Here is a 56,208-nt window from a genome sequence, read left to right on the forward strand (position 1 = left end):
CCGGCGGCTTCAAGCTGGGCGGCTTCGGACCGGTCGCGGAAGGCATGTTCGCCTGGACGATCGTCCTCGCCCTTCTGATCGGCGTCGCCGTGTGGGTCGCGGCACGTACCGCCAAGGCCAGGAAGTCATGAGTAGCCACACCGGATCCCCAGACGTGCCCGACGAGAACCTGCCGGGCGAGCGCGCCCACGGCGGCGAGGCGGCCAGGGCCGAGAACCCGTTCGCCGACCCCGGGCTGCCGCCCCACGAGCCGCGCGTCCAGGACATCGACGACCGGGCCGCCAAGCGCTCCGAGCGCACGGTCGCCCTGCTGTTCACGGTCTCGATCCTGGCCACCATCGGCTTCATCGCCTCCTACGTGATCTTCCCGATCGACCAGTACGTCTTCATCTGGCCGCTCGGTGAGATCAGCGCCCTGAACTTCTCGCTGGGCATGACGCTGGGCATCGCCCTGTTCTGCATCGGCGCCGGCGCGGTCCACTGGGCCCGCACGCTGATGTCGGACCACGAGCTGATCGGCGAGCGCCACCCGATCGAGGCGGACGAGGAGACCCGTGCGCAGGTCCTCGCCGACTTCGCCCAGGGCGCCAAGGAGTCGCAGCTCGGCCGCCGCAAGCTGATCCGCAACACCATGTTCGGGGCGCTGGCCGTGGTGCCGCTCTCCGGCGTGGTGCTGCTGCGCGACCTCGGCCCCCTGCCCGAGGACAAGCTGCGCCACACCGCCTGGGAGAAGGGCAAGCTGCTCGTCAACCAGAACACCGACGAGCCGCTGCGCCCCGAGGACATCACCGTCGGCTCCCTCGTCATGGCCAAGCCCCAGGGGCTCGAGGAGGGCACCCACGAGTTCATGGCGGAGATCGCCAAGGCCGCGGTCATGCTCGTCCGCCTGGAGCCGAAGGACATCAAGGACAAGCAGGAGCTGGACTGGTCCCACGAGGGCATCGTGGCCTACTCCAGGATCTGCACCCACGTCGGCTGCCCCGTCACCCTGTACGAGCAGCAGACCCACCACGTGCTGTGCCCGTGCCACCAGTCGACGTTCGACCTGGCCGACGGCGCGCGTGTGATCTTCGGCCCGGCCGGTCACCCCCTGCCGCAGCTGCGGATCAGTGTCAACGAAGACGGCTACCTCGAGGCGCAGGGCGACTTCGCGGAGCCCGTCGGCCCGAGCTTCTGGGAGCGCGGATGAGTACTGCAGGCGACGCCCCGAAGCGCCGGGGCAAGGCGCCCGCCGGCGAGCGGGTCGCGGACTGGGCCGACGGCCGGCTGGGTGTCTACAGCCTGGCCAAGGCCAACATGCGGAAGATCTTTCCGGACCACTGGTCCTTCATGCTCGGAGAGGTCTGCCTCTACAGCTTCATCATCATCATCCTGACCGGTGTCTACCTGACGCTGTTCTTCAACCCGAGCATGGGCGAGGTGGAGTACCACGGCGCCTACGTGCCCATGCAGGGCGTGCACATGTCGGAGGCGTACGCCTCGACCCTGGACATCAGCTTCGACGTCCGCGGCGGTCTGCTCATGCGGCAGATCCACCACTGGGCCGCGCTGGTGTTCCTGGTGGGCATGTTCGTCCACATGATGCGCGTGTTCTTCACCGGCGCGTTCCGCAAGCCGCGCGAGATCAACTGGCTGTTCGGCTTCCTGCTGCTGGTGCTGGGCATGTTCACCGGCTTCACCGGCTACTCCCTGCCGGACGACCTGCTCTCGGGCACCGGTATCCGGTTCATGGAGGGCGCGGTCCTGTCCGTGCCGGTGGTCGGCACCTACCTCTCCTTCTTCATCTTCGGAGGGGAGTTCCCGGGCACGGACATCATCCCGCGGTTCTTCGTGGCCCACGTCCTGCTGCTGCCGGGCATCATGCTGGGCCTGGTGGTGGCCCACCTGATCCTGGTCTTCTACCACAAGCACACCCAGTTCGCCGGTCCCGGACGGACCGAGAAGAACGTCGTCGGCATGCCGCTGCTGCCGGTCTACATGGCCAAGGCGGGAGGCTTCTTCTTCCTGGTCTTCGGCGTCATCTCGGTCATCGCCGCGACGTTCACCATCAACCCGATCTGGGTGCTCGGCCCGTACCGCCCGGACCAGGTGTCCACCAACGCGCAGCCCGACTGGTACATGGGCTTCTCCGAGGGACTGATCCGCGCGATGCCCGCGTGGGAGATGGTGCTGCCCGGCGGCTACACCCTCAACCTGGGCGTGGCCATCCCGCTGGTGGTCATCTTCCCGCTGATCCTGACGTCGATCGCGGTGTACCCGTTCATCGAGTCCTGGATCACCGGCGACAAGCGTGAGCACCACATCCTGGACCGCCCGCGCAACGCCCCGACGCGCACCGCGTTCGGCGCGGCCTGGATCAGCCTGTACTTCCTGCTGCTGGTCGGCGGCGGCAACGACCTGTGGGCGACCCACTTCAACCTGTCGATCAACGCCATCACCTGGTTCGTCCGCATCGGCTTCTTCCTGGTGCCCGTGGTCGTCTTCATCGTCACCAAGCGGATCTGCCTGGGACTGCAGCGGCGCGACCGCGAGAAGGTGCTGCACGGCCGCGAGAGCGGCATCATCAAGCGGCTGCCGCACGGTGAGTTCGTCGAGGTGCACGAGCCGCTCTCGCAGGAGCAGCTCCACACGCTCACCGCGCACGAGCAGTACAAGCCGCTGGAGATCGGTCCGGAGACGGACGAGAACGGCGTGCGGCGCAAGATCGGCCCCGTCCAGAAGCTCCGCGCCAGGCTCAGCCGGGGCTACTACGGCGAGGGCAACCAGGTCCCCAAGCCGACCGCGGAGGAGTTCAAGGAGCTCACCAGCAGCCACGGTCACGGCCACTGAGCCGCGGCCACAGAGTCCGGTACCGGGTATCGCCACACGTGAGGCCCCGGCCCTCCTCCGAGGGGGCCGGGGCCTTCCGGCGTTCCGGGGCTGTCCGGAGTGCGGGCGGCGGCCGTGGACGCCGCCGCGCGCCGTTAGGCTGGCCGCGGGCCGCCGAGCCGATCCGGCCGCCCCCGCATCCGACCACGCCAGGAGTGATTCCCATGAGCGCTGCTACGACCACCGGAGGCGACACCGTGGCGGCGCGCACCTGGCCGGACGTGCTGAGCGCCCTGCTGGCCGGCGAGGACCTGCCCGCCGGGAGCACCGCCTGGGCGATGGACCAGATCATGCGGGGCGAGGCGACCGACGCCCAGATCGCCGGGTTCGCGGTGGCGCTGCGGGCCAAGGGCGAGACGGTCGACGAGGTCACCGGGCTGGTCCGCGCGATGTACGAGCACGCCAACGTGATCGAGGTGCCCGGCCCGTCGGTCGACATCGTCGGGACCGGCGGCGACCGGGCCAGAACGGTGAACATCTCGACGATGTCCGCGATCGTGGTGGCCGGAACGGGCGCGCGCGTGGTCAAGCACGGCAACCGCGCGGCCTCCAGCGCGTCCGGCTCCTCGGACGTCCTGGAGAAGCTGGGCGTCAACCTGGAGCTGAGCCCCGAGCGGGTCGCCGAGGTCGCGGCCGAGGCCGGGATCACCTTCTGCTTCGCGGTGAGGTTCCACCCCGCGCTGCGCCACGTGGCCGCCGCGCGCAAGGAGCTGGGCGTCGCGACCACCTTCAACTTCCTCGGCCCGCTGACCAACCCGGCCCGGGTGGGTGCCCAGGCCACCGGGGTCGCCGACGCCCGGATGGCGCCGATCATGGCGGGGGTGCTCGCCGAGCGGGGGACGTCCGCGCTGGTCTTCCGCGGCGACGACGGGCTGGACGAGCTGACGGTGACGGGCACCTCGACGGTGTGGGTGGTACGGGACGGCGAGGTCCGCACCGAGACCTTCGATCCGCGCGACGTCGGCATCCCCCTGGTTCCGCTGGAGGCGCTGCGCGGTGCGGACGCCGCCCACAACGCGGACGTGGCCCGGCGGCTGCTGGAGGGGGAGAGGGGGCCGGTGCGGGACGCCGTCCTGCTGAACTCCGCGGCGGCCCTGGCCGCGCTGGAGCCCACCGGGGCGCCGCTGGCCGAGCAGATCGCCGCGGGCATGGAGCGGGCCGCCCTGTCCATCGACTCCGGCGCGGCCAAGGCGGCGCTGGAGCGCTGGGTGGCGGCCAGCAACGCCTGAGGCGGCCCTCCGTGCCTCCCCGCCCGGGGCGTGGGCCCCGGGTCCGCGGCGGGACGGGCCCGCCCGCGTACGGGCCCCGTACGCGGGCCGGGGACGGCCGGCGCCGGGACGGCAGGGACGGCGGGGCCCCGGCACACGCGGTGTGCCGGGGCCTTCCGGTGCGCGGCGGTCCCGGGCCGCCGCGGGGCTCAGGAGTCGAGCCCGATGGCGAAGGCTGCCTCCAGGTCGTGCTGGGAGTAGGTCCGGAAGGCGATGTGGGTCTCGGTGGACTCCACACCGGGAACCTTGCTGATGCGGCCGGGGATGACCTCCGCGAGATCGTCGTGCCGGGCCACCCGCACCATGGCTATCAGGTCGTGCGCGCCGGTCACCGAGTAGACCTCGCTGACCCCCTCCAGCGCGGCGATCTGCTCGGCGATCTCCGGGATGCGGTCGGTGCTGGTCTTGATGAGCACGATCGAGGTGATCACGGTTTTCCCTTCTTCGGGGGAGGGGCCGCGGCGGCGCCCCGGTGGGCCCTTCGCTCTCCTGGTCCCACCACCGGCGGAACTGGCCTGCTCACTGTAGCCCGCCGCCGACGGCGGGCTCACGGGCACGGGGAGGGGGCCGGACGCCGCGGGAGAGGGCGGGCGGTCCGGGCCCCGCGGATGGTGTCGGCTCGGATACGGGCCGCCCGCCGCGGCGCGCCCGGTGGTCGCCAGGCCGTAGGGTTGCGGGGATACCCCCGGTCGGGTGCCCGGGGTGCGCGCACCGCGGAGACATCTCCGCCGTCCGGGGCACCCGGGGACCGGAGCGCCGGAGACGGCGGAACGGCAGGACGAGACAGCAGGACCCGAGTAGACGCGGCAGTGGACGCGCCGGCTGCGCCGAGGGCGCCGGCGGCGCGGGTAAGACCGAGGAGAGGACGGAACGATGCCGGTTCCCCGACCGAACGAAGGATCGCGGTGGCGCTGCACGATGTGCGGCAATCTCACCCGCTTCGACGTGACGCGCTCCAGCAAGGTGGTGGAGTACGTCCATCTGGACCTGGCCGGGGAGCCGAGGGTCGAGGAGCGCGAGGTGCTCAGTGAGACGATCGAGTCGGTGCGCTGCCGTTGGTGCAACGCGGTGGACCAGGTCGAGCTGGTGGACCGTCCCGGCTCCGGCGCGCAGGTGTGACGACGGGCGGGTGTGAACCGTGGTGGAACGGACGGGTGGTGAGCGCGGACCGGGTGAGCCCGGCGAGGAGGCGCTCGACCGCCCGCTGCCCGAGAAGGTGCGCCGCCGGGTGGTGGCGCTGACGGGTGACGCGCTCGGCGGCCTCACCGTCGCCGAACTCCCCGTCCCCTTGCGGCAGTACGCCCGTTTCACCCCCCAGCGGCGGGTCAGGTTCGCGGGCAACGCGATGGCCGCCGCGCTGGAGAACGACCCGGCCTTCCGGCGGCGCATCGCCGACCGGCTGTGCGAGGCGCTGCCGGAGCTGGCCGACTCCGTCCGGGGCGGTACGTTCCCGGCCGCCGCCGATCCCGTGGACGTGGCCGCGGTCGCGTACGTGCTGCGGCCGGAGGGCTGGGCCAAGCTCGTCGCCGCCGCGGGCGAGGAGGCACAGCGGGCGCAGGCCGAACGCGCCGGCGAGGAGGCCGAACGGGAACTGGCCCGGCTCCGTGAGGAGCTGGCGCAGGCCCGGGCGGCCGGGCGCGCCCACGCCGAGGGGCTCCGCGCGGAGCTGGAGGCCGCCCGCAAGGAGGCCGACTCCCTGCACCGCAGGCTGCGCAGCGCGCTCAGCGACGTCAAACGCGGCGAGGCAGCGGTGCGCAAGGCGCGGGCCGAGCTGGAGGAGGTTCGGACCGCGGCCGCGGCGGAGAAGGCCGCGGCCGAGAGCGAGGCGCGCCGGCTGCGGTCGCGGCTGGCGGAGGCGGAAGCGGCGCTGGAGGCCGGCCGCCGCGCGGTGCGCGAGGGGCGCAGTGTGGAGGACATGCGTCTGCGGCTGCTGCTGGACACGGTGCTGGACGCCGCCCAGGGGCTGCGGCGCGAACTCGCCCTGCCGCCTCTCACGCACCGCCCGGCCGAGACCGTGGACGCGGTCGAGCCGGGCCGGATGACCCCCAAGGACATCGCCCGGCGCGCCCTGTCGGAGGAGGACCCCGCGCTGCTCGACCAGTTGCTGGCACTGCCCCAGGCGCATCTGGTGGTGGACGGCTACAACGTCACCAAGACCGGTTATCCGTCGCTGCCCCTGGAGAAGCAGCGGCTGCGGCTGCTGGGCGGCCTGGCGGGGCTGGCGGCCCAGACCGGCGCCGAGGTGACCTGCGTCTTCGACGGGGCGGAGTTGGCCGCTCCGGTACTGCTGGCGCCACCGCGGGGAGTGCGGGTGCTGTTCAGCAAACCCGGTCAGACCGCCGACGAACTGATCCGGCGTCTGGTGCGCGCCGAGCCGCCCGGCCGTCCGGTGGTCGTCGTCTCCGCCGATCGCGAGGTGGCCGACGGCGTGGCCGCGGCCGGAGCCCGTCCGGTGGCGTCGGTACTGCTGCTGCGGAGGCTGGGCCGCACCTGACGCCCCGGCGCGCCGCCCGGTTCCGCGCCTGACGCCGCGCCACCTTCCCGCGGGAGTCCGGAATGTCCGCCGGGTGCGGCACTCAGCGTCAGGCCGCGGTCGCCGACAGTGGGGCGATGGTAAAGGATGTGGCCGACGGGCGAGATTTTTCCTATGAGGATTTGAAGCGATCACCGTGCATGGCTAGTGTCTGGCCCGAACCTCTGCGCAGTTGATCACCCAACCGGGGTGACAGCGGAGGAACCGCCGAATCCGCGGCGCTCATCGCGGAGCCGGGTGGCCCCCGGGTCATTCCCGGCAGGCGGCTGAGGAAGAAGGAGCTCGCCCCAGTGGCGTCCCACCGTCGACCCAAGCAGCCGAACCGCACACGGGTGACCGTGCTCACCGCGACCGCAGCGGCGGCGGTCGCACTGACCTCCCAGACGGCCCAGGCCGAACCCAAGCCCACCAAGAGCGAGGTCAAGGCCAAGGTCGACAAGCTCTACGAAGAGGCCGAGCACGCTACGGAGAAGTACAACGGCGCCAAGGAGAAGCAGGAGAAGCTGCAGAAGCAGGTCGACAACCTCCAGGACAGCGTCGCGCGCGGTCAGGGAGAGCTCAACGACCTGCGCGACAGCCTCGGTTCGATGGCCACGGCCCAGTACCGAAGCGGCGGCCTCGACCCGTCCCTGCAGCTGTTCCTCTCCTCCGACCCCGACGACTACCTCGCCAAGGCCTCCGCGCTCGACCAGATCGGCAGCAAGCAGGCCGGCGCGCTGAAGAAGATCCAGTCCAAGCAGCGGACCCTCTCGCAGCAGCGCGAGGAGGCATCCGAGAAGCTCAAGGATCTGGAGGACACCCGCAAGGAACTCGGCGACAGGAAGAAGAAGATCCAGGGCAAGCTCGCCGAGGCCCAGCGGCTGCTGAACACCCTCACCGCGCAGGAGCGCGCCGAGCTCGACAGGGAGGAGGAGCGCGCCAACCGCGCCTCCTCGGCCCGCGTGGACCTCGGCAGCTCGGCCTCCGCCACGCAGCGCGCCTCGGCCGCCCTCAACGCGGCCAAGTCCAAGCTCGGTTCTCCCTACGTCTGGGGCGCGACCGGCCCGAGCTCCTTCGACTGCTCCGGGCTGACCTCCTGGGCGTACAGCCAGGCCGGCGTCTCCCTGCCGCGCACCTCGCAGGCCCAGGCCGGTGCCGGCACCCGCATCTCCCAGAGCCAGCTCGCCCCCGGCGACCTGGTCTTCTTCTACAGCGACCTGCACCACGTCGGCCTCTACGCGGGCAACGGGCAGATCCTGCACGCCCCGAAGCCCGGCGCCAACGTCCGCTACGAGTCGATCAACAACATGCCGTTCATGTTCGGCGTGCGCGTCTGACCGGCCGCCTTCCCGGCCTCAAGCCTCCTCCGTACGGGTGAAACCCGACGGGGGAGGCTTTTCGCTGCCCCCTTCCGCGTCCCGCCGCCGACCCGGCCCTGACCTGTGCCGCCTTCCGCGCCGGGGAGGGACACGGCGGCCCGGACGGTGCGGCGGTCCGTGAACCGAGCGTGCCGGTGCGGCTACTGTCGGCGGCCACCGTCCACCGAAGCGGAAGGGAGAGCGGTCCCGCCGTGGTCTCGCAGCCTTCGCCCCGACACGCCCCCCGCCGTCCCGGCTCCCGCCGGCGCACCCCGCCCTCCGGCCTGTCCGGGCTGGGCACCAGGGTCACCGCGCTGTCCGCCGCCGCGGGCGCGGCGGCGGTGCTGACGGCGGCCCCGGCGGGAGCCGACCCCGCGGGCGGCCCGTCCCCGGCCGCGCTGAGCGCGCGCGTGGACCGGCTCTACGCCGACGCGGAGCGGGCCACCGAGCGGTACAACACGGCTTCCGAACGCGTGGAGGACCTGCGCGAGCAGGTCGAGCGGGCCCAGGACGGAGCCGCGCGCGACCAGGCCAGGGTCAACCGGATGCGCGGGGACCTGGGCTCCCTGGCCAGCGCGCAGTACCGCTCCGGCGGCATCGACCCGGCCCTCGCGCTGATCCTCTCCGAGGGGCCGGAGGAGTACCTCGCCAAGGCCGCCACCCTCGACCGGATCAACAGCCGCCAGACGGCCAAGCTCAAGGCGTTCCGCAGCGCGGTGCGCGCGCTGGAGCAGCAGCGCACCGAGGCCGGCGGGAAACTCGCCGAACTGCGGCGCCAGCGCGAGGCCCTGGGCGAGCACCGCGAAGCCGTGCAGCGCAAGCTCGCGGCCGCCCAGCGGCTGCTCAACCGGCTCCCGCGCGAGGAGCGTGCCGCCCGCGGGCACGCGTCGCGCGGCGCCGAGCGTCCCGGCGCGCCGATGGAGCCGGCCCCCTCGCCGCGGGCCGCCGCGGCGGTCGCCGCGGCCCGCGGGGCGGTCGGCGCGCCGTACGCCTGGGGCCAGGCAGGGCCCCACGCCTTCGACTGCTCGGGCCTGACCTCCTGGGCGTACGCCCGGGCCGGGGTCTTCCTGCCGCGCACCTCGCAGGGGCAGCTGCACGCCGGGCGGCACGTACCGCTGGAGCAGGCGCTCCCCGGCGACCTGGTCGTCTACCGGTCGGACGCCAGCCATGTGGGGATGTACGTCGGCGGCGGCCAGGTCGTCCACGCCCCCCGCCCCGGAGCGCAGGTGCGGTACGACCCGGTCGGGATGATGCCGGTCGCCGCCGTGGTCCGTCCCTGAGCCCACCCTTCCGCTCCCGGTCCTCACCGCTCCCGCTCCTTCCCGCTCCCGGCCCTTCCCCGTCCTCGGCGCTCCGCGCGTCCCGGGCCGGGCCCGTACGATCAGCGGTGTGACACGGAGGTGGCGGAGGGCGTCGGCGGTACCGGCCGTACTGGTGGCCGGGCTGCTGGCGTTCCAGTCCGGCTGCGTGGAACGGGCGGAGGAGGGCGCCGCGGAGCGCGGAGTGCTCCAGGCGGTGCTGGACCGTCAGGCCGAGGCGGTGCTCACCGGTGACCGCGAGGCCTACCTGGCCACCGTCGACCCCCGCGCGGACGGCTACCGGGACGCCCAGCGCACGGTGTTCGGCAACCTCGCCCGGCTGCCGGTGGACCACTGGTCCTACCGCGTCACCGCCACCGGCGACGACGCCTTCCCGCTCCCTCGGGACACGGACGACACGGACGGTATGGACGGCGGGGACCGGGAAGCCGGACCCCGCCGGATCGCGGTCCGTGCCGAACTGCGCTACCGGATCGAGGGCTACGACCCCGCACCGGTGCGGGACGTTGAGTACCTGACCCTCACCGAGCGGAAGGGCCGCTGGTACGTCTCCTCCGACAGCGACGGCGCGCCCGGCGGCCGCCACAGCGCCCAACAGCTCTGGGAACAGGGGGAGATGACCGTCGTGCGCGGCGAGCGGAGCCTGGTGCTGGGGGTCGGCCGCCCGGAGTTCGACCTGCGCGCGCTGGCGGACGACGCCGACCGCGCGGTCCCCGGCGCCGACGCCGCCTGGCCGCGCGCCTGGCCGCGCCGGGTGCTGGTCCAGGCCCCCGCCACGCTGGAGCGGATGGCCGGCCTCCTGGGCGGCCCGCCCTCCTCCTACCGCGGCATCGCCGCCGTCACCACCGGAGAGGCGGGCGGCCGGGGCAGAACGCCCGCGGAGCGGATCGTGGTCAACCCGGAGGCCTACTGGCTGCTGGGCGAGGAGGGGCGGCGGATCGTCATGACCCACGAGGTCACCCATGTGGCCACCCGCGCGCACACCACCGAGTCCACCCCGCTGTGGCTGTCGGAGGGCTTCGCCGACTGGGCCGCCTACCGGGAGGTGGACCGCCCGCCGGCCCGGATCGCCCCCCTGCTGGCCGGTGCCGTCCGCGACGGAGAGGTGCCCAGGAGGCTGCCGACGGACGAGGAGTTCGCCTTCGCCGGGGACGCCGACCGGCTCGCCCGCTCCTACGAGAGCGGCTGGCTGCTGTGCCGGATGGTGGCGCAGCGGTGGGGCGAGGAGAAGCTGGTCGAGCTGTACCTGGCGGCGGGCGGGTCCGACGGCGGCATGGAGCCGGTGGTCCGCGAGGTGCTCGGCACCGGCATGGACGGACTCACCGCGCGCTGGCGCGAGTACGTACGGCGCGAACTGGGCGGACGGTAGGCGCCGCCGGGGCGGGCCTCACCGGGAGACCAGCCCGTCCTGCCGCTCCGGCGCCCCCGGACGCCTCCCGAGCCCGTCCCCGTCCCCGCGGTCTTCCCCGCCACCGTCCCGGCCGGCCTGCTCCGCGCGGCGCAGGGGCTCGGTCACCGTCGTGCGCCACAGCCGGGCGCAGGCCAGCACCGCGGCGGCGACCAGCAGCCCGTTGCGCACCACCAGCAGCGTCACCCCCAGCGCGTCGCTCGCCACCACGCTGCCGAAGTTGAGCGGGAACTCCAGCAGCGTCACCCCCGTCGCCGCGACCACCAGGAGCGCGGGCAGCCCCTGCCGGCCGGTGCGCAGCGTCACGCACACCGCGGCCAGACCCACCAGCCAGACCATGTACTGCGGGCTGATGACCCGGCTGGTGACGGTGAACAGCAGCACCGCGGCGAACGCGGCGTCCGCGGCGGTGCTCGCCGTCCACTCCACCGCGCGCAGCCGCCACCGCAGCAGCCAGCCGAAGGCGGCGGCGGTGCACAGCAGCGCCGCGGTGCTCACCAGGTCCACGTACGGGCCCAGGAACTCCACCGAGCCGTAGTTCAGCAGGACCTGTCCCTCCCAGCCGAAGTGCCGCGCCACGTGGAAGACCAGGGCGCCCACCGACTCGACCTCGGTGCCGCGGTCGCGCTGGTGGGTGAGGAAGTCCAGCGCACCGGGCATGGCGGCGGCGAACGCGGCGGTCAGCGCCAAGGCCGTCACCACCGCGGCGCCCCACACGGCGCGGGTGACGCGCCCGCGCGGCGTGCCCGCCAGCAGCAGTGCGGGCCACACCTTCAGCAGCGCCCCGAAGGCCGCCAGCGCCCCGGCCGTGCGCGGGCTGCGGGACAGCGCCAGCAGCGCGGCGACCGCGACGGTGGTGACCATCAGGTCGTAGCGGGCGTACACCGTCGGGCCCAGCAGCGGCACCCCGGCCACCCACACCCACGCGCCCGCCCGGCTGCGGCCCCGCTCCCGCCCGGCGCCGCGGCGGGAGGCGTACAGCAGCAGCGCGAACGCGGCGGCGTCGGCGGCGCAGGCCAGCACGTAGAAGGCGGCCGGGTACTCCAGGAAGGGCAGCAGCGCGGGGGAGAGGATCGCCAGCGCCGCGGCGGGCGGGTACTGCCAGGTGACGTCGTCCGGCGGGAAGACGCCGGTGCTCAGCACCCGGTACCAGCCCTGGTAGATCACCGAGACGTCGCTGGTGACGTCCGGCCCCGGCACCGTGATCACCTTGAACACGCACAGGAGCACCACGGTCCGGGTGGCGGCCCAGGCCGCGATCGGAAGGCGCATGGACCGACCGTACCGGGTGCCGCCCCGGCGCCCCGAGGGCAGCGGGTACTGTCGGCGGCGATGGACAAGACCCTGATCGTCACCAACGACTTCCCGCCCCGGCCCGGCGGCATCCAGGCGTTCCTGCACAGCATGGCGCTGCGGCTGGATCCGGAGCGGGTCGTCGTCTACGCCTCGACCTGGAAGCGCGGCCGGGAGGGCGCCGAGGCCACCGCGCGCTTCGACGCGGAGCAGCCCTTCACCGTCGTGCGCGACTCCACCACCATGCTGCTGCCGACCCCGCGCACGACGCGCCGCGCGGTCTCGCTCCTGCGCGAACACGGCTGTGCGTCGGTGTGGTTCGGGGCGGCGGCGCCGCTGGGGCTGATGGCCCCCGCCCTGCGCCGGGCGGGGGCGCGGCGGCTGGTGGCGACCACCCACGGCCACGAGGCGGGCTGGGCCCGGCTGCCGGCCGCCCGGCAGTTGCTGCGGCGCATCGGAGAGGGCACCGACACCCTCACCTACCTCGGCGAGTACACCCGCTCCCGGATAGCCGCCGCACTCACCGAGGAGGCGGCGGCGCGGATGGTCCACCTTCCGCCGGGCGTCGACGAGAAGACCTTCCACCCCGGCTCCGGCGGCGACGCCGTACGGGAGCGGCTGGGCCTGGCCGGCCGGCCGGTCGTGGTGTGCGTCTCGCGGCTGGTGCCGCGCAAGGGGCAGGACACCCTCATCCGCGCCATGCCGCGGATCCTGGCCGAGGTGCCCGAGGCGGTGCTGCTGATCGTCGGCGGCGGGCCGTACGGGCAGGCGCTGCGGAAACTGGCGCAGGAGACCGGAGTGGCCGGCTCGGTCCGCTTCACCGGCGCGGTGCCGTGGGAGGAACTGCCCGCCCACTACGGCGCGGGCGACGTCTTCGCCATGCCCTGCCGCACCCGCCGCGGCGGGCTCGACGTGGAGGGGCTGGGCATCGTCTACCTGGAGGCGTCGGCGACCGGGCTGCCGGTCGTCGCCGGCGACTCCGGCGGCGCGCCCGACGCCGTGCTGGACGGGGAGACCGGCTGGGTGGTGCGCGGCGGCGCGCCCGGCGGCGAGGCGGCCGCGGAGACGGCCGACCGCATCGTGAACCTGCTGAAGGATCCCGCGCTGCGCCGCCGGATGGGCGAGCGCGGCCGGGAGTGGGTCGAGGAGCGCTGGCGCTGGGACCTGCTGGCCGAGCGGCTGAGGGAGCTGCTCTAGCCGTACCGCCCGCGCCGCCGCCCGTTTCCCGGGCCCGGCCGGAGCCCGCGTCGGGAAGGGGGGCCCGTACGCCGAACCGCCCCGGTCCGGACGGGGGTTCCGTCCGGACCGGGGCGGCTCGCGTGCGTCCCGGTGCGCCCGCGCTTCCGCGACGCCGTGCGCGGCGGGCGCCGCGTCACGCGTACAGCGCCTCGATCTCCTGCGCGAAGTCCTTGGCGACCACGCCGCGCTTGAGCTTCATGGAGGGCGTCAGATGGCCCGAGTCCTCGGTGAACTGCGTGGCCAGGAGGCGGAACTTGCGCACCGACTCCGCGCGGGAGACGGCCGCGTTGCCGTCGTCCACCGCCCGCTGGACGGCCGCCAGCAGCTCGGGGTCCTCCAGCAGCCGCTCCCTGGACAGGCCGGACTTGCCGTGCTCCTCGGCCCAGCGGGGCAGGAACTCCTCGTCCAGCGTGATCAGCGCGGCGACGAACGGGCGGCCGTCGCCGACCACCATGCACTCGGCGACCAGGGCGTGGGCCCGGATGCGGTCCTCGATGACGGCCGGGGCGACGTTCTTGCCGCCCGCCGTCACCAGGATCTCCTTCTTGCGGCCGGTGATGGTGAGGTAGCCGTCCTCGTCGAGGGTGCCGATGTCGCCGGTGTGGAACCAGCCGTCCGCCATCGCCTCGGCGGTGGCGGCCTCGTTGTTCCAGTAGCCGCTGAACAGGTGCTCGCCGCGCAGCAGCACCTCGCCGTCGTCGCCGATGCGGACCGTCGAGCCCGGCAGCGGCTGCCCGACCGTGCCGACCTTCGGGCGGTCGTAGGGGTTGAAGGCGGTGGGCGCGCAGGACTCGGTGAGGCCGTATCCCTCCAGCACGGTGAAGCCGATGCCGCGGTAGAAGTGCCCCAGCCGCTCGCCCAGCGCCGCGCCCCCGGAGATGGCGTGGGTGGCCCGGCCGCCGAGGACCGCGCGCAGCTTGCCGTAGACGAGCTTGTCGAAGAGTCTGTGGCGCAGCCTCAGGCCCAGCGAGGGGCCGGAAGCGGTGTCCAGCGCGCGGCTGTAGGCGATGGCGGTGTCGGCGGCCCGGTCGAAGATCCTGCCCTTGCCCTCGCCCTGTGCCTTGGCCCGCGCCGAGTTGTAGACCTTCTCGAACACCCGCGGCACGCCCAGGATCAGCGTCGGACGGAAGCCGGCCAGGTCGTCGGTGAGCTGCTTGATGTCGGGGCTCAGCCCGAGCCGGATCGGCGCCATGACGGCCGCGATCTGCACCATGCGGCCGAAGACGTGGGCGACCGGCAGGAAGAGCAGCACCGAGCCCTCGCCGGGGACGAACAGCGGCTTGAGCCGCTCGACCACGTTGCCGCAGTCGGCGAAGAACGCCCGGTGGGACAGGACGCAGCCCTTGGGGCGGCCGGTGGTGCCGGAGGTGTAGACGATGGTGGCCGGGGCGTCGGCGTCGGCGGCGCCGCTGTGCTCGTCCAGGACCGCGTCGGTGACCTGCGACCCGGAGTCGGCCAGCTTCCGCACCGCGCCGTCGTCGACGGTCCACAGGTTCGCCAGCCGGGGCAGCCGGTCGCGCACGGACTCCACCGCGGCGGCGTGCGCGCCGGTCTCCACGACGCAGCCGACCGCGCCGGAGTCGGACAGGATCCACTGGATCTGCTCCGGCGAGCTGGTCTCGTAGATGGGCACGGTCACCGCGCCGGCGCTCCAGACGGCGAAGTCCAGCAGCGTCCACTCGTAGCGGGTGCGCGACATCAGGCCGATCCGGTCACCGGGGCGCACGCCCGCCGCGATCAGGCCCCTGGCGGCGGCCCGCACCTCCGCCAGGAACTCCCGGGCGGTCAGGTCCTCCCAGCCGCCCCCGGCGTCCTTGCGGGCGATGACCGGGAGGTCGGGGTGCTGTGCGGCGTTGCGGTGGATGAGATCGGTCAGATTTCCGTCCGCGGGCACCTCGTACAGGGCCGGAAGGCTGAACTCGCGCAAAACTGATGCTCCTCATCGGCGCCGCCGCGGATCCGCCGGGAAACGGACCTCCGCCGGCTCTGGCCCAAGACAGGGGTCTTGAGGGTGGACGGCCACGGACGTTACCCACCGGTACGGGGCTCGGGATAGGGGGTGGCGCCGAGATGTTCGGTGCGTCACACACCACGGGACTGTCCCCAGCAGGGTAGTCCACGTGCCCGCAGGCCACGAAGGAGACGCAGGTCCAGGGGTTGCGCGCGAGCCCCCCGCGCGCCGGGCCGCGGGATCTAGGGTGGCCTCATGCGAGTCCATGTGGTGAGCGACGTACACGGCAACAGCCGGGACCTGGCCGCGGCCGGCGAGGGCGCGGACGCGCTGGTCTGCCTGGGCGACCTCGTGCTGTTCATCGACTACGCCGACCACACCCGCGGCATCTTCCCCGACCTCTTCGGGGCGGAGAACACCACCCGGTACGTCGAACTGCGCACCGCGCGCCGCTTCGACGAGGCCCGTGAGCTGTCGGCCCGGCTCTGGGCCGGCGTCGACAAGGCGGGGGCGGTGGAGGCGGCCGTACGCCGCCAGTACGCCGAGCTGTTCGCCGCCTTCCCCACCCCCACGTACGCCACCTACGGGAACGTGGACATCCCCGGGCTGTGGCCCGAGTACACCCGCGAGGGCACCACCGTCCTGGACGGGCGGACGGCCGACATCGGCGGCCTGCGCTTCGGCTTCGTCGGCGGCGGACTGCCCAGCCCGATGCGCACGCCCTTCGAGGTCGACGAGGAGACGTACGCGGCCAAGGTCGCGGCCCTGGGCGAGGTCGACGTGCTGTGCTCCCACATCCCGCCCCTGGTGCCCGAGCTGTGCTACGACACCGTCGCCCGCCGCTTCGAGCGCGGCAGCGAGGCCCTGCTGGAGGCCGTCCACGCGGTGCGGCCCCGGTACGCGCTCTTCGGCCACGTCCACCAGCCCCTGGCGCGGCGCACCCGGATCGGCCGGACCGAGTGCGTGAACGTCGGCCACTTCAACGCCACCGGCAGGCCCTGGGTCCTGGAGTGGTGACTGTGCCGGCCGGACTGCCGGCCGGACTGCCGGCCGGACCGCCGATCGGACCGCCGGCCGGGGCGCCGGCGGGATGGGGGCGGGAGCGCGCGGGCGGGCGGGGGCGGGAGGGCCGTCGCGTCCGCGCGCGGTAGCCTTCCCCCGCAGACGGCGGCGGACCACGAGCCGGGCGCAGCAACGCGGAGGAGCCACAGGGATGGCCGAGCACACCAGGTCGAGCATCATCGTCGAGGCGGCACCGGCCGAGGTCATGGAGGTGATCGCCGACTTCGGGCGCTACCCGGAGTGGACCGGTGAGGTCAAGGAGGCCGAGGTGCTCTCCACCGACGACCGCGGCCGGGCCGAGCGGGTACGGCTGCTGCTCGACGCCGGGGCCATCCGGGACGAGCACACCCTCGCCTACGAGTGGATCGGCCCCGAGGAGGTCCGCTGGTCCCTGGTGAGGTCGCAGATGCTGCGCACCCTGGACGGCGTGTACCGCCTGAGGTCCCTCGACGGCGGCAGCCGCACCGAGGTGACCTACCAGCTCACCGTGGACGTGAAGATCCCCATGCTCGGCATGATCAAGCGCAAGGCCGAGAAGGTCATCATCGACCGCGCTCTGGACGGGCTGAAGAAGCGCGTCGAGAGCGGCGCGAAGTCCTGAGCGTGGAGGGCACCCGGGCTCGCACGGTCCTGGTCACCGGCGTCGGCGGCGGCGGCCGCACCACCGTCGCGGCCGCCACCGCGCTGGCGGCCGCCCGGAGCGGCCGCCGTACGCTGCTGCTCAGCGCCGAGGACCCGGCCCTGCTGGGGGCGCTGTTCGGCACGGACGGCCCGATCGGCGCCGACGGCGCGGAAGCACCCCGAGAGGTCGCGCCCGGCCTGCTCCTGTCCCGCGTCGACTCCGGCGCCGACTTCCGGGCCCGCGCCGTCGCACTCCAGGAGCGCGCCCGCTCCGCCCTGGACCTGCTGGGCGCCGAGCCGCTGGACGACGACGAGCTGGCCGAGCCGCCCGGGGCCGAGGCGTTCGCCATGCTGCGCGCCCTGCGCGCCGCGCACGGCCCGGATGCGTACGGTCCGGACGCGCACGGCCCCGTGGCGGAGGCGCCCGCGGGGGAAGGCCCGTACGACCTGGTCGTGGCCGACATGCCGCCGGTCGGACGGACGGTGCGCACCCTGGCGCTGCCCGAGCACACCCGGCGCTGGCTGCGGCGGCTGCTGCCGCCCGAGCGCCAGGCCGCCCGTGCGCTGCGGCCGGTCCTGGCCCAGCTCGCCGGGGTGCCGATGCCCGCCCGCTCGCTCTACGAGGCCGCCGAGCGGCTGGACCGCGAACTCGCCGCCGTGCAGGCGGTGGTCGAATCACCCGGGACCACCGTGCGGCTGGTCCTCGAGCCCGGCCCCGCCGCCGTCCGCGCGCTGCGCGCCGCCCGGGCCGGACTCGCACTGCACGGCCTGGCGCTGGACGCCGTGGTCGCCAACCGGCTGCTGCCCACCGCCTCGCCCGATCCCTGGCTGGCGGGCCTGGCGTCCCGCCAGCAGGGGGCTCTCAAGGAGCTCCTGGGCGACTGCCCGGCCGGTTCGGCGGCCGTGTGCGAGCTGCCGCATCTGGGCCGGGAGCCGCAGGGCCCGGCCGACCTCGGCGAACTGGCGGAGCGGATCCCGCCGCCGGGCCCGACGTCAGGCGCGCCGTCCGACCCGGTGTCCGGGGCGGCCCCGTCCGGGGACCGGGCCGCGGGACCGTGGACGGTGGAGGACCGGCTGGCCGACGAGGGCGTCCTGCTGTGGCGGCTGCCGCTGCCCGGCGCCGTCCGCGAGACGCTGTCCCTGGTGCGCCGCGGCGACGAGGTCGTCGTCACCACCGGGCCGTTCCGCCGGGTGCTGCCGCTGCCCGCCGCGCTGCGCCGCTGCTCGGTGGCCGGCGCCCGGCTTGCCGACGGCGAGCTGACGGTGCGCTTCGAGCCCGAACCCGGGTCGTGGCCCGCGCGGGACTGAGGAACCGGGGAAGCGCGTCCGACGCCCCGGGCGCCGTCGGGCGTTCGGGTAACGTCGAGGGGGAGGGTCCGTCCGTCGGGCGGCCCTCGGCCACACGCCGCGGACCACCGCGGCCACCGTCGCAGCCACCGCCCCAGGAGCCCGCCATGAGCGATGCCACCGAGCGCCCCTCCCCCGCAGACCCCGGTGCCGATTCCGACGCCTGGGCCACCGCCTGCGAGGAGGACCTCGCCGCCGAGCGCGAGCGCCGCCGCGAGCGGTACGGGGCTCCGGTGGGGAGCGCCGCCGAGGAGCTGTTCAAGCTGGCCGAGGCGGTCACGGGGAAGCTCGCCGAACTCGGAGGGCCGCTGGCCGGGCCCGCCGCCCGGGGCGCGGTGCGGCAGTTCGCCCAGTTCGCGGACCGTGCCAGAGCCGCGGTGGAGCCCGTCGTCGAACGCAACCCGAAGGTCTTCGACCACCTCGCCGCCGCGGGCGGCGAGCTGCTGGCCGCCTACCGCGCCGCGGTGACGGACCAGGAGGGGCGCTGGACCCGTGGGGACGCGGGCGGCGGCGCGGAGGACGCGGCGGAGGACCGCGGCGGCCGGGCCGGGCGGGAAGAGGACCGCGGCGCGGCCGGGGCCGAGGGGGAAAAGGGCGAAAAGGACAAGGGTGACGAGGGGGAGGGCCCCGCAGGATCCCAGCGGATCGAGGTCGACTGATCCCCCCTCCGGCTCCCGCCCCGGCCCCAGCCTGGTCGGAACCCCTTCGGGCGCCGTTCGGAGACCGTTCAGGCCTTGTACGGACCGGGTTTGGTTTCGCAGTCGGTCCGTTCAAGCCTCCGCCCTCCGGTACGGTTGTGCACAGCGGGGATCGACCGAGTAACTGAGGGACACATGGGACTCACCATCGGCGTCGACATCGGCGGTACGAAGATCGCGGCCGGCGTGGTCGATGAAGAGGGCGCGATCCTCGAAACCAGCACGGTGCCCACCCCGTCCACCGCCGAGGGCGTCATCGACGCCATCGCGGAGGCGGTCCGCACCGTCAGCACCGGGCACGAGATCGAGGCGGTCGGCATCGGCGCCGCCGGCTACGTCGACGACAAGCGGGCCACCGTCCTGTTCGCCCCCAACATCAAGTGGCGCAGCGAGCCGTTGAAGGACAAGGTCGAGCAGCGCGTCGGCCTCCCGGTCGTCGTCGAGAACGACGCCAACGCCGCGGCCTGGGGCGAGTACCGCTTCGGCGCCGGCCAGGGCCACGACGACGTCGTGTGCATCACGCTCGGCACCGGGCTGGGCGGCGGCATCATCATCGGCGGAAAGCTCCACCGCGGGCGGTTCGGCGTCGCGGCGGAGTTCGGCCACGTCCGGGTCGTCCCCGACGGCCTGCTGTGCGGCTGCGGCAGTCAGGGCTGCTGGGAGCAGTATGCCTCCGGCCGGGCCCTGGTCCGCTACGCCCGCCAGCGTGCCAACGCCACCCCCGAGAACGCGAAGGTCCTGCTCGCCCTCGGCGACGGGACCCCGGAGGGCATCGAGGGCCGGCACATCAGCCAGGCCGCCCGGCAGGGCTGCCCGGTGGCCGTCGACTCCTTCCGCGAGCTGGCCCGCTGGGCCGGCGCCGGGCTGGCCGACCTGGCCTCGCTCTTCGATCCCTCCGCGTTCATCGTCGGCGGCGGCGTCTCGGACGAGGGCGATCTGGTCCTCGAACCGATCCGCAAGTCCTTCCGCCGCTGGCTGGTGGGCAGCCAGTGGCGCCCGCACGCCCAGGTGCTCGCCGCCCAGCTCGGCGGCAGGGCCGGTCTGGTGGGCGCGGCCGACCTGGCCCGCCAGGGCTGACGGCACGGGGACGCGGGTGAGCGAGGCCGCCGGGAGCGGAGACTTCCCCGGACCCGAATCCAGGCCCGGACCCGAGCCGGGGTCCGGGCCGGGGCCCCGGCCCGGGCGCACGGCGCCCGGGGACCTGCCCGCGTCCCGCACCGAGCCCGGCGGCTCGGCCGTGGTCCGGCTGCTGAGCTACAACATCCGCTCCATGCGCGACGACACGGACGCGCTGGCCCGGGTCGTCCGGGCCTGCGCGCCCGACGTCCTCTGCGTCCAGGAGGCGCCCCGCTTCTTCCGCTGGCGCAAGTACGCGGCCCGCCTCGCCCGGGAGACGGGCCTGGTGTACGTCACGGGCGGGGCGACCGCCACCGGGCCGATGATCCTGTCCTCGCTGCGCGCCACGGTGGAGCGCAGCGAGGACGTACTGCTGCCGCGCACCCCCGGCCTGCACCGCCGCGGTCTGGCCACGGCGGTGCTGCGCTTCGGCCCCTCCGCCCGGCTGGCGGTGGTCTGCTGCCACCTCAGCCTGGCCGAGAAGGAGCGGTACGCCCAGGCCGGGATGGTCCTGGACCGCCTGGCGGGCATGGGGGCGGACGCCGCGGTGGTGGCCGGCGACCTCAACGACGAGCCGGACGGCCGGGCCTTCCGCCGCCTGGCCGCCGCCCTCCAGGACGGCTGGGCCACCAGTCCGTGGGGCGGTGAACTCACCTCGACCGCTGCCGAGCCGCGCAAGCGCATCGACGCCGTGCTGGCCACCGGGGCGGTGGAGGTGCTGGGCTGCGGTGTGCCCGCCGGCCTCCCGGGCGTCGCCGACGCGGACCTGAGGGCGGCCACCGACCACCTGCCGGTCCTGGCCGCCCTGCGCGTACCCGCCGTCTAGCGCCGCGGACCGGCGGGACGGCCCGCTCCGGCCCGGCCCGTCAGACCACCGCGCCGCGCCCGGGATCGTCGAGGTCGTCGTCCTCGTCGTCGCGCATCCGCATCACCAGCGCGGCGAAACCGCCCAGGAACCCGCCGATGCCCAGGGTGGCGATCCACCACGTCACCGGCTGCTGGAACAGGATGGTCAGCATCAGCAGCAGCGGGCCGCCCAGGACCGCCAGCCAGGCGAAGCGGCTCGCGGGGTCCCCCTTGGGCAGCGGCGGGGGCTCGGGCGGCACGAAGTGGCCCTCGTCGTCCTCTCCGAGGTCGCCGTCGGAGGGCTCGGCCGGACTCCAGTCGCGCGGCCCGGAACCGGCCGCGTACACGGTGAAGCTGCGTGCCGGGGAGTCGCCGGCCTCCGGACCGGAGCGCTCGCCGCCCTCCTCGCCGGGGCCGGACCCGCCCCGCTCGCCGGACCCGCCGGCCTCCTCGGCCCCGCCCGGCTCGCCCGGTTCGCCGAGCCCGCCGCCCCGCCGCTCCTCGTGCGGAGGGCTCGCGGGCTCCTCCCCGTAGGCGGCCACGATCTGGGCCCAGGCGGCCTCCTCGTCCAGGGGCTCCTGGCCCTCGCCGCGGCCCTGCTCACGCTCCGTCACGTGCCGTCTTCCTCGCTGTGAGCCGGGTGATGAATCCGTAGGAGTCCGCGAAGATCCGCTCCGCGTCGTGGTCCAGGGTGGCCACGTGCAGGCTCCGCTCCAGCACCGTCTCGGTGACGTCGCGCGAGGAGACCCGATCGAGGATCAGCGCCGAGTCCGAGGGGGGCACGACATGGTCCACCCGGCTGTGCAGGAGCAGCAGCGGCCGGGTGACCCGGGGCAGCTCCCCGCGCACCGTCCGCAGCAGTTCGTACAGGGAGTGCGCGGCGTGCAGCGGCACCCGGTCGTAGCCGACCTCCACCGCGCCCTCCTTGGCGATGTCGCCGGTGACGCCCCTGGTGGAGGGGAGCAGATGGCGCAGGACGGGCAGCGCGTACCCCTGGATCCGCGGGAGCGTCGCCGCCGGGTTGACCGCCACGACCCCGCTGACCGCGTCGCCGTGCAGGGCGGCCAGCCGCAGCGCGAGCGCCCCGCCCATCGACAGGCCGCAGACGAAGACCTGCTCGCAGCGTTCGCTCAGCCGCCGCAGTTCGTGGTCGACGGTCGCGTACCAGTCCTGCCAGCCGGTGACCGCCAGGTCCTGCCAGCGCGTGCCGTGGCCGGGCAGCAGCGGCAGCGAGACGGTCAGGTCCCTCTCGGCCAGGTAGCGGGCCCAGGGGCGCATCGACTGCGGGCAGCCGGTGAAACCGTGACACAGCAGGACGCCGACCTCGCCGCCGTCGTGGCGCAGCGGTTCGGCACCGGGGAGCAGGGGCACCGTGGATCTCCGTTCGGTGGTCGACTCGGTGGGGCGCCCGGCACGGGCGGGGATGCTGCCACCCTACGCGTGCGCGCGGTGACCGGGTAGGCCGGACGGTCCGCGCGGGAGCGGAACGGGGGAGCGGAACGGGGGAGGGAGAGCGGCCCCGGCGGGATATGGTCTTACCGGCAGACACAGGAGGTTCCTCGGTTGTTGTACGGCGTCATGAAGCTCTCCCTCGGGAACGGGCTCAGGCTCGCGTTCCGCCCCTGGGTGGAGGGCCTGGAGAACATCCCGGCCAAGGGGCCGGCCATCCTCGCGAGCAACCACCTGTCGTTCTCGGACTCCTTCTTCCTGCCCGCCGTCCTGGACCGCAAGGTCACCTTCATCGCCAAGGCGGAGTACTTCACCACCCCCGGCGTCAAGGGGCGGCTGACGGCGGCGTTCTTCAAGGGCATCGGCCAGCTCCCGGTGGACCGCTCGGGCGGACGGGGCGCGGGCGAGGCCGCGGTCCGCAGCGGCATCCAGGTGCTGGAGCGCGGCGAACTGTTCGGCATCTACCCCGAGGGCACCCGGTCCCCGGACGGCCGCCTCTACCGCGGCAAGCCGGGCGGACTGGCCCGGGTGGCGCTGGCCACCGGCGCGCCGGTCATCCCCATCGCGATGATCGACACCGAGAAGATCCAGCCGCCGGGCAAGGTCGTCCCGAAGCTGATGCGGCCCGGCATCCGGATCGGCAGGCCCCTGGACTTCAGCCGCTACCAGGGCATGGACGGCGACCGCTTCGTCCTGCGGTCGATCACCGACGAGGTCATGTACGAGATCATGAAGCTGTCCGGCCAGGAGTACGTCGACATGTACGCCACGGCGGCCAAGCGGCAGATCGCGGAGCGGGAGAAGGCGGAGAAGGCCGAGCGCGCCGCGCGGCACAGGGCCGGGAAGGCGCGCGGGGGCGAGATGGCCCGGGAGGGCGGAGAGTCCGGGGGAGCCGGGAAGTCCGCCGGGAGCGGCGGGGGCACCGGGAGCGCCGGGGGCGACGACAGAGCGGCCTAGGAGCCGCCGGGGGAGGTACGGGGGCGTGGCGATGGCCGCGGGGATGTCCGTCGAGCAGCCGCTGTGGAGGGCGCTGACGGCCTACCGGGTGCTCACCATGGGGTACGCGCTGGCGCTGTACGCCCACGCGTACGGCGAGTACGTCCATCCGCTGGGCGCGGGCGCCTACCTCGCCGTCCTGGCGGTGTGGACGCTGGCGACCGTCCGCCGGGTCTCCGGCGCCGAGCGGTGCACCCTGCTCTTCCTGGCGGTGGAGCTGGCCGTCGCGCTCGCCGGAATCCTGCTGACACCGGTGGTGGACACCCAGGCGCGCATCGACGCGGGCGGCCCCACCCTGCCGTCGATATGGACGGCCGGCGCGGTGCTCGGCTTCGCGATCAAGAAGGGCTGGCGCTGGGCCGCGGGGGCCTCGCTGCTGGTCGGCGCCGCCAACGTGGCCGCGACGGGCGGCTTCGCGCAGGACACCGTGCACGACGTGCTGCTGGTGTGCATCGCGAGCATCGCCATCGGCTACGTCGTCGAGGTGGCCCGCGCCAGTGAGCGCACCCTGGCCCGCGCGCTGCGGATCGAGGCCGCCACCCGCGAACGGGAGCGCCTGGCCCGGGACATCCACGACAGCGTGCTCCAGGTGCTGGCCATGGTGCAGCGCCGCGGCACCGCCATCGGCGGCGAGGCGGCCGAGCTGGGGCGGCTGGCGGGGGAGCAGGAGGCGGCGCTGCGCACGCTGGTCTCCAGCGGCGTGGTGCCCGAGGTCCCCGCGTCCCGCGCCGCCGGGGACCGGGCCCCGGCCCCCCCGGCCGCCGTACCGCCGCGGGGGAGGGGCAAAGAGCACGGGGAGGACGGGGAGGTCTGCGATGTGCGCGCGCTGCTGTCCGCGTACGCCGGGAGCAGGGTCTCCTTCGCCGAGCCCGGCGCCCCGGTGCCGCTGCCCGCGGCGGCGGCCGGGGAACTGGCGGCGGCGGTCGGCGCGGCCCTGGACAATGTGCGCAGACACGCGCGGGGACCGTCGGGCGAGGAGGCGCAGGCGTGGATCCTGCTGGAGGACGAGCCGGACGCCGTGGTGGTGACCGTCCGGGACGACGGGCCCGGCATCCCGCCGGGGCGCCTGGAGGACGCGGAGGCCGAGGGCCGCATGGGCGTGGCGCTCTCCATCCGCGGGCGCCTGCGCGATCTGGGCGGCAGCGCGGAGCTGCTGTCGGTGCCGGGGCAGGGAACGGAAGTCGAGCTGAGGGTGCCCAAGGATGACCAGCACAACAGGTGAGAGCGGCGCGGGGAGCGGCGGGGCCGTACGGGTGATGGTCGTCGACGACCACCCGATGTGGCGGGACGCGGTCGCCCGGGACCTCGCCGAGGCGGGCTTCGAGGTGGTGGCCACCGCCGGGGACGGGCCCCAGGCGGTGCGCCGGGCCAGGGCCGTCGAGCCGGACGTACTCGTCCTCGACCTCAACCTGCCCGGACTGCCGGGCGTCGAGGTGTGCCGGCAGCTCGTCGGCTCCGGTCCCGGCGGCGGGCCCACCGGCCCCCGGGTACTGGTGCTCTCCGCGAGCGGCGAGCACGCGGACGTGCTGGAGGCGGTGAAGTCCGGGGCGACGGGCTATCTGGTGAAGTCGGCGAGCACACAGGAGCTGCTGGAGGCCGTGCGCCGCACCGCGGAGGGGGACCCGGTCTTCACGCCGGGGCTGGCCGGGCTGGTGCTCGGCGAGTATCGACGGCTGGCCGGCGACCCCGCGCCGCGCAGGCCCGACGAGCCCGGCGCGCCCCGGCTGACCGAGCGGGAGACCGAGGTGCTGCGGCTGGTCGCCAAGGGGCTGTCGTACAAGCAGATCGCCGAGCGGCTGGTCATCTCGCACCGCACCGTGCAGAACCACGTGCAGAACACCCTGGGCAAGCTCCAGCTCCACAACCGGGTGGAGCTGGTGCGCTACGCGATCGAACGCGGCCTGGACGACGCCTGAGCCACCCGCCACCCGCCACCTGCCGCGGTGTTCCGCCGCACCCGCCGCCCGTACCGCCGCTAGCGTGACCGGGGCGGGCGGCCGGTGGTTCCGCCGGATCGGGGGAACCCGCCGAAGGAGGCCGGAAACCGGGAAACCGGGCGGAGAAGGGAGACTCATGCGGGTCGGAGTGCTGACCGGCGGCAGCGACTGCCCCGGACTCAACGCGGTGCTGCGCGCGATCGTCCGCAAGGGGGTGCAGGAGTACGGCGACGAGTTCACCGGGTTCCGCGACGGCTGGCGCGGTGTGCTGCGGGACGAGACCGTGCCGCTCGACATCCGGGCCGTGCGCGGCACCCTGCCGCGCGGCGGCACCATCCTGGGCTCCTCGCGCACCAACCCCCTGGCGGAGGACGACGGGACCGACAGGGTGCTGGGCACCCTCGCCCGCCACCGGCTGGACGCCCTGATCGTGGTCGGCGGGACCGCCACGCTCGGCATCGCGGCCCGGCTCGCCGAGGACCACGGCGTCCCCCTGGTGGGCGTGCCCAAGACCATCGACAACGACATCCCCCTCACCGACTACACCGTCGGTTTCGACACCGCCGTCGGCGTCGCCACCGCGGCCATCGACCGGCTGCACACCACCGCCGAGTCCCACAAGCGGGTGCTGGTGGTGGAGGTGATGGGGCGCAGCGCAGGGTGGATCGCCCTCCACTCGGGCCTGGCGGGCGGAGCCAACTGCATCCTCATCCCCGAGCAGCCCTTCGACGTGGACCGGGTGTGCGGGTGGGTCGAGTCCCGCTTCCGGGCCACCTACGCCCCGATCGTCGTCATCGCCGACAGCGCCCTGCCCGAGTCGGGCGAGATCACCCTGCGCCGCGGCACCACGCCGCTGCCGGGCGCGGACCCCCGCGCCCGGCTCTCCGGGGTGGGCGAGTGGCTGGGCAGGGAGATCGAGCGGCGCACCGGCAAGGAGTCCCGCACCACCGTGCTCGGCCACCTCCAGCGCGGCGGCGCCCCCAGTCCGTTCGACCGCTGGCTGGCCACCCGCTTCGGCCTGCACGCGATCGACGCGGTGCACCAGGGCGACTGGGGGGCGATGACGGCGCTGCGGGGCACCCGGATCACCCGCGTACGGCTGGCGGAGGCGTCCTCCACGCTGAAGACGGTCGATCCCTCGCTGTACCAGGAGGCGGGCGTCTTCTTCGGCTGACCTTCCGTCCGGGGCGCCGCCGGGCGGCCCCGGACGGAAGGCCGGCCCGGCGGGCCCTCAGACCAGGACGGCGGCCAGCAGGTCGGCCGTGATCCGCGCCCCCTCCAGCGTCAGCACCGACTCGGGGTGGAACTGCACCCCGGCGAAGTGCGGCCCGCGCAGCGCGTGGACGTCCCCGCAGGCCGGGTCGCGGCTCAGCTCCACCCCGTCCGCGGCCAGCTCCCGCTCCCGCGCCGCGTCGCAGCGGGCGGTGTAGGAGTTGTAGAAGCCGACGGTCCGCTCGGTGCCGAAAAAGTCGATCCGCTCCTGCGCGCCCTGGTACGGCTCGTCCTTGCGGACCAGCTCCAGACCCAGCGCGGCGGCGATCAGCTCGTGCCCCAGGCAGACCCCCAGCAACCCGTGCCGGTGGCCGTGCAGCAGTTCGGCGGCGAGCGGGCGCAGCACCCGCATCTTCGGGTCGGCGGCGTCGCGCGGATCGCCCGGGCCGGGACCGAGCACCACCGGGCCCGGATGGGCGAGCGCCGCCTCGCGCAGACCCGGCTCGTCGTACCGCCGCACCGCCACCTCCAGCCCGGTGGAGCGCAGCAGATGGGCCAGCATCGCGGTGAAGGAGTCCTCGCCGTCCACCACCAGCGCCCGGCCGCGCACCGGGCCGGTTCCGGTTCCGGGGGAGGGCGTCCGCATCCGCAGCCAGAACGGGGCCAGGTCCGCGCGCCGCGCATCGAGCGCGGCCCGCACCCGCGGGTCGTCCGCCAGGCGCGGCCGTGCGGCCTCCCCGGCCGCGCCCCCGGCTGTGCCCCCGGCCCTCCCGGCCGTCCCCGCCGGTCCGGTCCGCACCCCCAGCGCGGCCAGCACCCCGGCGGCCTTGGCATGGGTCTCGGCGACCTCGCCCGCCGGATCCGAGGCGCGCACCAGCGTGGCGCCCACCGGGACCCGCACCTCGCCGGTGGCCGCGTCGATGTCGGCGGTGCGGATGAGGATGGGGGAGTCCAGCGTCTGGGCGCCGCCGCCGTCCCGGCCGATCAGTGCCAGCGCGCCCGCGTAGTAGCCGCGCCCGCCCTCCTCGTGGCGCCGGATCACCCGGCAGGCGTTCTCCACCGGGCTGCCGGTGACGGTCGCGGCGAACATCGTCTCGCGCAGCACCGCGCGGACGTCCCAGGTGCTGCGGCCGCGCAGCTCGTACTCGGTGTGCGCCAGGTGGGCCATCTCCCGCAGCCGCGGGCCGACCACCACGCCGCCCATGTCGCCGACGGCGCACATCATCTTCAGCTCCTCGTCGACCACCATCGACAGCTCCTCGGTCTCCTTGCGGTCGCCGAGGAACTCCAGCAGGCCCTCCGCGGACGGGCCGCCGGCCGGATAGCGGTAGGTGCCGCTGATCGGGTTCATCACCACCGTCCCGCCGCTCATCCGGACGTGGACCTCGGGGCTGGCCCCCACCAGGGTGCGCTCGCCGGTGTGCACGGCGTACGTCCAGTACGCGCCGCGCTCCCCGGCCAGCAGCCGCCGGAACAGCGCCAGCGCGTCGGCCCGGCCGTAGCCCTCGATCACGCCCCGGTAGGTGCGGCGGACGACGAAGTTGGCGCCCTCGCCGGTGCCGATCTCGTCCTCGACCACCCGGCGCACGATCTCCTCGTACGCGCCGTCGCTCACGTCGAAGCCCCCGCCGGTGACGTGGACCGCGTGGCCGGGCAGCGCGGCCGCCAGCGCGTCCAGGGGCACCTCGTGGATCTCGTCGGGGACGAGCACCGACAGCGGAGTGCCGTCGTCGGCCGCCTCGAAGCCGCGCTCGCGGATCTGCCGGAACGGCACCAGGGCGAGGGCGCCCGGCCCGTCGGCGGGGATGTCGGCCAGCCGCTCCGCCTCGCCGACCGGCCCGAGCAGCACCTCGACGGTGCGCCCGTCCCGGCCGGGGGTGCGGCGCAGCAGCAGGGCGAAGGGCGGGCAGTCGTCGGCCAGCAGGCGCTCCACCAGGGCGCTCGCGGCGCCGGGGGCGCCGGGGGTGTTCGTGCGGTCTCTCACGGCGGGTCGTTCCTTCCTGTCGGGGGAGGGAACGGCCCGCGCGCCGGCTGCCGGCGAAAACGGTGAAGGCCGCCCCCTCGGGCGGCCTTCGCGTCGTACGGATCAGTGCGCGCGTCGGCGGGCCGCCGGAGAGGCGGGCCACCACCAGGCTGCGGCCGTCACGGCCGGCACTGTCGTCTGCGCGGACATGCCCCGCACTCTATCCCCGCCCGGCCCGTCCCCGCAGACTCCGTCTCACCCATCGGTCAGGCACGGGAAGGGGCGGACCCCACCCCGTAATCTGGACGCGTGACCGTGAACGCCAAACCCGACGCCGGTGCCCGCACCTGGCGAGACCTACCCGCGGCGCAGCAGCCCGACTGGCCGGACTCCGAGGCTCTGCGCGATGTGATCGCCGAGCTCGAGTCCTATCCGCCGCTCGTCTTCGCCGGCGAGTGCGACCAGTTGCGCGCCCGCCTGGCGTCCGTCGCCAAGGGCGAGGCGTTCCTGCTCCAGGGAGGCGACTGCGCCGAGGCCTTCGACGCCGTCTCCGCCGAGCAGATCAGGAACAAGCTCAAGACGCTGCTCCAGATGGGGGCCGTGCTCACCTACGCCGGGTCCGTCCCGGTGGTGAAGGTGGGGCGGATCGCCGGGCAGTACAGCAAGCCGCGCTCGAAGCCGACCGAGACCCGCGACGGGGTGACCCTGCCCTCCTACCGGGGCGACTCGGTCAACGGCTTCGAGTTCACCCCCGAGGCCCGCACCCCGGACCCGCAGCGGCTCAAGCGGATGTACCACGCCTCCTCGGCGACGCTGAACCTGGTGCGCGCCTTCACCACCGGCGGCTACGCCGACCTGCGCCAGGTGCACGCCTGGAACCAGGACTTCGTGAAGAACTCCCCCTCCGGCCAGCGCTACGAGGCGCTGGCCCGGGAGATCGACCGGGCGCTGAACTTCATGAACGCCTGCGGGGTGGACCCGGAGGAGTTCAAGACGGTGGAGTTCTACGCCTCGCACGAGGCGCTGATCCTCGACTACGAGTCCGCGCTGACCCGGGTGGACTCCCGCACGGGGAACCTGTACGATGTCTCCGGCCACATGGTGTGGATCGGCGAGCGGACCCGCCAGCTGGACGGCGCGCACATCGAGTTCGCCTCCCGCATCCGCAACCCGGTCGGGGTCAAGCTCGGGCCCGCCACCACGCCCGAGGACGCCCTGACGCTGATCGACCGGCTGGACCCGGACCGCGAGCCGGGCCGGCTGACCTTCATCACCCGGATGGGGGCCGACAAGATCCGCGACAGGCTCCCCACCCTGGTGGAGAAGGTCACGGCCTCCGGCGCGCAGCCGGTGTGGGTGTGCGACCCGATGCACGGCAACACCTTCGAGGCGGCCAGCGGGCACAAGACGCGGCGCTTCGACGACGTGCTGGACGAGGTCAAGGGCTTCTTCGAGGTCCACAAGAGCCTGGGCACCCATCCGGGCGGCATCCATGTGGAGCTGACCGGCGACGATGTCACCGAGTGCGTGGGCGGCGGCGACGAGATCTTCGTCGACGACCTGCACCAGCGCTACGAGACCGCCTGCGACCCGCGGCTGAACCGCAGCCAGTCGCTGGACCTGGCGTTCCTGGTGGCGGAGATGTACCGCGACCAGTGAGCGGCGGGCACCGGGCGCACAGGTAGGCACCAACCGGTGGACACCGAAACGCGCCGAGGCGCACCGACACACAGCAGTGCCGTGGGGCGCGGATCACAGCGATCCGCGCCCCACGGCACTGTCGTGCCGGCGACCCGCAGGTTAGGTTAGGGTTACCTCACCCGCTCGGCCGGGGTGTCCGGCCGGGTGTCCGACCCGTCTCCCGTGGAGGTGACCGCGTGTACGTCTGCTCGTGCTTCGGCGTCACTGAGGAGCAGATCCGCGAACACGCGGCCTCCGGGGCCTGCACCCCGCGCCAGATAGCCTCAGCCAGCAGGGCGGGCACCGACTGCGGCTCGTGCGTGCGCCGCATCCAGGGGCTGCTGGGCCGCGGCGGGTGCCCGCGGCGCGAGGCGGCCGGCGCCTCCCTCGCCGGGTCCGCGCTCTCCGCCGTACCGGCCGCGCCCGCCGTGCCCGGGCGGACCGCGACCGCGGCCTGAGGCCGCACGCGGGGCACGAGCAGGCCGCGCGGGGAGTCGTCAGTACGAACTCGCCGCCGAGCCCGCGCCCGTGTGCGAGTCCGGGTCCGGCTGCTCGATCTGCTGGGCGAGGTACAGCGGCTCGCCCAGCTTCTCGACGAGCTGGAGCTGGGTGTCGAGGTAGTCGACGTGCTCCTCCTCGTCCGCCAGGATGTCCTCGAAGATGTTGGCCGAGGTGATGTCGTCCTTGGCCCGCATCACCTGGATCCCGCGCCGGAGCCGGTCGATCGCCTCGACCTCGATCTGGCGGTCGGCCTGGAACATCTCGGTGACGGTCTGGCCCACCCGCACGTGGAAGAGCCGCTGGTAGTTGGGCAGCGCCTCCAGGAAGACGATGCGGTCGGTCAGCCGCTCGGCGTGCCGCATCTCGTCGAAGGACTCGGCCCGGGTGTACCTGGCGAGCCTCGTCCACCCGTTGTGCTCCTGCAGCTTGGCGTGGAGGAAGTACTGGTTGATCGCGGTCAGTTCGGCGGTGAGCTGCTCGTTGAGGAACTCGATGATCTCGGGGTCGCCCTGCATGCCGACGTGTCCTTACCTAGCGGTCCTGGCCGGATGGGCGCATCCTCGCACTATCGGCCGTTTTGATCCAGTAGGCGGTCATCCGCCTCTTTCTTCATGGTTCGCTCCCTTGCCGGGGCGCGGCGCGGGCGCGGTCACGGGCATCCCCGGAGGTCTGTCACCATGGAGGCATGGTTCAGCCGGAAAGCCGCGAAGGGGAGCGTGTCCAGCTTCCGCCGGGGCAGCGGGTCCAGCGCGGCTGGCCGGTGACGCATTACGGCCCGGTCCCCAGGTTCCGGCCCGAGCGCTGGGAGTTCCGCGTCTTCGGGGCCACCGCCGACGGGGGCACGTACCGCTGGAGGCACGAGGAGTTCTCCGCGCTGCCCCATGAGACCGTGGTCGCCGATCTGCACTGCGTCACCCGGTTCAGCATGCTGGGCGTCGAGTGGGGCGGGGTGCGCACCCGCACGCTCCTCGACCTCGCGCCGCCCGCGCCGGAGGTCACCCATGTGATGGTGTGGGCCGAGTACGGCTACAGCGCCAACCTGCGGCTGGCGGACTTCACCGCCGACCACACGCTCTTCGCCACCCACCGCGCCGGTGAGCCGCTCACGGCCGAGCACGGCTTCCCGCTACGGCTGGTCGTACCCCATCTGTACGCCTGGAAGGGCCCCAAGTGGGTGCGGGGCGTGGAGTACATGACCACCGACCGCAGGGGCTTCTGGGAGGAGCGCGGCTACCACAACATCGGCGACCCCTGGCGCGAGCAGCGCTACTCGTACCAGGAGGAGCCGGGCGACGGTCCGGAGCCGTAGCCGTCCGCCACCCGTCCCCGCGGCCCTCCCCCCGCCCTCCGGGCGACGTGTCAGCCCCTGAGCTCCTTCAGCCGGGCCACGTCCGCCGCGTGCCCCTCCCTGCCGCCCGGGGTCTCGATGACCAGGGGCACGCCCTCGGTCGCCGGATGGCGGAACAGCTCGCGGAAGGGCTCGGCGCCGATGTGGCCCGCGCCGATGTTCGCGTGGCGGTCCTTGCGGGCGCCGGCGACGTCCTTGGAGTCGTTGGCGTGGATCAGCCGCAGCCGCCCCTCGCCGGCCACCGCCACCACCTCGTCCAGCAGCGCCTTCATGCCGCCTCCGGCCGCCGTGTCGTGCCCGGCGGCGAAGGCGTGGCAGGTGTCCAGGCAGACCCCGAGCCGGGGGTGCCGCTCCAGGGCGTCGAAATAGGGGCCCAGGTCCTCGGCCCGCGCGCACAGCGAGGCGCCCTGGCCCGCCGTCGGCTCCAGCAGCAGCCACGGGTCCTGCGAATCCTCGCCCGGATCCAGCTCCTCCAGCAGCGGCAGCATCCGCTCGCGCACCTGGGCCAGCGCCGTGGCGCGGTCGCGTCCGCCGGTGGCCGAGCCGGTGTGGACGACCACGCCCAGGGCGCCGATCCGCCGGGCGCGCCGCAGCGAGTGGCGCAGGGAGGTCACGGACAGTTCGGCCGTGGCCTCGGTGTGCGAACCGAAGTTGATCAGGTAGGGAGCGTGGACGTAGGCCGGGATCCCCTCGTCCTCGCAGGCCGTGCGGAAGGCCTCGTCCTGCCGCGGGTCGCCTGCCGGGGTGGCCCAGCCGCGCGGGTTGGCGACGAAGACCTGCACGGTCTCGGCGCCGATCTCACGGGCGTACGCCAGGCCCTTGGCGGCGAGTCCGCCGGCGACGGCGACATGGCTGCCGACGGGGTTGCGGGCGCGGCGGGACGCGGGGGCGGGCGCTGAGGAGGGGAGGGCGTCGTGCGGGGAAGGTGCGGTGCTCACACATCGAGGGTGCCAGGCCCCCGCGGCGGACGGCCCGGCGGCCCGCTCGTGGTGAGCGGGCCGCCGGGCCGTCCGCCGCGGGCTTCCGGCCGGCGGCCGGTCAGTAGGCCGAGTCGACGTTGTCCATGGAGCCGTACCGGTCGGCGGCGTAGTTGCACGCGGCGACGATGTTGGCCACCGGGTCGTACAGGTCGTACTTGGTGCCCTCGACGTGGTAGGCGTCGAAGGTGGGCTGGATCACCTGGAGCAGGCCCTTGGAGGGAACGCCGTTGCGGGCGTTGACGTCCCAGTTGTTGACGGCCCGCGGGTTGCCGCTGGACTCGCGCATGATGTTGCGGTGGATGCCCTCGTAGGTGCCGGGGATGCCCTCGCGCTCCATGATGGCCAGGGCCTCGCGGATCCATCCGTCCAGGTTGTCCGGGTAGGAGGCGGCGTCGCGCTGCTCGCGCTCGTACGCCCGCTCCAGGGACTTGCTGTCGCGCTCGCCCCAGTTGCCGCCGTCGCCCCAGCCGCCGCGGTCGTGCGAGCGGTCGGCGGCCCTCTCGCGGGTGGAGCCGCGGTCGGCGGCGGCCTCGCGCTCGGCCTTCTCCTCGGCCCGGGCGGCCTCCTCCTCGGCCCGGGCGGCCTTCTCCCCGGCTCGGCGCTCCTTCTCGGCGGCGGCCTCGCGGGCCTCGGCCTGGGCCTGCTGGTAGGAGCCGGAGAACTGCGCCCGCAGGCCGCCCTGCCCGGTGGCGAGCTCCTCGGCCTGGGCCGCCTGCTCCGCCGGGAGCGAGACCGGCGCGGACGCGGGCTTCCCGCCGGACGAGGGGGTGGCCTGCCCGGCGTCAGCCGGGGCGAGGCCGAGCGCCAGGGTGGCGGCGCCGGTGGCCGCGGCGACGCCGATGGCGGAGAACCTGTGGGTGCCGGTCATACGGGCGGTGCCGGACACGCGGAACTGGTCGAGAACGCGGAACACAGACATGGGGGAGGAGAACCTCTTCCGATCGCTTGCGTCGCGGAGCCGGATCAGCCGGGCCGGCCATGGGGCCGAGCGGGGTTGCGCCGGGTTGCTCCCTCGGCGCTGGCGACCGTTGCATTGTTAGCGTCCGGAACTTATGAGGACAAAAACGCGAAGTACTACCCGGAGTCGTGGATATCCGGCGGAACGGGCCCGCGAGGGCCGATCGGGGCCGTTCAGGCGGTCGCGGTGTCCACTACGCGGCTTCGTAAGTGATCTGGGTCCTATGGGGCGGTTCACAACGGCTGCCCGCTCAAGCAACCCTCCGTGCCCGGACGGCTGCGCCCGGGTCGGCCCGGCCGGACCGGTGCGCTCCGCTCAGCGCACCCAGACGGTGATCTCCGAGCCGCGCGGGGCCCGCTCGCCGGCGGCGACGGACTGGTCGAAGACGGTGCCGGTGAAGAAGACCCTGCGGACCCTCACCTCGAAGCCCGCCTCCTCCAGGGACCGCCGGGCCTCGCGCTCCCCCAGCCCCTCCACGTCCGGGACCTCGACCATCTCCGGCCCCTTGGAGACGGTCAGGGTCACGGTGTCGCCCTCGGCCGCGACCGCGCCCTCGCGGGGCGACTGCCGGGCGACCGCGCCCTCGTCCTCCTCGGAGAAGACCCGCTCCGGGGCCGTCCGCACCTTCAGCCCGGCCTCCTCCAGCCGCTGCCGGGCCGTTCCCTCGTCCTCGCCGACGACGCCGGGCACCTCGACCCGCGCGCCCTTGGAGAGCACGAGCGCCACGGCCGTGCCCGGGCGGCGCACACTGCCCGCCCCGGGATCGGTGCGGGCCACCGAGCCCCGCTCCACCTTCCCGGAGAACTCCCTGGTCACCATGCCGGGCTCCAGCCCGGCGGCCTTGATCTTCCGGCGCGCCTCGTCCGGCGTGTCGCCCGTCACATCGGGGACCTCGACCCGTTCCGGGCCCTGGGAGACGGTGATGGTCACCGTGCCGTTTCCGCGGATGCGCTCACCGCGGCCGGGGTCGGTGCCGATGACATGGCCCCGCTCCACGGTGTCGCTGTAGTCCCGGACGATCCGCCACTCCAGTCCGGCCTCCTCGACCGTCCGCTTGGCCTGGGCCTCGGTCATGTCGAGCACCCCGGGGGTCCTGGTGAACTGTCCGGAGTTGATGTACCAGACGCCCAGCACCGCGCCGACGGCCAGCAGGACGGCGGTGACCAGCGCGGGCACCGGACGCCCGGACCCGCGGCCCGCCCCCCGCCGGCGGCGCGCGCCCGGTCCGGGCTCCCCGGGCGCCCCCGGCTCCGTCCGTACGGCGGCCGGCCGGGGCAGGACGGCGGTGCGGTTCAGCGCCTCCCCGGCCTCTCCGGCACCCTCGGCGCCCCCGGCCTCCTCCGGACCGGCGCCGGCGGCGGCCTTCGGCGCGCGGCGCGGGAGGACGGCGGTGCTGTCCTCGGAGCCGGCGGGAAGGCGGGAGCCGCCCCGGCCGGCGGCGGCCGGGGGCAGCACGTCCAGCTCCTCGCCGGTCAGCGCCTCCTTCACGGCCCCGACCTCGGCGAGCAGCTCCACGGCGTCGGCCGGCCGCCGCCCGGGGTCGCGGGCGGTGGTGCGGGCCACCAGGCGGTCCAGGGCGGGGGCGAGGCCGGGCACGGCGGCCGAGGGGGCCGGGACGTCCTCCTGGAGGTGCTGGTAGAGCACCTGGGCCGGGGTGCCGCCGGCGTGCGGCTTGGAGCCGGTCAGCATCTCGTACAGCACCACGCCGCAGGCGTAGACGTCCGCGCGGGCGTCGGCGGTGCCGTGCTCGATCTGCTCGGGCGCCAGGTAGGAGACGGTGCCCAGCACCGAGCCGGTGGAGGCGGACGTCTGGGAGCCCACGGCCCGCACCAGGCCGAAGTCGGCGACCTTCACCCGGCCGTCGTCCCCTATCAGGACGTTCTCCGGCTTCACGTCGCGGTGCACCAGGCCGGCCAGGTGGGCGGCGCCCAGCGCGGCGAGCACGGCCTCCAGGACCTCCAGGGCGGCGCGCGGCTGGAGCGCCCCGCGCTCGCGCAGCACGTCGCGCAGCGTGCAGCCCTGGACGTACTCCATGGCCAGGTAGACGTAGCCCCCGTCCTCGCCCTGGTCGAAGACCCCCACCACGTTGGGGTGGGCCAGGCGGGCCGCGGACTTGGCCTCCTGGATGAACCGGTCGACGAACGAGGCGTCGGCCGCGAGGGAGGGGTGCATCACCTTCAGGGCGAGCACCCGGTCCAGCCGGGTGTCCATCGCCCGGTAGACCGTGGCCATGCCGCCGACGGCGATCCGCGCCTCCACGCGGTACCGGCCGTCGAGCACGTGCCCGATCAACGGGTCCCGAAGGGTCGTGTCCACGGCGCAGAGTCTACGAGCCGCCGCCCCCACGGCCGACCGAACCGGCGCAGGCGCACCGGAGTGCGGCGGAACGGTGACGAAACCGCCGCCGCGCCGCGACGCCGGGAGGGGAACCGCGGGCGGCCGCCCGCGGGCCGGTCACCCGAAGGCGGTCACCCGAAGGCGGTCACCCGAAGGCCGGCCGCTCCGGATCGAGGTCCGCCATCCCCTCCGCCGGCGAGGAAGCCAGCGCGAAGTGGCGGCGCGGGATCCGGCCCGCCCGGTACGCCATCCGCCCCGCCTCCACCGCGTGCCGCATCGCCTCGGCCATCAGCACCGGCTCCTGGGCACGGGTGACGGCGGAGGCCAGCATCACCGCCGCGCAGCCCAGCTCCATGGCGAGGGCGGCGTCCGAGGCGGTGCCCGCGCCCGCGTCCAGGATGACCGGCACGGACGCCCGCTCGGTGATGAGCTGGAAGTTGTGCGGGTTGCGGATGCCCAGACCGGAGCCGATGGGCGAGCCCAGCGGCATGACCGCCGCGCAGCCCACGTCCTCCAGCCGCCGCGCCAGCACCGGATCGTCGCTGGTGTAGGGCAGGACGGTGAAGCCGTCGTCGACCAGTGTCTCGGCGGCCTCCAGCAGCTCCACCGGGTCGGGCAGCAGGGTGCGCTCGTCGGCGACGACCTCCAGCTTGACCCAGTCGGTGCCCAGCGCCTCGCGGGCCAGCCGGGCGGTGAGCACGGCCTCCCCGGCGGTGAAGCAGCCGGCGGTGTTGGGCAGCACGCGGATGCCGTGCCGCTTGAGCACCGACAGCACCGAGCCGGAGACGGTCGGGTCCAGGCGCCGCATCGCCACGGTGGTCAGCTCGGTGCCCGAGGCGAGCAGCGCCCGCTCCAGCACGTCCAGGCTGGGCGCGCCGCCCGTGCCCATGATGAGGCGGGAGGTGAAGGCGGTACCGCCGATGGTGAGGATGTCGTCCGCCATGGTTCCCCTCAGCCTCCCTGCACCGCGGTCAGGACCTCGACCCGGTCGCCCTCGCCCAGCGGGGTCGACGGCCACTGCCCGCGCGGCACGACGGTCTCGTTGACGGCCGCGGCGACGCCTGCGGACGCGGTGGTCAGGGACGCCACGACGGCGTCCAGGGCGAGACCGGCCGCGATCTCGCGCGGCTCGCCGTTGACATGGACGGTGACGGTGGCGGCGGTACGGGGTGCGCCGGTGTTCATACGGGGCTCTCCTGAAGCGTGCGGTCGAAGCGCCGGGGGGTGAACGGGCGTGCCTCCTCGGGGAGTTCGCCGGTGGTCAGGACCTGGGCCAGGGCCTCGCCGGTGACCGGGGCGAGCAGCACCCCGTTGCGGTGGTGGCCGGTGGCCAGGTGCAGGCCGGGCAGGGCGGTCGGGCCGAGCAGCGGGGCGTTGTCGGGGGAGCCGGGGCGCAGCCCCGCGCGGGTCTCCACCAGCGGCAGCTCGGTGATGCCGGGCACCAGCTCGTGCGCGTCGCGCAGCAGCTCGTAGACGCCGCCGGCCGTCACGGTGGTGTCCCAGCCCTGCTCCTCGCTGGTCGCGCCCAGCACCAGCTCGCCGTCGGCCCGCGGCACCAGGTAGACGTGCCCGCCGCGCACCAGGGCCCGCACGGTGCGCGAGAGGAAGGGGGCGTACGGACCGGGGACCCGCAGCCGCAGGACCTGGCCCTTGACCGGGCGCACCGGCGGCAGCACCTCCCGGGGCACCCCCGCCAGCCGGCCGCTGTCGCTGCCCGCCGCCAGTACCACCTGGTCGGCCTCCAGCGCGGTGCCGTCGGCCAGCGCCACCCCGGCCGCCCGGTCGCCGGACAGGGACAGCCGCTCGGCCCGCTGCCGCACGAAACGGACCCCGGCCCGCTCGCAGGCGGCCAGCAGGGCGGCCGTCAGGCGGCGCGGATCGGTCTGGTGGTCGCCGTCCACGCGCAGCCCGCCGCGCACACCGGGAGCGAGCATCGGCTCCAGACGGCGGCACTCGCGGCCGGTCAGCCACGCCGACTCCAGCCCGCAGCGCCGGTGCAGCGCGTGCAGCTCCCGCAGATGGGCCCGGTCGTCGGCGTCCAGCGCGACGGCCAGCGTGCCGCAGGCGCGGTAGCCGGTCCCCAGGCCCGAGGCCTCCTCCAGCTCGGCGGTGAAGGCCGGATAGCGGCGCGCCGAGGCCAGGTTGAGGGCGAGCAGGGACTCCTCGCCGTAGTGCAGCTCGGTGACGGCCGCCAGCATCCCGGCCGCCACCTGGGCGGCGCCGCCGCCCGGCGCCGGGTCGACGACCGCGACCCGCGCCCCCCGCCGGGCGGTCCGCCAGGCCGTCGCCAGCCCGATGACGCCACCGCCGATGATCAGCACGTGCATGGCGCAGTGCCCCTCCCTTCGCCGGAATGACCCGGATCAGGTTCGTACGGTCGGAGGCCGCGCAAGCCTCCCTCTCAGCCCGGTGCGCCGGGCTCCCGCGCTTCTTCTGGTTCGCTGGTCCGCTGGTTCGGTCCGAGGGTCCTTCTCGTCTCCCCGGACGCCGGCCACCCTATCCGCGCGCCCGCCGGGGCTGAAGGGCGGTACGGGCGCCGGAGGGGCGCGGCGGCTGTGGCAGGGGTCTCACAGGGCCCCGCCGCGCGGCTGCCCGGCGGCCCGCCCCGACCTCCTACAGTGATCGCGTGAGCGTGCGAACCGAGCAGCAGAGCAGGCAGCGGATCCTCGTCGTCGGCGCCGGGATGGCCGGGGTGCAGACCGCCGTACAGCTGCGTGAGCAGGGCTGGCCGGGAAGGATCGCCCTGGTCGGCGCCGAGCCCCACCGGCCGTACGACCGGCCGCCGCTGTCCAAGGCCGTGCTGCTGGGCAGGGCGCCCGGGTCAGCCTTCGACGTCGACTTCGGCGCGCTGGAGGTGGATCTGCGTCTGGGCACGGCCGTCACCGGGCTGCGCACCGGCGACCGGGAGGCGGACACCGCCGCCGGCCCGGTGCCCTACGACGGCCTGGTCGTCGCCACCGGCGCCGAGCCGATCCCCCTGCCCGGTGCCGAGGGCGTCCCCGGGGTGTACCTGCTGCGCACCCTCGACGACGCCGAGCGGCTGCGGCCGGTGCTCGCCGGGCGCCGGGATGTGGTGGTCGTCGGGGCCGGCTGGATCGGCGCCGAGTTCGCCACCGCGGCCCGCGAGGCCGGCTGCAGGGTGACCGTGGTGGAGGCCGCGGACCAGCCGCTGGCCGGGGCGCTGCCGCCGCCCGTCGCGGCCCGGATGCGCGCCTGGTACGGCGAGGCGGGCGCCGAACTGCGCACCGGGTGCGCCGTCACCGGCGTCGCCGCGGCCGGCGCGCAGGACGACCCGGTGTGCGAGGTGGAGCTGTCCGACGGCTCGGTGCTGACCGCGGGCGCGGTCGTCGTCGGGATCGGCGCGCGCCCGGCAACCGGCTGGCTGGCGGGCTCCGGCGTGGCGCTGGGCGAGGACGGCTCGGTCCTCGCCGACGAGCGGCTGCGCGCCTCCGTCCCCGGCGTCCACGCCGTCGGGGACTGCGCCTCCTACCCGTCGGCCCGCTACGGCCGCCGCCTGCTGGTCCACCACTGGGACAACGCGCTCCAGGGGGCGCGCACGGTCGCCTCGGACCTGGTCTCCGGACAGGCCGAGACGCCGGTGTACGACCCGGTGCCGTACTTCTGGTCCGAGCAGTTCGGCCGCTTCGTCCAGTACGCGGGCCACCACACCGGCGGCGACGAGCTGCTGTGGCGCGGCGATCCGGCGGACGCGGCCTGGTCGGTGTGCTGGCTGCGCGGCGGTGTGCTGCGCGCCCTGCTGGCCGTGGGCCGTCCGCGCGACCTGGCCCAGGGGCGGAAGCTGATCGAACGCGGCACCGCCCTGGACCCGGTGCGGGCGGCCGACCCGTCCGTCCCCCTGAAGAGCGCGGCCCGCTAGTGGCTGTCGGTGGCAGATGGCAGGCTGGTTCCCGTGAACGAGATTGACGCGAAGACCGATGCTCTCGTCCCGGCCTGGCTCACCCTCCCCGACGTCGCCGAGAGGCTCGGCGTCGAGGTGACGCGCGTGCGGCAGCTGGTCAGGGAGGGCCAGCTCATCGCGGTGCGCCGCGGTGAGAACCGGGTGCTCCAGGTGCCCGCCGACTTCATCGGCGAGGGCCGGGTGGTGAAGGGCCTGACCGGGACCATCACGCTGCTCAGGGACGACGGCTTCAGTGACGAGGAGATGCTGGAGTGGCTGTTCACGCCCGATGACACCCTGCCCGGCACCCCGGCGCAGGCCCTGCGCGAGAATCGCGGCACCGAGGTGAAGCGGCGGGCCCAGGCGCTGGCCGTCTGAGCGGCGCGGCCACCGCGGACGACCCGGCCCGGCAGGGCCGGACACAGCGAACCGTACGACCGATCACCGGCGTGCGGGTCCCGGCGCCCACCCGGGCGCCGGGACCCGCACGCCTCGTTCCGGGGGGATTCCCGCATGGCAGCGACCGCACGCGAGCGGCTCGGCGACGCCCGTCTGTACCTGTGCACGGACGCGCGCAGGGAGCGCGGCGACCTGGCGGAGTTCCTGGACGCCGCGCTCTTCGGCGGCGTCGACATCGTGCAGCTGCGCGACAAGTCCCTGGAGGCCGCCGAGGAGCTGGAGTACCTGGCCGTCCTCGCCGAGGCCTGCCGCCGCCACGGGAAGCTGATGGCGGTCAACGACCGGGCGGACGTCGCCCACGCCGCCGGCCCGGACGTGCTGCACCTGGGGCAGGGCGACCTGCCGGTGCCGGCCGCCCGCGCGATCCTGGGCGACGGCGTCCTGATCGGCCGCTCCACCCACTCCGAGGCCGAGGTGGACGCGGCGCTCTCCGAGCCGGGCGTGGACTACTTCTGCACCGGCCCCTGCTGGCCCACCCCCACCAAGCCCGGCCGCCCCGCCCCGGGGCTCTCCCTGGTGCGGTACACCGCGCGGCTGCGGCCGGAGCGGCCCTGGTTCGCCATCGGCGGGATCGACGCCTCCAACCTGGACCGGGTGCTGGAGGCCGGGGCGCGGCGGGTGGTGGTGGTCCGCGCGATCACCGAGGCGGACGACCCGGGGGCCGCCGCCGCGGACCTCGCCGCGCGGCTGCGGTCGGCCTGAGGCGGCTCCGCCCGGGGCGGGTGTCCACCCACTGGACGGCAAGCGGGCCAAAAAGACATATCGCCCCGGGGATGCGGTGTGCGGCCGGGGCGCCGGTTAGCCTGCCGACATGGCCCTCGGTACCCCTTCCACCAGGACTGATCGCGCGCGCACCGTCCGCGAGCTGCTCGCGTCCGGCGAGCGTTCGTACTCCTTCGAGTTCTACGCGCCCAAGACGGAGAAGGGCGAGCGCACCCTCTGGAACGCCATCCGCCGTGTCGAGGCCGTCGCCCCCACCTTCGTGTCGGTGACCTACGGCGCCGGAGGCTCCTCCCGGGAGGGCACGGTGCGGGCCACCGAGCGGATCGCCACCGAGACGACCCTCACCCCGGTCGCCCACCTCACCGCGGTGGACCACTCGGTGGCCGAGCTGCGCAACGTCATCGGCCAGTACGCGGACGCCGGCATCCGCAACATGTTCGCCGTCCGCGGCGACCCGCCCGGCGACCCCACCGGCGAGTGGGTACCGCATCCGCAGGGCATCACCTACGCCGCCGAGCTCGTCCGGCTCATCAAGGAGTCGGGGGACTTCTGCGTCGGTGTGGCCGCCTTCCCCGAGATGCACCCGCGCTCGACGGACTGGGACAGCGACATCCGCCACTTCGTGGCCAAGTGCCGGGCCGGCGCCGACTACGCCATCACGCAGATGTTCTTCTACGCGGACGACTACCTGCGGCTGCGCGACCGGGTGGCCGCCGCGGGTTGCGACGTCCCGATCATTCCGGAGATCATGCCCGTCACGAGCGTGCGGCAGATCGAGCGGTTCGCGAAGCTGAGCAACGCGACCTTCCCTCCGGACCTGGCCGAACGCATCCTCGCGGTGGAGCACGATCCGGCCGCTGTACGCTCGTTGGGAATCGAGTACGCCACGGAGCTGTGCGCGAGGCTGATGTCCGAGGACGTCCCCGGACTCCACTTCATCACCCTCAACCACTCCACGGCGACGCTGGAGATCTACGAGAATCTGGGCCTGCACCGGCGGGGCTAGAAGACGGGGTGGGAGGACGCACATGGGGTGGACGCTCCTCTACATCGCGTTCGGCATCGTCGCGGTCTGGCTGCTGGCCGAGGTGCTGCTGCAGTACAAGGCGAGGCTGCGCTGGCGGCTGCTGGCCTTCGGCGGGTTCTCGCTGGTGGTGCTGGGGGTGGTGGCGATCTCCTCGGTGCCGGTGTCGCTGACGGTCATCTCGCTCGGCGGAGCGGCCTTCGCCGTCGGCCAGACCTTCGTCACCCTCTCCTACCGGCGCGGCTTCACCGCGGGCTGGGCGCTGGGCGGCATGCCCGGCACCAGCAGGCGCCGCCGCGAGGTGCGGCCCATGCCGCCCCGGGACGCCGGCCCGCACCTGGAGGTCTCCGGGCTGGAGGTCCACGAGCCGGAGCCCCCCGCGTACAGCCCGGAGCCGCTGCCCGACGACACCGGCGGCTACGGCGTCTACGAGCGGGACGCCTCCTCCGGGCAGCCGGGGGAGCGGTACGAGGAGCAGGAGCGGTACGGCGGGCAGGAGCAGTACGGGGGCCAGGAGCAGTACGAGGCCCCGTACACGACCGGTGACTACACGGGCCACCCCGGCTACGACCAGGGCGGCCGGTACGCCGGGTCGTACGACTACGGCTACGGCGCGGGCGGCGAGCAGCAGCAGTACGCCGCCTACTCCGACCCGTACGCCGACGCCTCCGGCCGGCCCGCCTACGACACGCAGAGCGACCAGGCCGCCCAGGGCCCCCGGGACGGCTCCCAGGGCTACGCCTTCGACGCCTCCTACGACTCCTACGGCGGCGGATACGGCACCGGCCACCCCGCCGACCCGTACGCCGGCCAGACCCCGCCCGGCGGGGTGTGGGTGCCGCAGCAGCGCGGTTCCGAGCCGCAGCCCGGCCAGTACGGCGAGGACGGCGGGTACGGATACGGCGAGGGCGGCCACGACCTGGCCCCGGGAGCCGCCCACCCCTACGGCGAGCAGCCCCGCTACTGAGCCGCGCGGCCGCCCGTCCCGCCCCGGCGGCACCCCGCTCCGGCCTCGCCCGGCCCGGTCACCGGGAGCCGCGCCAGTCGTCGCCCTCGACGATCAGCCCGGCGGCCAGCGCCCCCGACATCCCGGCGTGCGCCAGCCCTCCCCCGGGATGGGCCGAACCGCCCACCCGGTACAGCCCGGCCGTACCCGTCGAGTTGGCCGCACGCAGAAAGGCCCCGTCCGCCCCCGCCAGAGCGGGGGCGGGCACCGCGCCGCCGGGGGCCCCGGTCTCCCGCTCGGTGTCGGCGGGGGTGCGCACCTCGCGCCATAGCACCCGTCCGCCCAGGCCGAGCCCGGCGGCGTCCGCGGCGGCCAGCGCCTCGTCCGCGGCCCGCTCGGCCGCGCCCGGCGCCGTCCAGTCCACGGCCCCGCCGTCCTCGCCCCCGGCGCCGGTCCGGCCGGCCGGCGGTCCGGCCGCCCCCGCGCGGTGCGGCGGCACGGCCACCGACAGCACCGCCGACTCGTGTTCGGCGTCGGGAACCAGCGCCGGATCGCCGGGCCGCAGCACGGTGACGGTGCGCGTCGTGCCGCCCGGCCCCCCGGTGTGCACCACCGTGCGGTGGACGGTGCCCTCGGGCCGGGCGCCGCGCAGCGCGAGCAGCACGGTGAGCCGTCCCGCCGCGTAGCCGGGGCCGCCGTCCGCCGCGCTGGCCCGGCCGCCGTACATCGGCCGGGGATCGATTCCGCAGACCACGGCGTCGGCCTCCGCCCGCCTGCCGTCGGCCAGCTCCACCCCGGTGGCGCGGCCGCCCTCCACGGTGATCCCGGACACCGCCGTGCCGAACCGGAACTCCACCCCGCGCGCCAGGCAGCGCTCGTACACCGCGTCCGCCAGCGCGCGCATCCCGCCGCCGACGTACCAGGTGCCGAAGGTCTGCTCCAGATACGGCAGGACGGCGGCGCTCGCCGGGGTGCGGCGCGGGTCGAGGCCGTGGGCGAGCGCATGGCTCTCCAGCAGCGCCACCAGCCGCGGATCGCGCAGCTCGGAGCGGGCGACCTCGGACAGGAAGGGGGCGCGGCGGCGCAGCAGCCCGCGCCGCGGCGCCGGATACGGATCGCGGCCGAGCGGTGCGCGGTCGCCGGCGGCTGTCAGCGGCTCCTCCAGCAGCGGACGCCGGGTGGCCTCCCACGTCCGGCGGCCCCGGCCCAGCAGTTCGCTCCACCGCTCTCCCGCTCCCGCGCCGATGGCCGCGTCCAGGGCGTCGACCGTACCCGCCCGGGACCCGCCGGGCAGGCGGACGGACGTGCCGTCGGCGAAGACGTGGCGGACGGCCGGGTCCACCTCGGTCAGCGCGACGCACTCCTCCAGCGGCTCGCGGCCGGTCTTGACGAAGAGGTCCCGCCAGACGGCGGGCAGGTACAGCAGTCCGGGACCGGTGTCGAAACCGAATCCGTCCCGCTCCAGGCGGCGCACCGCGCCGCCGTGGGTCCCCGCCCGCTCGTATACCGTCACCCGGTGGCCCGCCACGGCCAGCCGGGCAGCGGCGGCCATGGCGCCCATACCGGCGCCGATCACCACAGTCCGTGCCATGACCAGGCACTCTAACCGGGGCGCGGTAACAGCTTCGAAGGGCCGTACGCAGTAGATGAGTAGAAGTACCTGAGTCCGGTTCTGAGTAGCCGTACGGATGGGCTTCACCAGGCGTGGACGGCAGAGTCGGAGACGACGGGAAACGCGGCGCCGCACCGCCGGCACGGGGCGGCGGAACGGCGTGGCGGCCGTCTGTAGGGGGAACGCTCGGGGGACACGGGGGACGGGAGCGGGCGGTACGGCGGATCAGCCGGACCGCCCGCTTCCGCCGATCCGGCCCCGCAGCAGCCGCGACAGCGCGCCGTGCACCTCCTCCAGCGGCCGCTCCGGCTGGAACGTCTTCCAGTCCAGCGCCGTCATCAGCAGCGTCCCGACCACGGCCGAGGCCGTCAGGGACACATCCGCGTCCTCGTCCGGCCGGCCGGGCCCCTCGGGGCCGCCGGGGCCCGCCCCGCCGCGCAGTGCCTCCTCCACCACGGTCACGACCTGCCGCCGCACGGCCGTCAGGGTGGCGTGCCAGGGCCGCTTGGTGCGCCACAGCTCGGCGACGTAGAGCTGGGCGAAGGCCGGGCAGCGGTCGGCGAAGACCAGGCCGGCCCGGATCATCGCGTCCAGGACCTCCGGGCGCCCGCCACCGCGTCCGGCCGCGTCGGCGGCGGCCCGCTCCAGCGAGGCGGACAGCAGCCCGGCACCGTGCCGCAGCAGCGCCTCCAGCAGTCCGGTCTTGCTGCTGAAGTTGTAGTAGACCGTGCCCTTGGCCACTCCGGCGCGCTCGGCGATCTCCTCCACCGTGGTGGCCGAGAAGCCCTGCTCGGCCACGAGCGACACGGCCGCTTCGTAGAGCCTCTGCCGGGTGGCGTTCCATCGCGTGCCGCTGTCCATGGGCCGAATTTTCACAGAAACCGGGCAGAGGGGCGGGAGGGGAGGCGCGGGCGGAGGCGGGGACCGGACCGGGCACCGGGGAGCAGCGGGTGCGCCACCGGCCCGGCGCGGCTCGCCGGGCACTGTCCCCGTACGCCGGACGAGCCCCGACAGGGGGCGTTTGCCCAGGTCGGGGCCGATTGTCAGTGGCATGCGCAACGATGTTCCCATCGCGATCGCCGGTCGCGACCCGCGCGTGCGGACAGCACGGCGGACAGCACGCGAACAGCACAGCCGTGACGGTCATGACGATGACAGGAGGTTCGCAGATGAACGGGCCCCCGGAGGATGTCCACCCCGTGCTGCGCAGGGCGTCGGCCCCGCCCGCCGCACTCGACCTGCTCGCCCAGGCGCGGCGCGGCCTCGACGAGGCGGCGGAGCTGGAGCACCCCAACGACCGGTACGCCACCGCACACCTCGCCGCCCTGCGCACCGCCGCCGCGGTGCTCGCGGTGCGCGGCCGCCCCGAGTCCACCGCACGCGCCAGACGGCGCATACGCAGCGCCTGGGAGGTGCTGCCCGAGGTGGCGCCCGAGCTGGACGAGTGGTGCAGGCTGTTCGCCGCCGGGGCGGCCAAGCGCGCCCGTGCCGAGGCCGGCATCGCCGGCGCGGCCGGCCGGCGCGACAGTGACGACCTGATACGCGACGCGGGGATGTTCCTGCGCATCGTCGAGCAGATGCTGGTGCGGCAGCCCGTGCTGCCGCTCCCCAGGGTCACCGAGGATCCGGGGGAGCGCGGCCGCCCGGGGGGTGAGGGCCCGCGGCTGCGAGCGGGCTGAGGCCGGGGCGCGGGGCGTCTCCTCGCCGCCCGGCCGGCCGTGCCGCCGCGGCGACGCAATAGGCTTGGGCCAGCCACGTCCGAGCCGCCTAGGAGCGTCCGCCATGTCCCGCCCCCACGCACACTTCCGTACCGCCGTGGTCTGGGAGGTCCTGCGGGAAGCACTCGACGACCGGGCCAAGGCCGCGGGCCGGGAGACGCTCGACGTCCTGGACACCGGCGGCGGTACCGGCAACTTCGCCGTGCCCGTCGCCCGGCTCGGCCACCGGGTCACCGTGGTGGACCCCAGCCCCGACGCGCTGTTCGCCCTGGAGCGCCGCGCGACCGAGGAGGGCGTGGCCGGCCGGGTGCGGGGTGTCCAGGGCGACGCGCACGGGCTGTTCGACGTGGCCGAGCGCGGCGGCTACGACGTGGTGCTCTGCCACGGGGTCCTGGAGTACGTCGACGACCCGGCGGAGGGGCTGCGCAACGTCGCGGCCGCGCTGCGCCCCGGGGGCGGCACCCTGAGCGTGCTCACCGCCGGACTGGGCGGCGCGGTGCTCTCCCGCGCCCTGGCGGGGCACTTCACCGAGGCCCGCCGGGCGCTGACCGACCCCGACGGCCGGTGGGGCGGCGGGGACCCGGTGCCCCGGCGCTTCACCCCCGAGCGGCTCACGTCCCTGGTCGCCGCCAACGGGCTGGAGGTCGGCGCGGTCCACGGCGTGCGGGTCTTCGCGGACCTGGTGCCCGGTGCGCTGGTGGACGCCGAACCCGGCGCCACCGAGGCCCTGGCCCGGCTGGAGGAGGCGGTGGCGGAGCTGCCCGCCTTCCAGTCCGTCGCGGCGCACCTCCACGTACTCGCGCGTACCCGGGAGGGATCCGCACCGTCCGCCGACGAGATGCGGTAGGCCACAGGCGACCCGAACGGCGGCTACCCGCCGTATGATCGAAGCACACCGATCGGCATGACGGTGCGGCGGCGGGGGAATGAGAAGCCCGACACCGCCGCCCGGCTCCCGGTCCCGGTGGCAGAACTGGCGTAGAGGGGCGGGTTTCACGGGGGCGAATCCCTGCCTATCCTTGAAGGGTCGCATCCGGTCGCCCCCGCGACCGACGATTAGGAGGACTCCGTGCCGCTCTCTGAGCACGAGCAGCGGATGCTCGAGCAGATGGAGCGAGCGCTGTACGCCGAAGACCCCAAGTTCGCGACAGCGCTCGAGGGAAGCGAGCTGCGCACGTACACCCGGCGACGGGTCTACCAGGCGGTCGCGGGCTTTCTGGTGGGCGTCGCGCTCCTCATGGCCGGGATGGTCGCGAAGCTGGTCATCGTCAGTGTGCTGGGCTTCCTGGTGATGCTCGGCTGCGCCGTCCTCGCGGTGACGGGCTGGCGCAAGGCGCCCAAGCCCGGTGAGCAGCCCCCCGCCGGCCAGGGCCATGACGGAGGGGGCCGTCCGCACTCGCGAAGGCAGGGCAGGCCGCGCCGCTCGATGATGAACCGCATCGAGGACCGCTGGCAGCGCCGCCGGGACGAACAGCAGTAACGGTCCGCTCGCGCACCGCACCGCACCGCACCGCCACGGCCGCCGCCGGTGGGCGGCGCGCACGGCCACAGCGACCCGACGCCGCCGCACCGTCCCCGTGCGGCCGGCGAGTCGGGACCGACGACAGCGGACGGCTGGGGACCCGGAAGATCTTCCGGGTCCCCAGCCGTCCGCTGTCGCGTCTCTCTCGGCCGTCTTCTCCGGACCGGTCCGTCCACCGGGCCGGAAGACACCGTTCCCCTCGGCTCCCGTTCCCTTCGGCCCCCGGCTCCCCCCGGCCTCAGGCCCGCTGCCCCGACGGCCTGATCCGCGCGCGCACCCGCCGCACCGCGCCGCTCCACCGCCCGGCCACCGCCGACCAGCGCTCCGAGACGGCCCACACCGCGCGTACGGCCGACCGCGGCAGCAGCAGGGCCCGCAGCCGCGCGCCGCGCCCGGCGGCCGCCCGCAGACCGGCCCGCACCCGCCGCACGTCCTCGGCCAGCCCCTGCGCCGGCCGCGGCCGGGGTGCGTAGAGCGCCTCCTCGACCGCCGTGGCCAGCCGGTGCACGGCCTCGGCGGCCTCGCCCTCCAGCCTTCCCAGCCGTACGACGCGGGCAGCGGCCGTCCGCGGCGTGGCGGACTCCTGAGGGGGGACGCCCAGGTCCCAGGCGGAGTCGGTCGTCTCCCGCCATGCGGCGAGCGCGTGGGCGCCGGGGTCGCCGCCGCCCGCCAGCCGCCGGGACCGGACCCTGCCGCGCCACAGGGCCGGCAGCGCCAGGATCCCCGCGGCGAGCAGCACCGGCGCGGCCACCAGCAGGGCCCTGCCCACCGGGAAGCCGCCGGCGGCCCCGTCGTCCTGCGGGGCGGCCGCCGCGCCGCACTCCTCCCTGACCTGCCCCGGAACGCACTCCTCGGACTCCGAAGGCTCCGGAAGCGGCTGTGCGCTGTCGTCCGGCCGCGGCTCGGGGACGTCCGGCTGCTCGGGGGAGGGCAGGTCGGGCCGGGTGTACTCCGGCACGCTGCCCCGGCTCGGGGTGGGCTCGAAGCGGGTCCAGCCCACGCCCTCGAAGTACAGCTCCGGCCAGGCGTGCGCGTCCTGCAGCCCCACCGCCATCCCGCCGCCGCCGTCGGAGGCCCCGGCGGTGAAGCCCACCGCGACCCGCGCCGGGATGTCCAGGGTGCGGGCCATGGCGGCCATGGAGAAGGCGAAGTGGACGCAGAAGCCCTCCCGGTCCTCCAGGAAGCGGGCGATGGCCGCGCTGCCGCTGCCCGCCTTCACCTGGGTGTCGTAGCGGAAGCCGCCCTGGGAGGAGAACCAGTCCTGGAGCCTCACGGCCCGCTCGTAGTCGCTGGAGGCCCCCTCGGTGACGTTCCGCGCCGTCTCGGCCACCACGGACGGCAGCGACTCCGGTACGCCGGTGTACTCCTCGATGATCTGCGGCGAGGGCGCCGGGGCGTCCGACAGCTGCCGTGCGGTCGGCCGCACCACCAGACTGTCCACCTCGTACCGCACGCCCCGGGTGGTCTGCCCGCGGTCGCCGACGAGCGTGCGGCCCTCCGGCTCGAAGCGCCACCGGCCGTCGATGCGGACCTCGGCGGCCGGATACGGCATGGGCAGCCAGTTCTGGGCGTACCAGCCGGCGGCCCGGAAGGAGGTGGTGACACGCTCGGTGCCGACGGACGGCGACAGCCCGGGCGCCGGCGGGAGCGGACGCGGCAGATCGGTGATCCGGCGCTCCGACGGCCGCCAGGACGTGCCGTCGAACCGGTCCAGCGCCACGATCCGCAGATACATGTCCGAGGTGCTCTCGGCGTCGGTGGTGTACGTCAGCACCGTGCGGTTGTCCGGCTGGTTCAGGCTGTCCTGGAGCGCGACCAGCGGATTGACCGCCGAGACCGTGCCGCCGCCGCCCCCCGTGCCCCGCCCCTGGCGCGCGGCTTCCAGCAGCCCGCCGCCCAGTGACGGCAGCACCGCGGGCACCACCAGGGCGATGCCCAGCGCCACCGCGCCGATCCGCCGTCCGTTGCGCACCGACGGCGGCGCCGCACCGCCGGACCGCGCGGTACCGGGCCCGCCGCCGAACACCCGGCCCCACCGCGACAGCCGGTCCCGGCCCTCCGCCAGGAGCAGCAGCAGGTAGCCGCCCGCCGCGCACAGGAACCACAGCCGGCTGCCCCCTTCCGGGGACAGCCCGGCCGCGACCGAGTACAGAGCCAGCAGCGGCAGCCCCGCGGGGGCCGCGGCACGGTACGTCACCGCCAGCACGTCCACCAGCAGGCCGATGACGACCACACCGCCGACCAGCAGCAGCCGGATGCCGTCGGTGACGGGGGCCGGGATCGAGAACCGGCCGACGTCCGCGGTGCCCTGTGCCAGCAGCGCGCCGAAGGCCTCGACGGCGTCCGGGCCCGGCAGCACACCGAGCACGGCGTCGTCGCGGACGAAGACGAGGGTGAGCAGCAGCAGCGACACCACCGCCTGCGCCGCCACCGCCGGCGGTCCGGCCGGTGTCATCCGCCGCACCACCGTGCCCACCGCGCTCTGGACGCCCAGCAGCAGGGCGGCCTGGAACAGCCAGCCCGCCGGGGCGACCAGCGGCAGCAGCGCGCACGCCGCCGCCAGGGTGGCCGCCCAGGCGCAGAAAGCCAGCCGGGCCTGTCCGCTCATCACCGTCCGCTCCTCGCCGTCCGCCCGGGCACCCCGCCCGCGGACCGGTCCGCCTGCCGCCACAGATCGGGCAGCGCCTCCCCGGGCGCGTACGGCAGCACCGTCCAGCCCGCCTCGCGCAGCGGCCGCTCCTTCTCCTCCTGCGCGGCCGGCTCGCGGAACCCGCGGGGAAGGAGGACCACCGCGCCCCCCGCGCGCTGCCGCATCCGGCCGGCCAGCACCGTCTGCTCGTCGTCCAGCGAGCCGAGGAAGGCCACCAGCAGCCCCTCGTGCCCGCCACCGCCGCTGCCGCCGCGCAGCGCCTCGTACGCCCGCGCCAGGCCCGGCTCGCCGGAGTGCTCCACCACCGCGAGGGTGTCCAGGATCAGCCCGGCGGTGTCGGCGGCGGCGGTGTCCGTACCGCCGCCGTCCGGCCCGGGCACCGGCGCGCCGGCGTCGGTCAGCAGCCGTACCGCGTAGCCGCGCTCCAGCAGGTGCACGGCGACCGAGGCGGCCCCCGAGACCGCCCACTCGAACGCCGACTCCGGACCGGAGCCGGCCCAGGCCGCCCGGCGGGTGTCCAGCAGCACGGTGCAGCGCGGCCGCTGCGGCTGCTCCTCGCGGCGCACCATCAGCTCACCGTGGCGCGCGGTGGAGCGCCAGTGCACCCGGCGCAGGTCGTCACCGTGGCGGTAGCCGCGCGGGATCACGTCGTCGTCGCCGGCCATGGCCAGGGAGCGGTGCCGTCCCTCGCCCAGGCCGGCCGCCTCCCCGGCCAGCCGCACGGGGGGCAGTTCCTCGGTCCGCGGCACGACGGTGAGGGTGTCGTGGGAGCTGAAGGACCGGGTCAGCTCCACCATGCCGAACGGGTCCGTCAGCCGCAGTTGCAGCGGGCCCATCGGGTAGCGCCCCCGCAGGTCGGAGCGGACCCGGTAGGAGACCTCGCGCCGGCCGCCCGGCTCCATCCGCTCCAGGACGAAGCGCGGGCGCGGGCCCAGGACGTAGGGGACCTGGTCCTGGAGCATCAGCAGGGAGGTCGGCAGCCGCGAGACGTTGTCCAGCCGCAGGTGCACGCGGGCCTCCTCCCGGGCGGGCACGCGGACGGGGGACAGCCGCCGGGAGGCCGCCACGCGGTGGCGGGTGCGGTGCAGCACGACCACGCAGACCAGGGGCAGCGCGGCCAGCAGCACCCCCACCCGCAGCAGGTCGCCCTGGCCCAGCACGTAGGCGCACACCGTCGCGGCCGCCCCCGCGGCCAGGAACGAGCGCCCCCGGGTGGTGAGTCCGGCGAGGGCGGCGCGCAGCGAACCCCGGCGCTCCTCCGCCCGAAGGCTCCCGTCCGCGCCGCCGGTGTCCCGGACGGCTGTGCCGGGGCCGTCCATCACAGCCCCCGGTGGGAGGGCCGGCCGTACAGCGGGGGCTGCGAGGTCGCCTCCCGGTAGTTGGACGCGGGCACGGGAACGCGCCGCACGATGTCGAGGACGATCTGCTCGGAGGTGCGCCCGCCGAGCTGGACCTGGGCGGTGGGCAGCAGCCGGTGAGCCAGCACGGGCACGGCCAGCGCCTGCACGTCGTCGGGCAGCACGAAGTTCCGGCCGGCCAGGGCCGCCGCCGCCTTCGACGCCCGCAGCAGGTGCAGGGTGGCCCGGGGCGAGGCGCCCAGGCGCAGCTCGGGATGGCTGCGGGTGCCGGCGACCAGGTCGACGGCGTACCGGCGGACCGGCTCGGAGACGTGCACGCCGCGCACCGCCTCCACCAGCTTGGCGATCTCGTGGGCGTGGGCGACCGGCTGGAGGTCGTCCAGCGGCGAGGGCCCGCCGTGCACGTCGAGCATCCGCAGCTCGGCCTCGGGGCTGGGGTAGCCGATCGACACCCGCACCATGAAGCGGTCGCGCTGCGCCTCGGGCAGCGGGTAGGTGCCCTCCATCTCGACCGGGTTCTGGGTGGCCACCACCATGAACGGGTCGGGCAGTTCGTAGCTGCGCCCGTCGACGGTGACCTGCCGCTCCTCCATCGACTCCAGCAGGGCCGACTGGGTCTTGGGGGACGCGCGGTTGATCTCGTCGCCGATCACGACCTGGGCGAAGATGGCGCCCGGCTTGAACTCGAACTCCTGGTGCTGCTGGTCGTAGACGCTCACCCCCGTGATGTCGGAGGGCAGCAGATCGGGGGTGAACTGGATTCTGCGCACCGAGCAGTCCACGGATCTGGCCAGCGCCTTGGCGAGCATGGTCTTCCCCACGCCCGGCACGTCCTCGATCAGCAGGTGCCCCTCGGCCAGCAGCACGGTCAGCGAGAGCCGTACGACCTCCGGCTTGCCCTCGATCACGCTCTCCACCGACCGGCGCACCCGGTCCGCCGTGGCGGTCAGATCGCTGAGATCAGCTCGTTCGTCATAGGTCGTCACCCGGCCCTCCTCGGCCCGCTCACGGGCCGGTCCGCCCCGCGGCGGGCCGGCCATCCCCGAACAACCGGCGCCTCCCCCGCAGCAGGTACCCGCGGAGGAGGGCCGTCACTCAGGCATTCTTCACTTACACAGCCTCACGCGTCACGATTCCGGGCCGTTCGCCGGATCGATCTCCCGGAGCAGACCGGTGGTGACGTCGAAGACGAAGCCGCGTACGTCGTCGGTGTGCAGCAGGAACGGTGAAGTACGTACCCGCTCCATCGACTGCCGCACGTCCTGGTCGGCGTCCTTGAAGGACTCGACGGCCCACGACGGCCGCTGGCCGACCTCCATCTCCAGCTCGTGCCGGAAGTCCTCGGTCAGATTCAGCAGGCCGCAGCCGGTGTGGTGGATCAGCACGACGGAGCGCGTGCCCAGGGCGCGCTGGCTGATGGTCAGCGAGCGGATGACGTCGTCGGTGACCACGCCGCCGGCGTTGCGGATGGTGTGGCAGTCGCCGAGTTCGAGGCCGAGGGCGGCGTGGAGGTCCAGCCGGGCGTCCATACAGGCGACGACGGCGACCTTCAGCACCGGCCGGGCGTCCATCCCCGGGTCGGTGAACTCGGCTGCGTAACGCTGGTTGGCTGCGACGAGGCGGTCGATGACCGGCCCCCCGGAGGAAGACGATGGCATGCCTACGACCGTAACCGTCCCGTCTCCGCCCGGCCCGGTGCGGGGCCGGGCAAAGCCGGTCAACGCGCATGGCGTGTGAGGTAACCCACACCGGTGACGCGCGGTCCTCCGTGCGGGGGGAACCGGAGGCGGGGTCCCGGGCGCGCCTGCGCGGGCAAGCGGCCGTGACGCGCCTGACCAGTTGGTTGACCGGGGGGACGAGTGGACTAAAGTGACGCGAAGCGGGAGCCGGGCAAGCGCCGGGCTCCCCCTGCCGAATCCCGAGATCCCATGTGCGCGGGCGCGCGTACGGCCGCGTGCGGCCCGGCCTCCTCCCGCTCCCGGCCGGCCGGCGCCCCTTCCCCGGTGCCGGCCGCCGCTGCTTCCCCTTCGCGAGCGGGCGGGGACCAGGCCGTACGGGCCCGCTCAAGGAGAGTCCAGTTGAGCACCAACGAGCGGCACGTCCCGGTCATGCTCCGGCGCTGCCTGGACCTGCTCGCCCCCGCCCTGGGCGAGCCCGGCGCCACCGTCGTCGACTGCACCCTCGGGCTGGGCGGGCACAGCGAGGCGATGCTGTCGGAGTTCCCGGACGTCCGGCTGATCGGCCTGGACCGCGACCCGGCCGCGCTGGAACTGGCCGGGGAGCGCCTGGCTCGCTTCGGCGACCGCGCCACCCTGGTGCACGCCGTCTACGACGAACTGCCCGAGGTGCTGGGGCGGCTCGGCGTGCCGCGCGTCCGGGGAGTCCTGTTCGACCTCGGCGTGTCCTCCATGCAGCTCGACGAGGCCGAGCGCGGCTTCGCGTACTCCAGGGACGCGCCGCTGGACATGCGCATGGACCAGAGCAGGGGCGTCAGCGCCGCGGAGGTCCTCAACACCTACCCGCCCGGTGAACTGGTGCGCATCCTGCGCGCCTACGGCGAGGAGAAGCAGGCCAGGCGGATCGTCTCCGCGATCGTGCGCGAGCGCGAGAAGGAGCCCTTCACCGGCAGCGCCCGGCTGGTCGAGCTGATCCGCGAGGCGCTGCCGCAGGCCGCCAAGCGGACCGGAGGCAACCCCGCCAAGCGCACCTTCCAGGCGCTGCGCATCGAGGTCAACGGCGAACTGGCCGTACTGGAGCGGGCGTTGCCGGCCGCCGTCGCCGCGCTGGAGGTGGGCGGCCGGATCGCGGTCCTGTCCTACCACTCGCTGGAGGACCGTCTGGTCAAGCAGGTCCTCGCCGCGGGCGCCACCAGCACCGCGCCGCCGGGGCTGCCGGTGGTCCCCGAGCGCTACCAGCCCCGGCTGAGGCTGCTGACCCGGGGGGCGGAACTCCCCACCGAGGAAGAGGTCGCCGAGAACCGCCGCGCCGCCCCCGCCCGGCTGCGCGGCGCCGAGCGCATCCGGGAGGAGCCCTGAAGGACGCACCGAAGGCCGCACCCGGGACCGCCGGGAAACCGGCCTCCCCGACGCCCCAGCAGCGGCTGGCCAGACTGGCGCGGCTGGTTCCCGCAGGACCCCCCTCCGCACCGGCCCGCGCCCCCTTCGTGCTGCTGGTGGTCCTGCTGCTCGGCTCCGGGCTGCTGGCCCTGCTGCTGCTCAACGCGGCCGTCAACCAGGGATCCTTCGAACTCCGGGAGCTGGAGAGGCGGGCCGGGGAACTGGCGGACGAGGAGCAGGCGCTCCAGCAGGAGCTGGACTCCTTCTCCGCTCCGGACGCGCTGGCCGAACGGGCCGGGGAGCTGGGCATGGTGCCCGGCGGGAACCCCGCGTTCATCCTCCCGGACGGCACCGTCCGGGGCGTGCCCGAACCGGCCCCCGCCGCGCCCGGAGGGGAGGACGCCCCGTGAGCGAGCGCCCCCAGCGCCCCCGCCGTGCGCAGCCCGCCCCGCGTTCCGCCGCGTCCCGCCCCGCCCGTGCCCCCCGGCCCGCCGCCCGCTCACCCCGCCCGAGGCCGGGCACCGTACGGCTGGGCGACCCCCGGCCCCGGCTGAGGCTGTTCGGGGTCCTGCTGACCCTGGTGATGCTGGCCTTCACCGTGCGACTGCTCCAGGTGCAGGCCGTGGACGCGAGCACCTACGCCGCCAAGGCCGACGTCAACCGCTACATCACCGTCCCGCTCGCCGCCGAGCGCGGCACCGTCACCGACCGCGACGGCGTCGCCCTGGCCACCACGGTCGACGCGTACGACATCACCGCCGACCCCTATCTGTTCACCCCCGACCAGACGAAGGTCCCCGACGCGCCCGCCCAGGCGGCCGAGCTGCTCGCCCCCATCCTCGGAGTGGACGAGGAGACGCTCACCGAGCGGCTCTCCCGCAAGGAGACCCGCTACGTCCTCCTGGCCCGGCAGCAGTCCCCGCAGGTCTGGCGGCAGATCACCGACCTCAAGCGCGTGCTGGCCGGCCGGCAGCG

The 56,208-nt window shown here is 74.8% G+C and carries 53 protein-coding genes and 1 riboswitch (2 of these 54 cut by a window edge); of the genes, 34 read left to right on the plus strand and 19 right to left on the minus strand.

Features of this window, described 5'->3' with window-relative positions; all coding sequences use genetic code 11:
* The 4 genes from QPK52_RS20170 to trpD form a co-directional block, all read left to right on the plus strand.
* On the plus strand, window positions 1–131 hold the final stretch of the coding sequence (locus QPK52_RS20170; RefSeq protein ID WP_410538866.1) for a c-type cytochrome. 688 nt of this gene lie to the left of the window's left edge; the window shows 131 of its 819 coding nt (coding positions 689–819); its start codon lies beyond the left edge, outside the window; the stop codon is at window positions 129–131.
* Window positions 128–1,189, plus strand: a complete 1,062-nt coding sequence (locus QPK52_RS20175) for a Rieske 2Fe-2S domain-containing protein (protein WP_410538867.1) — start codon at window positions 128–130, stop codon at window positions 1,187–1,189. Before QPK52_RS20170 ends, QPK52_RS20175 begins: the two co-directional genes overlap by 4 nt.
* Window positions 1,186–2,829: a cytochrome b gene (locus tag QPK52_RS20180; protein ID WP_410538868.1), complete on the plus strand. Its 1,644-nt coding sequence runs from the start codon at window positions 1,186–1,188 to the stop codon at window positions 2,827–2,829. The genes QPK52_RS20175 and QPK52_RS20180 overlap by 4 nt, the downstream gene beginning before the upstream one ends.
* 203 nt (window positions 2,830–3,032) lie before the next feature.
* Window positions 3,033–4,097, plus strand: coding sequence for an anthranilate phosphoribosyltransferase (gene trpD / locus QPK52_RS20185; RefSeq protein ID WP_410538869.1), 1,065 nt, complete (start codon window positions 3,033–3,035; stop codon window positions 4,095–4,097).
* A gap of 188 nt (window positions 4,098–4,285) precedes the next feature.
* Here trpD and QPK52_RS20190 read toward each other — a convergent pair whose 3' ends face one another.
* Complete coding sequence (locus tag QPK52_RS20190) at window positions 4,286–4,567, minus strand: Lrp/AsnC ligand binding domain-containing protein (RefSeq protein ID WP_162465868.1); 282 nt, start codon at window positions 4,565–4,567, stop codon at window positions 4,286–4,288.
* A 442-nt stretch (window positions 4,568–5,009) separates the two neighbouring features.
* On the opposite strand from QPK52_RS20190, the gene QPK52_RS20195 reads away from it, so the two are divergent.
* The 5 genes from QPK52_RS20195 to QPK52_RS20215 all read left to right on the plus strand — a co-directional run bounded on the left by QPK52_RS20195 (window position 5,010) and on the right by QPK52_RS20215 (window position 10,694).
* On the plus strand, window positions 5,010–5,255 hold the full coding sequence (locus QPK52_RS20195; RefSeq protein WP_093655134.1) for a hypothetical protein: 246 nt from the start codon (window positions 5,010–5,012) through the stop codon (window positions 5,253–5,255).
* Between the two features lie 22 nt (window positions 5,256–5,277).
* Window positions 5,278–6,630 (plus strand): NYN domain-containing protein, encoded by a 1,353-nt coding sequence (locus tag QPK52_RS20200; protein WP_410540407.1) that lies wholly within the window; start codon window positions 5,278–5,280, stop codon window positions 6,628–6,630.
* Window positions 6,631–6,959: 329 nt separating this feature from the next.
* On the plus strand, window positions 6,960–7,985 hold the full coding sequence (locus QPK52_RS20205; protein WP_410538870.1) for an NlpC/P60 family protein: 1,026 nt from the start codon (window positions 6,960–6,962) through the stop codon (window positions 7,983–7,985).
* A 233-nt stretch (window positions 7,986–8,218) separates the two neighbouring features.
* On the plus strand, window positions 8,219–9,286 hold the full coding sequence (locus QPK52_RS20210; RefSeq protein WP_410538871.1) for an NlpC/P60 family protein: 1,068 nt from the start codon (window positions 8,219–8,221) through the stop codon (window positions 9,284–9,286).
* Between the two features lie 109 nt (window positions 9,287–9,395).
* On the plus strand, window positions 9,396–10,694 hold the full coding sequence (locus tag QPK52_RS20215) for a hypothetical protein (protein WP_410538872.1): 1,299 nt from the start codon (window positions 9,396–9,398) through the stop codon (window positions 10,692–10,694).
* Window positions 10,695–10,712: 18 nt separating this feature from the next.
* On the opposite strand, the gene QPK52_RS20220 is transcribed toward QPK52_RS20215, so the two are convergent.
* Window positions 10,713–12,005 (minus strand): glycosyltransferase 87 family protein, encoded by a 1,293-nt coding sequence (locus QPK52_RS20220; protein WP_410538873.1) that lies wholly within the window; start codon window positions 12,003–12,005, stop codon window positions 10,713–10,715.
* 60 nt (window positions 12,006–12,065) lie between these two features.
* Here QPK52_RS20220 and QPK52_RS20225 point away from each other — a divergent pair, with 60 nt between their 5' ends.
* Window positions 12,066–13,223 (plus strand): glycosyltransferase family 4 protein, encoded by a 1,158-nt coding sequence (locus tag QPK52_RS20225; RefSeq protein WP_410538874.1) that lies wholly within the window; start codon window positions 12,066–12,068, stop codon window positions 13,221–13,223.
* Window positions 13,224–13,398: 175 nt separating this feature from the next.
* On the opposite strand, the gene QPK52_RS20230 is transcribed toward QPK52_RS20225, so the two are convergent.
* A complete protein-coding gene (locus tag QPK52_RS20230) occupies window positions 13,399–15,192 on the minus strand; it encodes an AMP-dependent synthetase/ligase (RefSeq protein ID WP_410538875.1) in 1,794 nt (597 codons plus the stop codon).
* A 279-nt stretch (window positions 15,193–15,471) separates the two neighbouring features.
* On the opposite strand from QPK52_RS20230, the gene QPK52_RS20235 reads away from it, so the two are divergent.
* The 6 genes from QPK52_RS20235 to QPK52_RS20260 all read left to right on the plus strand — a co-directional run bounded on the left by QPK52_RS20235 (window position 15,472) and on the right by QPK52_RS20260 (window position 20,886).
* The gene (locus tag QPK52_RS20235) at window positions 15,472–16,233 is read left to right on the plus strand and encodes a metallophosphoesterase family protein (protein WP_410538876.1); all 762 of its coding nucleotides are present in this window, start codon (window positions 15,472–15,474) and stop codon (window positions 16,231–16,233) included.
* A 196-nt stretch (window positions 16,234–16,429) separates the two neighbouring features.
* Window positions 16,430–16,879: an SRPBCC family protein gene (locus QPK52_RS20240; protein ID WP_093655150.1), complete on the plus strand. Its 450-nt coding sequence runs from the start codon at window positions 16,430–16,432 to the stop codon at window positions 16,877–16,879.
* A 2-nt stretch (window positions 16,880–16,881) separates the two neighbouring features.
* Complete coding sequence (locus QPK52_RS20245; protein ID WP_410538877.1) at window positions 16,882–18,207, plus strand: ArsA family ATPase; 1,326 nt, start codon at window positions 16,882–16,884, stop codon at window positions 18,205–18,207.
* Window positions 18,208–18,353: 146 nt separating this feature from the next.
* Entirely contained in the window at window positions 18,354–18,905 is a 552-nt protein-coding gene (locus tag QPK52_RS20250; RefSeq protein WP_410538878.1) for a DUF5304 family protein, read from the plus strand.
* A gap of 174 nt (window positions 18,906–19,079) precedes the next feature.
* Window positions 19,080–20,021 (plus strand): ROK family glucokinase, encoded by a 942-nt coding sequence (locus QPK52_RS20255; protein WP_410538879.1) that lies wholly within the window; start codon window positions 19,080–19,082, stop codon window positions 20,019–20,021.
* A 124-nt stretch (window positions 20,022–20,145) separates the two neighbouring features.
* On the plus strand, window positions 20,146–20,886 hold the full coding sequence (locus tag QPK52_RS20260; protein ID WP_410540408.1) for an endonuclease/exonuclease/phosphatase family protein: 741 nt from the start codon (window positions 20,146–20,148) through the stop codon (window positions 20,884–20,886).
* Between the two features lie 40 nt (window positions 20,887–20,926).
* Here QPK52_RS20260 and QPK52_RS20265 read toward each other — a convergent pair whose 3' ends face one another.
* Both QPK52_RS20265 and QPK52_RS20270 read right to left on the minus strand, forming a co-directional pair.
* Window positions 20,927–21,520: a hypothetical protein gene (locus tag QPK52_RS20265; RefSeq protein WP_410538880.1), complete on the minus strand. Its 594-nt coding sequence runs from the start codon at window positions 21,518–21,520 to the stop codon at window positions 20,927–20,929.
* Complete coding sequence (locus QPK52_RS20270; protein ID WP_410538881.1) at window positions 21,507–22,277, minus strand: alpha/beta hydrolase; 771 nt, start codon at window positions 22,275–22,277, stop codon at window positions 21,507–21,509. Before QPK52_RS20270 ends, QPK52_RS20265 begins: the two co-directional genes overlap by 14 nt.
* 207 nt (window positions 22,278–22,484) lie before the next feature.
* Between QPK52_RS20270 and QPK52_RS20275 the strand changes: the two genes are divergently transcribed.
* From QPK52_RS20275 to QPK52_RS20290, 4 genes are all read left to right on the plus strand, one after another.
* Complete coding sequence (locus QPK52_RS20275; RefSeq protein WP_410538882.1) at window positions 22,485–23,312, plus strand: lysophospholipid acyltransferase family protein; 828 nt, start codon at window positions 22,485–22,487, stop codon at window positions 23,310–23,312.
* Between the two features lie 31 nt (window positions 23,313–23,343).
* Window positions 23,344–24,573, plus strand: coding sequence for a MacS family sensor histidine kinase (gene macS / locus QPK52_RS20280; protein ID WP_410540409.1), 1,230 nt, complete (start codon window positions 23,344–23,346; stop codon window positions 24,571–24,573).
* Window positions 24,554–25,267 (plus strand): response regulator, encoded by a 714-nt coding sequence (locus QPK52_RS20285; RefSeq protein WP_410538883.1) that lies wholly within the window; start codon window positions 24,554–24,556, stop codon window positions 25,265–25,267. The genes macS and QPK52_RS20285 overlap by 20 nt, the downstream gene beginning before the upstream one ends.
* A gap of 157 nt (window positions 25,268–25,424) precedes the next feature.
* Window positions 25,425–26,462, plus strand: a complete 1,038-nt coding sequence (locus QPK52_RS20290; RefSeq protein WP_410538884.1) for a 6-phosphofructokinase — start codon at window positions 25,425–25,427, stop codon at window positions 26,460–26,462.
* Between the two features lie 57 nt (window positions 26,463–26,519).
* Here QPK52_RS20290 and QPK52_RS20295 read toward each other — a convergent pair whose 3' ends face one another.
* Entirely contained in the window at window positions 26,520–28,484 is a 1,965-nt protein-coding gene (locus QPK52_RS20295) for an anthranilate synthase family protein (RefSeq protein ID WP_410538885.1), read from the minus strand.
* 288 nt (window positions 28,485–28,772) lie between these two features.
* Here QPK52_RS20295 and QPK52_RS20300 point away from each other — a divergent pair, with 288 nt between their 5' ends.
* Entirely contained in the window at window positions 28,773–30,122 is a 1,350-nt protein-coding gene (locus QPK52_RS20300) for a class II 3-deoxy-7-phosphoheptulonate synthase (RefSeq protein ID WP_410538886.1), read from the plus strand.
* A 218-nt stretch (window positions 30,123–30,340) separates the two neighbouring features.
* A complete protein-coding gene (locus QPK52_RS20305) occupies window positions 30,341–30,601 on the plus strand; it encodes a bacterioferritin-associated ferredoxin (protein WP_410538888.1) in 261 nt (86 codons plus the stop codon).
* A gap of 39 nt (window positions 30,602–30,640) precedes the next feature.
* On the opposite strand, the gene bfr is transcribed toward QPK52_RS20305, so the two are convergent.
* Window positions 30,641–31,159 (minus strand): bacterioferritin, encoded by a 519-nt coding sequence (gene bfr, locus QPK52_RS20310; RefSeq protein ID WP_093655171.1) that lies wholly within the window; start codon window positions 31,157–31,159, stop codon window positions 30,641–30,643.
* Window positions 31,160–31,329: 170 nt separating this feature from the next.
* On the opposite strand from bfr, the gene QPK52_RS20315 reads away from it, so the two are divergent.
* Window positions 31,330–31,953 carry a sulfite oxidase-like oxidoreductase gene (locus QPK52_RS20315; RefSeq protein ID WP_410538889.1) on the plus strand — a complete coding sequence of 208 codons (624 nt, stop codon included), beginning with the start codon at window positions 31,330–31,332 and terminating at the stop codon, window positions 31,951–31,953.
* A 50-nt stretch (window positions 31,954–32,003) separates the two neighbouring features.
* Here QPK52_RS20315 and QPK52_RS20320 read toward each other — a convergent pair whose 3' ends face one another.
* From QPK52_RS20320 to thiO, 6 genes are all read right to left on the minus strand, one after another.
* Window positions 32,004–32,930: a deoxyribonuclease IV gene (locus tag QPK52_RS20320; protein ID WP_410538890.1), complete on the minus strand. Its 927-nt coding sequence runs from the start codon at window positions 32,928–32,930 to the stop codon at window positions 32,004–32,006.
* Between the two features lie 100 nt (window positions 32,931–33,030).
* Entirely contained in the window at window positions 33,031–33,891 is an 861-nt protein-coding gene (locus QPK52_RS20325; protein WP_410538892.1) for a transglycosylase SLT domain-containing protein, read from the minus strand.
* 354 nt (window positions 33,892–34,245) lie between these two features.
* Window positions 34,246–36,246 carry a Stk1 family PASTA domain-containing Ser/Thr kinase gene (pknB, locus tag QPK52_RS20330; RefSeq protein WP_410538893.1) on the minus strand — a complete coding sequence of 667 codons (2,001 nt, stop codon included), beginning with the start codon at window positions 36,244–36,246 and terminating at the stop codon, window positions 34,246–34,248.
* 166 nt (window positions 36,247–36,412) lie between these two features.
* Complete coding sequence (locus tag QPK52_RS20335) at window positions 36,413–37,210, minus strand: thiazole synthase (protein ID WP_410538895.1); 798 nt, start codon at window positions 37,208–37,210, stop codon at window positions 36,413–36,415.
* Between the two features lie 8 nt (window positions 37,211–37,218).
* Window positions 37,219–37,452: a sulfur carrier protein ThiS gene (gene thiS, locus QPK52_RS20340; protein ID WP_410538897.1), complete on the minus strand. Its 234-nt coding sequence runs from the start codon at window positions 37,450–37,452 to the stop codon at window positions 37,219–37,221.
* On the minus strand, window positions 37,449–38,594 hold the full coding sequence (gene thiO, locus QPK52_RS20345; protein ID WP_410538899.1) for a glycine oxidase ThiO: 1,146 nt from the start codon (window positions 38,592–38,594) through the stop codon (window positions 37,449–37,451). The genes thiS and thiO overlap by 4 nt, the downstream gene beginning before the upstream one ends.
* A riboswitch (TPP riboswitch) is annotated at window positions 38,591–38,703 on the minus strand. Its footprint overlaps the gene before it by 4 nt.
* A 190-nt stretch (window positions 38,704–38,893) precedes the next feature.
* On the opposite strand from thiO, the gene QPK52_RS20350 reads away from it, so the two are divergent.
* The 5 genes from QPK52_RS20350 (at window position 38,894) to QPK52_RS20370 (ending at window position 43,338) form a co-directional block, all read left to right on the plus strand.
* Window positions 38,894–40,144, plus strand: a complete 1,251-nt coding sequence (locus QPK52_RS20350; protein WP_410538901.1) for an NAD(P)/FAD-dependent oxidoreductase — start codon at window positions 38,894–38,896, stop codon at window positions 40,142–40,144.
* Window positions 40,145–40,177: 33 nt separating this feature from the next.
* Entirely contained in the window at window positions 40,178–40,543 is a 366-nt protein-coding gene (locus tag QPK52_RS20355; protein ID WP_093655183.1) for an Rv2175c family DNA-binding protein, read from the plus strand.
* Window positions 40,544–40,678: 135 nt separating this feature from the next.
* The gene (thiE, locus tag QPK52_RS20360) at window positions 40,679–41,326 is read left to right on the plus strand and encodes a thiamine phosphate synthase (RefSeq protein WP_410538902.1); all 648 of its coding nucleotides are present in this window, start codon (window positions 40,679–40,681) and stop codon (window positions 41,324–41,326) included.
* 109 nt (window positions 41,327–41,435) lie between these two features.
* Window positions 41,436–42,353, plus strand: coding sequence for a methylenetetrahydrofolate reductase [NAD(P)H] (gene metF / locus QPK52_RS20365; RefSeq protein WP_410538903.1), 918 nt, complete (start codon window positions 41,436–41,438; stop codon window positions 42,351–42,353).
* A gap of 22 nt (window positions 42,354–42,375) precedes the next feature.
* Window positions 42,376–43,338, plus strand: coding sequence for a hypothetical protein (locus QPK52_RS20370; protein ID WP_410538904.1), 963 nt, complete (start codon window positions 42,376–42,378; stop codon window positions 43,336–43,338).
* Between the two features lie 58 nt (window positions 43,339–43,396).
* On the opposite strand, the gene QPK52_RS20375 is transcribed toward QPK52_RS20370, so the two are convergent.
* Both QPK52_RS20375 and QPK52_RS20380 read right to left on the minus strand, forming a co-directional pair.
* Complete coding sequence (locus QPK52_RS20375; protein ID WP_410538905.1) at window positions 43,397–44,908, minus strand: phytoene desaturase family protein; 1,512 nt, start codon at window positions 44,906–44,908, stop codon at window positions 43,397–43,399.
* A 246-nt stretch (window positions 44,909–45,154) separates the two neighbouring features.
* On the minus strand, window positions 45,155–45,790 hold the full coding sequence (locus QPK52_RS20380) for a TetR/AcrR family transcriptional regulator (RefSeq protein WP_410538906.1): 636 nt from the start codon (window positions 45,788–45,790) through the stop codon (window positions 45,155–45,157).
* A 308-nt stretch (window positions 45,791–46,098) separates the two neighbouring features.
* Between QPK52_RS20380 and QPK52_RS20385 the strand changes: the two genes are divergently transcribed.
* From QPK52_RS20385 to QPK52_RS20395, 3 genes are all read left to right on the plus strand, one after another.
* The gene (locus QPK52_RS20385; protein ID WP_410538907.1) at window positions 46,099–46,608 is read left to right on the plus strand and encodes an SAV_6107 family HEPN domain-containing protein; all 510 of its coding nucleotides are present in this window, start codon (window positions 46,099–46,101) and stop codon (window positions 46,606–46,608) included.
* A 103-nt stretch (window positions 46,609–46,711) separates the two neighbouring features.
* Entirely contained in the window at window positions 46,712–47,494 is a 783-nt protein-coding gene (locus QPK52_RS20390) for a methyltransferase (RefSeq protein ID WP_410538908.1), read from the plus strand.
* Window positions 47,495–47,716: 222 nt separating this feature from the next.
* Window positions 47,717–48,127: a DUF3040 domain-containing protein gene (locus tag QPK52_RS20395; protein WP_093655195.1), complete on the plus strand. Its 411-nt coding sequence runs from the start codon at window positions 47,717–47,719 to the stop codon at window positions 48,125–48,127.
* Window positions 48,128–48,407: 280 nt separating this feature from the next.
* Here the strand turns inward: QPK52_RS20395 and QPK52_RS20400 are convergent, their stop codons facing one another.
* The 4 genes from QPK52_RS20400 to QPK52_RS20415 all read right to left on the minus strand — a co-directional run bounded on the left by QPK52_RS20400 (window position 48,408) and on the right by QPK52_RS20415 (window position 53,835).
* Window positions 48,408–50,777 (minus strand): transglutaminaseTgpA domain-containing protein, encoded by a 2,370-nt coding sequence (locus QPK52_RS20400; RefSeq protein WP_410538909.1) that lies wholly within the window; start codon window positions 50,775–50,777, stop codon window positions 48,408–48,410.
* Window positions 50,777–52,138 carry a DUF58 domain-containing protein gene (locus QPK52_RS20405; RefSeq protein WP_410538910.1) on the minus strand — a complete coding sequence of 454 codons (1,362 nt, stop codon included), beginning with the start codon at window positions 52,136–52,138 and terminating at the stop codon, window positions 50,777–50,779. Before QPK52_RS20405 ends, QPK52_RS20400 begins: the two co-directional genes overlap by 1 nt.
* On the minus strand, window positions 52,138–53,163 hold the full coding sequence (locus QPK52_RS20410) for an AAA family ATPase (RefSeq protein WP_093655780.1): 1,026 nt from the start codon (window positions 53,161–53,163) through the stop codon (window positions 52,138–52,140). The genes QPK52_RS20405 and QPK52_RS20410 overlap by 1 nt, the downstream gene beginning before the upstream one ends.
* Before the next feature lie 141 nt (window positions 53,164–53,304).
* Window positions 53,305–53,835 carry a beta-class carbonic anhydrase gene (locus QPK52_RS20415; protein ID WP_410538911.1) on the minus strand — a complete coding sequence of 177 codons (531 nt, stop codon included), beginning with the start codon at window positions 53,833–53,835 and terminating at the stop codon, window positions 53,305–53,307.
* 270 nt (window positions 53,836–54,105) lie between these two features.
* On the opposite strand from QPK52_RS20415, the gene rsmH reads away from it, so the two are divergent.
* The 3 genes from rsmH to QPK52_RS20430 form a co-directional block, all read left to right on the plus strand.
* A complete protein-coding gene (gene rsmH, locus QPK52_RS20420) occupies window positions 54,106–55,212 on the plus strand; it encodes a 16S rRNA (cytosine(1402)-N(4))-methyltransferase RsmH (protein ID WP_410538912.1) in 1,107 nt (368 codons plus the stop codon).
* Between the two features lie 128 nt (window positions 55,213–55,340).
* Entirely contained in the window at window positions 55,341–55,643 is a 303-nt protein-coding gene (locus tag QPK52_RS20425; RefSeq protein ID WP_410538913.1) for a septum formation initiator family protein, read from the plus strand.
* Window positions 55,640–56,208: the beginning of a peptidoglycan D,D-transpeptidase FtsI family protein gene (locus QPK52_RS20430; RefSeq protein ID WP_410538914.1), read on the plus strand. Its footprint extends 1,366 nt past the window's final position; the window shows 569 of its 1,935 coding nt (coding positions 1–569); its start codon is at window positions 55,640–55,642; its stop codon lies off the right edge, out of view. Before QPK52_RS20425 ends, QPK52_RS20430 begins: the two co-directional genes overlap by 4 nt.

The sequence above is a fragment of the Streptomyces sp. KL2 genome (genome assembly GCF_046529545.1).
Taxonomy (GTDB): Bacteria; Actinomycetota; Actinomycetes; order Streptomycetales; family Streptomycetaceae; genus Streptomyces; species Streptomyces radiopugnans.

Excerpts from the sequence above, each read along its gene's own strand:
- QPK52_RS20175 (WP_410538867.1), top strand. The coding sequence starts at position 128 with ATGAGTAGCCACACCGGATCCCCAGACGTGCCCGACGAGAACCTGCCG.
- QPK52_RS20180 (WP_410538868.1), top strand. The coding sequence starts at position 1,186 with ATGAGTACTGCAGGCGACGCCCCGAAGCGCCGGGGCAAGGCGCCCGCC.
- trpD (WP_410538869.1), top strand. The coding sequence starts at position 3,033 with ATGAGCGCTGCTACGACCACCGGAGGCGACACCGTGGCGGCGCGCACC.
- QPK52_RS20195 (WP_093655134.1), top strand. The coding sequence starts at position 5,010 with ATGCCGGTTCCCCGACCGAACGAAGGATCGCGGTGGCGCTGCACGATG.
- QPK52_RS20220 (WP_410538873.1), bottom strand. The coding sequence starts at position 12,005 with ATGCGCCTTCCGATCGCGGCCTGGGCCGCCACCCGGACCGTGGTGCTC.
- QPK52_RS20225 (WP_410538874.1), top strand. The coding sequence starts at position 12,066 with ATGGACAAGACCCTGATCGTCACCAACGACTTCCCGCCCCGGCCCGGC.
- QPK52_RS20235 (WP_410538876.1), top strand. The coding sequence starts at position 15,472 with ATGCGAGTCCATGTGGTGAGCGACGTACACGGCAACAGCCGGGACCTG.
- QPK52_RS20240 (WP_093655150.1), top strand. The coding sequence starts at position 16,430 with ATGGCCGAGCACACCAGGTCGAGCATCATCGTCGAGGCGGCACCGGCC.
- QPK52_RS20250 (WP_410538878.1), top strand. The coding sequence starts at position 18,354 with ATGAGCGATGCCACCGAGCGCCCCTCCCCCGCAGACCCCGGTGCCGAT.
- QPK52_RS20255 (WP_410538879.1), top strand. The coding sequence starts at position 19,080 with ATGGGACTCACCATCGGCGTCGACATCGGCGGTACGAAGATCGCGGCC.
- QPK52_RS20275 (WP_410538882.1), top strand. The coding sequence starts at position 22,485 with ATGAAGCTCTCCCTCGGGAACGGGCTCAGGCTCGCGTTCCGCCCCTGG.
- macS (WP_410540409.1), top strand. The coding sequence starts at position 23,344 with ATGGCCGCGGGGATGTCCGTCGAGCAGCCGCTGTGGAGGGCGCTGACG.
- QPK52_RS20285 (WP_410538883.1), top strand. The coding sequence starts at position 24,554 with ATGACCAGCACAACAGGTGAGAGCGGCGCGGGGAGCGGCGGGGCCGTA.
- QPK52_RS20290 (WP_410538884.1), top strand. The coding sequence starts at position 25,425 with ATGCGGGTCGGAGTGCTGACCGGCGGCAGCGACTGCCCCGGACTCAAC.
- bfr (WP_093655171.1), bottom strand. The coding sequence starts at position 31,159 with ATGCAGGGCGACCCCGAGATCATCGAGTTCCTCAACGAGCAGCTCACC.
- QPK52_RS20315 (WP_410538889.1), top strand. The coding sequence starts at position 31,330 with ATGGTTCAGCCGGAAAGCCGCGAAGGGGAGCGTGTCCAGCTTCCGCCG.
- QPK52_RS20325 (WP_410538892.1), bottom strand. The coding sequence starts at position 33,891 with ATGTCTGTGTTCCGCGTTCTCGACCAGTTCCGCGTGTCCGGCACCGCC.
- QPK52_RS20335 (WP_410538895.1), bottom strand. The coding sequence starts at position 37,210 with ATGGCGGACGACATCCTCACCATCGGCGGTACCGCCTTCACCTCCCGC.
- thiS (WP_410538897.1), bottom strand. The coding sequence starts at position 37,452 with ATGAACACCGGCGCACCCCGTACCGCCGCCACCGTCACCGTCCATGTC.
- thiO (WP_410538899.1), bottom strand. The coding sequence starts at position 38,594 with ATGCACGTGCTGATCATCGGCGGTGGCGTCATCGGGCTGGCGACGGCC.
- thiE (WP_410538902.1), top strand. The coding sequence starts at position 40,679 with ATGGCAGCGACCGCACGCGAGCGGCTCGGCGACGCCCGTCTGTACCTG.
- metF (WP_410538903.1), top strand. The coding sequence starts at position 41,436 with ATGGCCCTCGGTACCCCTTCCACCAGGACTGATCGCGCGCGCACCGTC.
- QPK52_RS20370 (WP_410538904.1), top strand. The coding sequence starts at position 42,376 with ATGGGGTGGACGCTCCTCTACATCGCGTTCGGCATCGTCGCGGTCTGG.
- QPK52_RS20375 (WP_410538905.1), bottom strand. The coding sequence starts at position 44,908 with ATGGCACGGACTGTGGTGATCGGCGCCGGTATGGGCGCCATGGCCGCC.
- QPK52_RS20380 (WP_410538906.1), bottom strand. The coding sequence starts at position 45,790 with ATGGACAGCGGCACGCGATGGAACGCCACCCGGCAGAGGCTCTACGAA.
- QPK52_RS20385 (WP_410538907.1), top strand. The coding sequence starts at position 46,099 with ATGAACGGGCCCCCGGAGGATGTCCACCCCGTGCTGCGCAGGGCGTCG.
- QPK52_RS20390 (WP_410538908.1), top strand. The coding sequence starts at position 46,712 with ATGTCCCGCCCCCACGCACACTTCCGTACCGCCGTGGTCTGGGAGGTC.
- QPK52_RS20400 (WP_410538909.1), bottom strand. The coding sequence starts at position 50,777 with ATGAGCGGACAGGCCCGGCTGGCTTTCTGCGCCTGGGCGGCCACCCTG.
- QPK52_RS20405 (WP_410538910.1), bottom strand. The coding sequence starts at position 52,138 with ATGGACGGCCCCGGCACAGCCGTCCGGGACACCGGCGGCGCGGACGGG.
- QPK52_RS20415 (WP_410538911.1), bottom strand. The coding sequence starts at position 53,835 with ATGCCATCGTCTTCCTCCGGGGGGCCGGTCATCGACCGCCTCGTCGCA.
- rsmH (WP_410538912.1), top strand. The coding sequence starts at position 54,106 with ATGTGCGCGGGCGCGCGTACGGCCGCGTGCGGCCCGGCCTCCTCCCGC.